The following is a 51,055-nucleotide window of genomic DNA, read 5'->3' on the forward strand; positions in this document are numbered from 1 at the left end:
ACAAGCAATCGGCAGGCGTCTTCGGCCGAATCGCCTGCCGATTGCTTGTGACGACGGACAACAGTGCCCCCAGGACGGACCTCGGCCCGCGCACCCGGACGGGCGCGGGGCGGGGTGGTGGGCGCCGGGCGTGCCGGCGCGGGACCGGTCAGTCCTGCTGGAGGATGGCCAGCAGGCGCAGCAGGTTGGTGTAGATCCAGACCAGGCTGACGGTCATGGCGAACGACGCGCGCCACGACTCGTTCTCCGGCAGGCCGTTGCGGATGCCCTGCTCGACGAAGTCGAAGTCGAGGATCAGCATGAACACACCGAGGGCCAGACCGGCGATGGCGGTGACCATGCCGAGCCCACCGAAGCCGAAGAGGCCGAAGGAACTGCCGAAGAGGCCGAGCATCAGCTCCATCAGGCTCAGCGCGACCATGCCGAACATGGCGGCGATGACGAAGGTGCGGAACTTCTGGCCGACCTGGATGTCGAAGAACTTGTAGGCGGCCAGGGTGCCGCCGAAGGCGGCGAAGGTGCCGATGACGGCCTGGACGACGATGCCGTCGCCGAAGTAGGAGTCGAAGAACTTGCTCAGCGCACCGAGCGCGACACCCTCGAAGGCGGCGAAGGCGAGCACGAGGGCCGGGCTGGCGACCCGCTTGAACGAGTTCACCATCGATAGCGCGAAGGCACCGATCGAGCCGATCGTCATGGCCGCGAACAGCGTGCCGAACTCGGCCCCGGTCACGGAGATGTCGGGGGTGATGATCCAGGTCGCGAAGGCGAAGGCCACGACGACGGCCAGCGTGATGGCGGTGGACTGCACGACCGTGTCGATCGTCATCCGACCGCCGCGGCGCACGGCGTCGTAGCCCATCGGGGCCGGCGCGCCCCAGGCCTGCTGGCCCGGGTCGCCGTAGCCCGGCTGGCCGTAGGGGGCCTGGGCCTGCCCGTAACCGACGCCGGCCCGGTTGAACTCCTCCGAGCGGCGGAACACCGGGTTGTTGCTCTGCATGGTCTCCTCCTTGGAGGACGGTAGGTGGTGCGGGTGAGAGTCCACCCTGCTGGATGTCCTCTACCCCGTGCAACGACCGGGCACCCGCGAGAGTTCCCGGAGGACGCCGGGGGCGGCTCACCGCGGCGTGAGGCCGGTCTCATCGACCCCGTTGCTACCCTCGGGCACGGCCCACGGACGTCGCGAGGAAGGAGCCGGCCCGGTGACCTCGCGACCCGATCGCACCTCCGCCACGGCGTCCGGGTCCCCCCGGCCGGGGCTGCGCGGCGACATCCAGGGCCTGCGCGCGATCGCGGTGCTCACCGTCGTCGCGGGCCACGCCGGCCTCACGTGGCTGCCCGGCGGGTTCGTCGGGGTGGACGTGTTCTTCGTGATCTCGGGCTTCCTCATCTCCCAGCTGCTCTACCGCGAGGTGGAGCGCTCCGGGCGGGTCTCGCTGGCGGAGTTCTACGCCCGCCGCGCCCGCCGGATCCTGCCGGCCGCCACCGTGGTGGTGCTCGCGACCCTCGCGGGCGCCCTGGTGTGGGCGAGCGCGCTCGACACGATCGAGGCGACCAAGGACGCCGTCTGGGCCACGTTCTTCGCCGCCAACATCCGCTTCGCCGCGGTCGGCACCGACTACTTCGCCGCCGACCAGGGGCCCTCGCCGCTCCAGCACTACTGGTCGCTGTCGGTGGAGGAGCAGTTCTACCTCGTGTGGCCGCTGCTGCTCCTGCTGGTGGTCGTGCTCGCCCGACGCCGGGCCACCGCGCGCCGCGACGCCGGCGCCCGACGCCGCGAGGCCCTGCCCCGGCTGACCCTGTTCTGGGTGCTGGCCGCCGTCACCGCCGCCTCCTTCGCCTACGGCGTGCTGCACACCCAGGCCGACCCGACGGCGTCCTACTTCTCCACCCCGGCGCGGGCCTGGGAGCTGGGCCTGGGAGCGATCACCGCGCTGGTCGCCACCGCCGTGGCGGGCCGGCTCGGCGCGCCGGCCCGGGGCGCCCTGGCGCTGGTCGGGCTCACGCTCATCGGCTACGCCTGCGTGGCCTTCGACGAGACGACGGCCTTCCCCGGCGTCGCCGCCCTGGCCCCCGTGCTGGGATCGGCGCTGGTGCTGTTGGCGGGCGCGGGTCGGCACGAGCGCGAGCCCTGGCCGATCCGGATGCTCGGGGTGCGCCCGATGCAGTGGGTGGGCGACCTGTCCTACTCGCTCTACCTGTGGCACTGGCCGCTGCTGATCCTGCCGACGATGACCGGCGCGACCCTCTCCCCGGTGGAGTCGGCCGGACTCGTGGCGCTGGCGTTCGTGCTCTCGATGCTCACCTACCGCTACGTCGAGACCCCGCTGCGCGAGGCGCGTCGGCTGCCGCGTCCCCGGGCGCTGGCGCTGTACCCGGTCACGATCGCGCTGGTCGTGGCTGGCGCGATCGGCGCGCGGCAGCTCGCCGAGGCCGCGCTCATCGGCGACGGCACCACGATCACCGTCGCCGACGCGCGCGCCGAGCCCGACGTGCGCCTGAGCAAGAACGACACCATCGCCCTCGTGCAGGCCTCGGTCATCGCCGCCCGCGCGGGTCACGAGGTGCCCTCGACCCTGCGCCCGCCCCTGATCGGGATCGGCGACGACGTGCCCGACGTCGGCGCGTGCGACTACACCGACGGCACGGTGCGCGAGCTCTGCCCCCGCGGCGACACCGACGCCGACCGCACGCTGGTGGTGCTGGGCAACTCCCACGGCCGGATGTGGATCCCGGCGTTCGAGCGGATCGCGCAGGCCGTGGGCTACCGCACCTACTACTTCGTCAAGCCCAACTGCACCGCGGCCTCGCTCGTGGTGAGCGACGTCGAGCCGGCCACCCGCAACGAGCCCTGGACCGACTGCCTGGACTGGCGGGAGTGGGCCTTCGAGCAGATCGAGGCCCTGCAACCCGACCTCGCCGTGGTGTCGACCAGCGGACCCAACCCCGGCATCTTCCTGCCCGACGGCGCCCGGCTGGGGCAGTCCGACCCGGGCCGGGTCGAGGCCACCGAGGCCGGCTTCGTGACCACCTTCGAGCGGCTGGAGCAGGCGGCCGACCGCGTCGTGCTGATCCGCGACGTGCCCAAGGCCGAGGTCGCCGCCCCCGACTGCCTGGCCTCCGGCAAGGGACTGCGCGAGTGCATGTTCACCCCGATGCCCGAGCAGGAGGTCGACAGCGACGCCTCCCAGCGCGCCGCCGAGGAGGCCGGGGTCGACGTCGTGGACCCGCGGCCCTGGCTGTGCTTCGAGGACCAGTGCCCCGCGGTCATCGGCGACGTGCTGCCCTACCGCGACCGCGGCCACATCTCCGCGCTCTACGCCGGCGAGCTCGCCGACGAGCTGGGCCGCAAGATGGGCATCTGGGACGGCGGCCGCTGAGCCGGACAGCCCCGGGCGCACGGGCGTGACCTCCGTCACGTCGCGTCGTTGAACCGGCAGCCCGCTCCCCCACCGTCGGGCCCACCGCACCGACAGGACCCGCGATGCGCCCCACGCTCCCCCGGCTTCTCCGCACCACCCACCCCACCAACCCGGCCCGTGGACGACGACGTCGGTGGCGCCACGCCCTGCCGATCACCGGTCCGATCGGCCTGGCCACCCTGCTGCTGGTGCTCGGGCTCAGCAGCCTCCCGGACCTGCGCACCACCGAGGGCGAGGTGCGCACCGCGCCGCGGGTCGGCGCCACGAACCCCGACACCGACCCCTTCTACCGCTCCGGACGCGACCTGCGCGGCCTGGCGCCGGGCACGATCCTGCGGTCGCGCCGCGTGACGTTGGCGGCGCTGACGCTCGTGCCGACCGGCGTCACCGCGACCCAGGTGCTCTACCGCACCACCGACCAGATCGGGCGGCCCGCGCTGGCCGTCGCCACGATCATCCGGCCGCGGGCGGCCCGCGCCCACCGGCTGGTGTCGTACCAGACGTTCTACGACGGCCTGGCCGGCCGTTGCGCGCCGTCGTACTACCTCCAGGGCGGCACCCCGCCCCTGGCCTCGGGGGTGATCGACGCCGCGCTCCTGACGTCCTACCTCTCCCTGGGCTACACCGTGGTGACCGCCGACTACGAGACCACCGAGCACCACTACACCGCCGGGCAGGGCTCGGGCCGCGCCACCCTGGACGGCATCCGCGCGGCGCTGCACCGCCTCGACGCGAGGCCGGCGCGCACGCGGGTCGCGATGGTCGGGTACTCCGGCGGGGCGATCGCCTCGGCGTTCGCCGCCGAGCAGGCCGCACGCTACGCCCCCGAGCTCGACCTCGTGGGCACCGCCGTGGGCGGACCGCCGGTGAGCCTGGCCCACACGCTGCGCTACATCGACGGCTCGCCCACCTGGACCGGCACGCTTCCCTACGCCCTGGTCGGCCTCGCGCGCGGCTTCGGGGTGGACCTGCGTCCCCACCTCACCCCGCTCGGGCGCACCGAGTTCGCCGACGCCGGCCGCGGCTGCCTCAACCCGGTGGGGGTCTACGGGATGACGGACCTGTTCAAGGCCCGCGACCCCTACGCGATCCCGGTGCTGCGCCGGATGCTGGCCACGGTGACCATGGGGCGCACCGCCCCCGACCATCCCGTGCTGCTGGGCGTCGGGAACTACGACGGCCGCGGCGACGGCGTCATGATCGCCCGCGACACCCGCCGGCTGGCGGCGTCGTACTGCGCCCGCGGCACCCGCACCCAGTTCCACGAGTACACCGGCCTGGACCACTACGGCGCCATCACCCGGTTCTCCGCCGACGCCCTCGCGTTCGTGCAGGCGCGGCTGGAGGACCGGCGGGTGCCCACCACCTGCCGCTGACGCGGTCCCGACGGACCACCGCGTGCCCCCGGTGGGACTCGAACCCACACTGCAGCGTTTTTAAGACGCCTTCCTCTGCCGATTGGGATACGGGGGCGGGGCTCCCGGGCGGGCCGGGAGGAGTGAGGACCCAGGGTGACCTAGAGGTAGGTCTGGCGGGCGTGGATGGCGTGGGCGCCCGCCACGCGGTCGAGGAACAGCAGTCCGGCGCAGTGGTCGATCTCGTGCTGCAGGGCGCGGGCCTCGAAGGCGTTGGCGTGGAGCACGACCTCCTCGCCGGTGCCGGGCAGCTGCCCGCGCACGACGACGCGGGAGGCGCGCTTCACGTCGCCGGTGAGGTCGGGCACGCTCATGCAGCCCTCGCGGGCGCGCTCGTTGCGGCTGGACTCCACCACCTCGGCGTTGCACAGCACGAAGGTGCCGTGGTGGTCGCGGGTCTTGGGGTGGGCGGCGACGTCGACGCAGAACACCTGCACCCCCACCCCCACCTGGGGCGCGGCGAGCCCGACGCAGCCGGGGCTGACCCGCATCGTGGCCACGAGGTCGGCGGCCAGCTGCACGACCTCCGACGCGGTGGGGTCGACCTTCTCGCCCGGGGTGGACAGCACCGCGGCCGGTGCCCGGACGACGTCGAGCACCCGCCCCTCGACGCCGAGCTCGGCCTCGGTCCAGTCACGCACCCGGGGGTCGACCGACGAGGACTGCGGATCGCTCACAGCTCGTCGGCCTCCGCCGGGCGCAGCGTGGCCTGCACGCCCAGGGCGCGGGCGGCCGCCCCGATCGCGGCCTCCACGACGGCGGGGTCGGCGCCGGTGGGCAGGTCGAGCTCGGCGATCAGCAGGTACAGCTCGCCGGCCAGCCGGGTGGTGAGGTCGGTGACGTTGCCGCCCACCCGGGCGACCTCGGCGATGACGGCGGACACGATGCCGGCGCGGTCGCCGCCGTGCACGGTGAGCACCCACGGCGAGCCGGCGACGGCGTCAGCCCGCTCGGCGGGCACCTCCCGCACGGTGACGTCGAGGGTGCCGTCGGCGGTGAGCGGGGCCAGGGCCGCCTCGATCTCGCCCTGCGAGGCCTCGCCGGCGCAGATGAGCATCATCGCGAAGTGGCCCCGCAGCAGGGTCATCGTGGAGTCCTCGAGGTTGAGCCCGAGTCCGGCGAGGCGCTGGGTCGCCTCGGCGATGATGCCGGGCCGGTCGTGGCCCAGGACGGTGATGGCGTGGAGGTGGTCGGCAGGTGCGTCGGTCACGGCTGCATTCTGGCAGCGGCCCGACCGAGCACGTCGTCCAGCATCGGTTCGGTGAGCCGACCGGTGAAGGTGTTCTGCTGGCTGGGGTGGTAGCTGCCCAGCAGCAGCACCTCCCCGTGCGGGCCGCCGAGCACCGCCTCGGCACCGTGGCCGAAGCGCGGTTTGGGGCGCGGCACCTCCCATCCGGCCTCGCGCACGGCTCCGAGCACGGCGTCCCAGCCGATGGAGCCGAGCGCCACCACGGTGCGCACCGTGGGGGCCACCAGCGCCAGCTCGCGGTCCAGCCAGGTGCCGCAGGTGCGCTTCTCCTCGGTGGTGGGCTTGTTGTCCGGCGGGGCGCAGTGCACGGCCGCGGTGATGCGGGTGCCGTGCAGCGCCAGCCCGTCGCCGCGACGGGTGCTCGTGGGCTGGGAGGCCAGCCCCACCCGGTGCAGCGAGGCGTAGAGCCAGTCCCCGGACCGGTCGCCGGTGAACATCCGCCCCGTCCGGTTGGCGCCGTGGGCGGCGGGCGCGAGACCGACGATCAGCACCGACGGCGTGGCGGAGCCGAACGCCGGCACCCCCCGGCCCCAGTACTCCTCCTCCGCGTAGGAGGCGCGCTTCTCACGCGCGACCTGCTCGCGCCACGACACCAGCCGCGGACAGCGCCGACAGCGCGCGATCTGGGCGTCCAGGCGGGCGAGCCGCTCGATCCGCACCGGCTCCGGGAGCACCATCCCCCGCCCCCTCAGCCGGGGAGCCCGGGGAGCCCGGGGAGCCCAGGGAGCATCGAGGCGGCGATGCCGTCGAGGATGTCGCACTCGGAGACCACCAGCTCCGCCGCGCCGGCGCGCTCCAGCACCCGGGTGACGATGAGGCCGCCGGCCACGATGACGTCGGCGCGACCCGGGTGGAGCCACGGCAGGTGACGCCGCTCGGCCACCGGCATCGCAGCCAGCCGCTCGACCAGCGCCACGACGTCGTCGGTGGCCAGGCGGGCGCGGTGCAGGGCGTCGCGGTCGTACTCGGTGAGCCCGAGCACGCCGGCGGCCAGGGTGGTCACGGTGCCGGCCACGCCCACCAGGGTCGCGGCGCCTGCGGGATCGACCGGGCACGCGTCGAGGGCGGCGTCGACGTCGGCGAGCAGCGCGGCCTGCTCGGCCGGGGTGGCGGGGTCGGAGAGCAGGTGGCGCTCGGTGAGCCGCACCGAGCCGATGTCCATGGAGTGCGCGGCGGTGGGGGTCGGCACCGGGGTGGCGGTGCCGGCGATGAGCTCGGTGCGGCCACCGCCGACGTCCATGACCACGAGCGGCTCCGGGGCACCGGCGAGGGCCGCCACGGCACCGCCGAAGGCGAGCGACGCCTCCTCCTCCCCGCTCACGACCTCGGGCTCGCAGCCCAGCCGCGCCCGCACGCCCGCGACGAACTCCGCGGCGTTCTCGGCGTCGCGGCTGGCGGAGGTGGCACAGAACCGCACCCGCCGCACGTCGTGGGCGGCGATGAGCGCGGCGTACTCCTCCAGCGCCATGAAGGTGCGCGCCAGGGCGGCGGGGGCCAGCCGACCGGTGCGGTCGACGCCCTCGCCCAGCCGCACCATCCGCATCTCGCGCACCTGCTCGCCGGCCGGGCCGGTGATGAGGAGCTTGACGGTGTTGGTGCCGCAGTCGATGGCCGCGACCTGTCCCCCGCCCACCGGGGTCGCCGGGGTCGCCGTCATGCCGGCTCCTCCGCCGTGGCGCACGGCCCCTTGGCCCAGAACTCACCGAGGGTGGCCAGCACCTCGTCTCCGAGCGGGTTGACCCCCGGGCCCGCGGCGAGGGCATGGCCGGCCAGCACGTGCAGGCACTTCACCCGGTCCGGCATGCCGCCGGCGGAGACACCCTCGATCTCGGGCACCTCCCCGAGCGCGGCCCGGGCCGCCAGGTAGTGCTCGTGGGCGGCGCGGTAGGCCGCCGCCAGCTCGGCGTCCTCGCCCAGGCGGGCCTGCATCGTGCGCATCACGCCGTCGGCCTCCAGCGTGCCGATCAGCGACGCCGCCCGGGGACAGGTGAGGTAGTAGGTGGTCGGGAACGGCGTGCCGTCGGGCAGCCGGGGCTCGGTGGCCACGACGTCGGGGTTGCCGCACGGGCAGCGGTGCGCGATCCCGGCCACGCCGCGCGGCGGGCGCTTGAGCTGGGCGGCGATCACGGCCTCGTCGTGGGCGTCCATGGGCTCGGCGACGGGAGGAGGGTTCACGCCCCGCATCATCCCGCGTCGGCGTCGTCGCCGTCGTCGGGGGCGCCCTCGGGGTCGGTGATCTTCAGGGCGGGGGGCGGGTCGGTGCGGCGCGGCGGGTCGCCGGCGACCTCCACCGAGGCCCACGCGGCGTCCCACCAGGCCGGCGGCACGGTGCTGCGCGAGGACGGCGGGTCGAGCACCGCCTCGGGCTCCAGCGGCGCGCCGTCGCGCAGGGCGACGAACGGGATCTCGCCGGGCGCGACGAGCCCCAGCGCCCGGCCCTGCTGCTCGATGAAGGCGGGGTCCTTGCGGCGCTCGATCTCGCGCTCGCGCTCGGCGATCAGCGCGGTGTCGGCGTCGATGCTGCGCTGCAGCTCCTGCAGGTGCGCCCGCTGCTGGAGGTAGGCGCGCAGCATCGAGGAGTAGGAGACCGCCAGCACGGCCAGCACCACGACGAGCACGACGGCCCGGCTGGTGACGCGGCTGCGGTGGGCCCGCTCGCGCTCGGCCTGCGCCCGGGCGCGCGCGTCGCGGCGGGCCTGCTCGCGGCCGGCGGCCGAGGACCGGCTGCGGTCGGCCCGCTCGGCGCGGGCCGCGCTGCGGGGCCGCGCACCGCCCGGCGTCGCACCGGAACGGGCGGGCCCCTCCGGACGGTCGGGGCGGCCGGGTCGGCTGGAGCGGTCGGTGGGCCGGGCCGAGGAGCGGGTGCTGCTGCGGGGGTGGCTGCGCGGGCGACCGGCCTGGCCGGCGCCACGGCGCGCAGACGGTCCGGACGGGGAAGGCATGGGGTCATCCTCCCCCGTCCGGGCCCGGGATCAGCGCTGGAAACGCGGGAAGGCGGCGGCTCCGGCGTAGCGGGCGGCGTCGCCGAGGTCCTCCTCGATGCGCAGCAGCTGGTTGTACTTCGCCACGCGCTCGGAGCGGGCGGGGGCACCGGTCTTGATCTGGCCGCAGTTGGTGGCCACGGCGAGGTCGGCGATCGTGACGTCCTCGGTCTCGCCCGAGCGGTGGCTCATCATGCAGCGGTAGCCGTTGCGGTGGGCGAGGTCGACGGAGTCGAGGGTCTCGGTGAGCGAGCCGATCTGGTTGACCTTCACCAGCAGGGCGTTGGCCTGGCCCCCGGTGATGCCGCGCTGCAGGCGCTCGACGTTGGTCACGAACAGGTCGTCGCCCACGAGCTGGGTGCGGCTGCCGAGGCGGTCGGTGATGGCCTTCCAGCCCTCCCAGTCGTCCTCGTCCAGCGGGTCCTCGATCGAGACGATCGGGTAGGCCGAGACCAGCTCGTCGTAGTAGGCGGTCATCTCGGCGGCGGTCTTCTGCGCGCCCTCGAAGGTGTACAGCCCGTCGGTGCAGAACTCGGTGGCGGCCACGTCGAGGGCGAGCACGACGTCGGTGCCGAGGCTCAGGCCGGCCTTCTCGATCGCCTCGGCGATGAGGTCGAGCGCGGCCCGGTTGGAGGTGAGGTCGGGGGCGAAGCCGCCCTCGTCGCCGACGCCGGTGGCCAGCCCGCGGGCCTTCAGCACCGACTTCAGCGCGTGGTAGACCTCCGCACCCGTGCGCAGCGCCTCCCGGAAGGTGGGGGCGCCGATCGGGGCGATCATGAACTCCTGGATGTCGACGTTGGTGTCGGCGTGCGCCCCGCCGTTGAGGATGTTCATCATCGGCACCGGCAGCACGTGGGCGTTGGGGCCGCCGACGTAGCGGTAGAGCGGCAGGTCGGCGGAGTCCGCGGCGGCGCGGGCGACGGCCAGGGAGACGCCGAGGATCGCGTTGGCGCCCAGCTCGGCCTTGTTCGGGGTGCCGTCGAGCTCGAGCATGGTCTGGTCGACCAGGCGCTGCTCGTCGGCGGGCAGGCCCTCGATGGCGGGCGCGATGCGGTGCAGCACGGCCTCCACGGCCTTCTCCACGCCCTTGCCGAGGTAGCGGTCGCCGCCGTCGCGCAGCTCCACGGCCTCGAACGCGCCGGTGGACGCGCCCGAGGGCACGGCCGCCCGCGCGGCGATGCCGTCGTCGAGGACGACCTCGACCTCGACGGTGGGGTTGCCGCGGGAGTCGAGGATCTCGCGGGCGTGAACTGCGTCGATGCTGGCCACTGGCTGTGCTCCTGGGATCGGGGGTGGGGATCGGGGGTGGGACCGGGCGGACGTCCGGGCTGTGTGCCGGGCGCCCAGCCTAGGCGGGTCGGTCCCACGACGGCGTCCCGAGGTCCGCGCACCGGAACCGCGGTGCCCTACCCTCGGAGCCGTGTCTCCCCGCCTCCGGGCCCCCGCACCGGCCACGACCGTCCTGCTCGCACCCCTCCTCCTGGTGCTGTGCCTGCTCGGCATCACGGCCTGCGGCGGGGGCGACGACGACGCGGTGCCACCCCAGGTGCAGGCGCTCGCCGACCGGCTGCAGCAGGGCCTGGACGCCATGGCCGACGGCGACGTCGACGCCGCCCGTGCGTCCTTCGACGCCGCCCTGGAGATCGACGCGACCAACGTGCTGGCCCACTACAACCTCGGCTACCTGGCCCAGGTCGAGGGCGACGCCCGGACCGCGCTGGCGGAGTACGCCACCGCCCTCGACGGCGACCCGGCCTTCGAACCCGCGCTGTACAACCGGGCGATCCTCACCGAGAGCAGCGACCCGGACCAGGCGGTCGCCGACTACCGCGCGGTGCTCGCCGCGAACCCCGACAACGCCCCCGCGCACGTGCGCCTGGGCTACCTGCTGATCCATCTCGGCGACACGCGCGAGGGGCGTGCGCTGGTGAAGCAGGGCGTCGCACTCGACGCGAGCCTGGCGGACCTCACCCCGCCGTCGTATAACGACCGATCCTGATCCGGGGCCCGGATCAGGCGCGCTCGGCGCGCTTGATCTCCTCCCAGCGGGCGGTGATCGCGTCCGCGTCGAGTCCCACCAGGGCCGCACGCTCGGCGTCGGTGCCGAAGACGTGGGGGTTGCGGCGTCGCATCTTCTCGGCCAGGCCGCGGGCGACGTCGTCGATGGTGAACTCCCCGCGCTCCTCGGCGATCGCGGCGTGGAAGTAGATCTGCAGCAGCAGGTCGCCCAGCTCCTCGCACAGGTGCGCGGCACCGCCGGGCACCCCGGCCGCGGCCTCCTCGACGGCCTCGGCCACCTCCGCGGCCTCCTCCGCGAGGTAGGGCAGCAGGGAGGTGTGGGTCTGCTCGGCCTTCCAGGCGCACTCGGCGCGCATGCGCCGCATCATCGCGACGAACTCGACCAGGGGCGCGCCGTCGGCGGGCCCGGGTCCAGGTCCGCGCGCGGCCTGCGACATCGGCGGGATCTCAGCCGCAGCGCTCGGAGGCCGGCAGGTCCTCCGCCGGGGTGTCCTCCCCGACCTTCACCGCGACGCCGGTGTCGGCGGCGGTGAAGGCGCCGTCGGTGAGCGCGATGCCCAGCACGGGGTTGAGCACGACGTCGGCGTCGGTGAACCACGCGGCGATCGCCTGCGCGCCGCGGGTCTGCCCGGCCTGGAGCGCCGCGGTGGGGTCGGCGGGGTCGGTGGCGGGCGCGGTGCCCTCCTGCTCGAGCAGCGCCTGACCGAGGCCGATCGTGCCGGCCTGGCTGTAGATGCTGGACTCGCTGAGCGTGCGCATGGCGTCGCGCTGGGCCTCCGGCACGGTGGCCAGCCCCTGCTCGTTGCTGGCCAGCTGCTCGTCGTAGCCGTCCACGAGCGAGGCGCCGGTGTCGGCCAGCAGCGCCTTGACGGCGACCTCGCCGGCCAGGGTCTGCACGACCTGGAGCCGCAGCGCGCTGCGGGTGGTGACCTCCGTGGCCGGCGCGCCGTCCTCGGCGAGGGTGGCGTAGTAGGCGCACGCGTCGGTGACCAGGTCGTTGACCTCGTCGAGGGTGTAGGAGGTGCCCGCGACCTCGAAGGCAAGACTGGGCCGGATCGCGGTGGCGTCGGAGACGCCGCAGCCGCTGAACGCGACCGCACCCAGGGCCAGCAGGGCGACCGGGGCCATCAGCCCGAGCGGTCGGCGGGACCGGTGACCCCGGCGGGGCCCGGCGATGAGCTTCGCGCCCACGTTCACTCCTTCGGATCCAGGACGGCGTCGATCACACCGCGGGCCCATTCAAGCAGGGCGATGCCCTCCAGCGGGCGACCGGTCGCACCCGGGGTGCCGGGGCGCGGCACGAGGACGGTGTCGACCGTGGTCTTCACGATCGACTTGGGGTACATCCGCTGCAGCCGCACGACGCGGGAGTCGGGCAGGCTCACGGGTGCGAACCGCACGTTGCGGCCCGCGATCGTGACCTCCTTCAGCCCCGCCTGCCGGGCCCGCGCCCGGAACCGGGCCACCAGCTGGAGCGAGACGACCTCGACCGGCGGCTCGCCGTAGCGGTCGACCATCTCCTCGGCGATGGCGTCGACGTCGTCGTCGCTGCGCACCTCGGCCAGGCGTCGGTACATCTCCAGGCGCAACCGCTCGCTGGGGATGTAGTCGTGCGGCAGGTGCGCCTCGACGGGCAGCTCGATGCGCACCTCGCCGAGCTCGGGCTCGTCCTGGCCCTTGAACTCCGCGACCGCCTCCCCCACCAGGCGCACGTAGAGGTCGAAGCCGACGTCGGCGATGTGGCCCGACTGCTCGCCGCCCAGCAGGTTGCCGGCGCCGCGGATCTCCAGGTCCTTCATCGCGATCGCCATGCCGCCGCCGAGGTCGGAGTGCTGGGCCAGGGTGGCCAGGCGCTCGTGGGCGGTCTCGGTGAGCGGCTTCTCCCCCGGGTCGAGGAAGTAGGCGTAGGCGCGCTCGCGCGAGCGCCCCACCCGGCCGCGCAGCTGGTGCAGCTGGGAGAGACCCAGGGTGTCGGCCCGCTCGATGATCATGGTGTTGGCGTTGGAGACGTCCAGGCCCGACTCCACGAGCGTGGTGCACACCAGCACGTCGAAGCGCTTCTCCCAGAAGTCGAGCATCACCTGCTCGAGCTGCTTCTCGTTCATCTGGCCGTGGGCGGTGGCCACCCGCGCCTCGGGCACCAGCTCCTTCAGGCGCCCGGCGGCCTTCTCGATCGAGTTCACGCGGTTGTGGATGTAGAACACCTGGCCGTCGCGCAGCAGCTCGCGGCGGATCGCGGCCGTGACCTGCCGGTCCTCGTAGGCGCCGACGTAGGTGAGCACCGGGTGGCGCTCCTCGGGCGGGGTGGTGATCGTCGACATCTCGCGGATGCCGGTGATCGACATCTCCAGGGTGCGCGGGATCGGGGTGGCGCTCATGCTGAGGACGTCCACCGAGGTGCGCAGCCGCTTCATCTGCTCCTTGTGCTCCACACCGAAGCGCTGCTCCTCGTCGACGATGATCAGGCCGAGGTCCTTGATCCGGATGTCGGGGTTGAGCAGGCGGTGGGTGCCCACGACGATGTCGATGGTCCCGTCGGCGAGGCCCGCCGTCACCTCGGCGGCCTCCTTGTCGCTCTGGAAGCGGCTCAGCGCCTTGATGACCACCGGGAAGCCGCTCATCCGCTCGCTGAAGGTCGAGAGGTGCTGGGTGACCAGCAGCGTGGTGGGCACCAGCACGGCCACCTGCTTGCCGTCCTGCACGGCCTTGAAGGCGGCCCGCACCGCGATCTCGGTCTTGCCGTAGCCGACGTCGCCGCAGATGAGGCGGTCCATCGGCACGACCTGGCGCATGTCGGCCTTGACCTCCTCGACCGTGCTCAGCTGGTCGGGGGTCTCGGTGTAGGGGAAGGCGTCCTCGAGCTCGCGCTGCCAGGGCGTGTCGGGGCCGAAGGCGTGGCCCTTGGTGGCCTGGCGGGCGGCGTAGAGCTTGATCAGCTCGGCGGCGATCTCGCGCACCGCCTTGCGGGCCCGGGCCTTGCGCTTGGTCCAGTCCGCGCCGCCGAGGCGGTCCAGGCTGGGCTGCTCGCCGCCGACGTAGCGGGTCACCTGGTCCAGGGCGTCGGCCGGCACGTAGAGCCGGTCCGGCGGCGCGCCGCGTTTGCTGGCGCCGTACTCGAGCACGAGGTACTCGCGCACCGCGCCCTGCACCTCGCGCTGCTTCATCTCCACGAACCGGCCCACACCGTGCTGCTCGTGCACCACGAAGTCGCCGGCCTTGAGCTCGAGGGGGTCGATCTGACGACGCCGCCGGGCGGGCATCCGCCGCATGTCGCGGGTGGAGGCCTGCTGGCCCGAGACGTCCTGGCCGGTGAGCACCGCGATCCGGGCGCCGGCGTCGACGAAGCCGTGGCCCAGCGCGCCGCAGGTCACGCTCACCACCAGCGGGTCGGGCGCCTGGTCGGGCTCCAGCAGCCGGGCGGGCTCGTCGCGCTCGCCGAGCGCCTCCACCATGCGCTGGGCGGGGCCGTGACCGGGGTGCACCGCGACGACGGTGTAGCCCTCCGCACGCCACCGGGCGAGGTCGGTGAGCGCCGCGGCGACGTCGCCGCGGTAGGCCGGGGCCTCCTCCACCTGCAGGGTGGCGTCGACGTCGACGTCGATCCCGGCGGGCCGGTCGGACTCGGGGTCCAGGCCGAAGGGGCCGAGGGTCCACCACGCCTGGCCGCGGGCGAGCACGTGCTCGCGCACGTCGGCGAGGCTGCGGTAGGAGGCGGCCCCGAGGTCGATGGGCGCCGGGCCGCCGCCGGCGGCGGCCGCCCAGCTGGCGCCCAGGAACTCCTCGCTGGTGGCCACCAGGTCGGCGGCGCGCGTGCGCACCCGCTCGGGGTCGCAGACCAGCAGGTGGGTGTCGGCCGGCAGCAGGTCGACCAGCAGCTCCATCTCCCCCACCAGGGCCGGCGCCAGCGACTCCATGCCCTCCACCGCGATGCCGGCTGCGATCTTGTCGGTGAGCTCGAGCAGCTGTGGGTGGGCGCGGCCGAGCTCGGCGGCGCGGGCCCGCACGTCGTCGGTGAGCAGCAGCTCGCGGCAGGGCGGGGCCCACAGCCGCGGCACCTCGTCGATCGTGCGCTGGTCGGCCACCGAGAAGGAGCGGATCTGCTCGACGTCGTCGCCGAACAGCTCGACCCGCAGGGGGTGCTCCTCGGTGGGCGGGAAGACGTCGACGATGCCGCCGCGCACCGCGAACTCCCCGCGCTTCTCCACCAGGTCCACCCGGCTGTAGGCGGCGTCGACCAGGCCCTGCACGAGCTCGTCGAGACCGATCGCGTCGCCGGGGTGCAGCTCGACCGGCGCGAGGTCGCCCAGGCCCTTCACCTGGGGCTGGAGCACCGAGCGCACCGGCGCCACGACCACCTGCAGCGGGCCGGTGCCGGCGTCGGTGCCCGGGTGGCACAGCCGGCGCAGCACGGCCAGGCGGCGTCCGACGGTGTCGGAGCGGGGGCTGAGGCGTTCGTGGGGCAGGGTCTCCCAGCTGGGGTAGAGCGCCACGACCTCGGTGCCGATCAGGTCGCCGAGCTCGGCCACCAGCTCCTCGGCCTCACGGGTGGTGGCGGTGACGACCAGCGCCGACCGCCCCGCCCGCACGAGCGCGGTGGCCACGAACGGCCGCAGCGCGGCCGGACCGGTGAGGGACAGCGTCGGCTCGTCCCCGGACCGGGCGGCGGCGTCGAGACGCTGCAGCGCCGGACCGGCGAGGACGAGGTCGGCGAGCGGGGCCAGGGGCGGGCGGGACACGTGGGCACTCCGGAGGACGGCGGGGCAGGACGAACGGCCCCGGGCGCAGCGCACCGGGGGCTCCCCCGCAGTCTAGGCGGGGCTCCGCCCCACCCGTCCGGGCACCGGGGGCCCGCGGGTTCAGCCGAAGCGGCCGTTGACGTAGTCGGCGGTGCGGGAGTCCTGGGGGTTGCCGAACATCGCCTGGGTGTCGCCGTGCTCGACGATGACGCCGGGGGTGCCCTGGCTGGCGAGGAAGAAGGCGCACTGGTCGGAGACGCGGGCGGCCTGCTGCATGTTGTGGGTGACGATGACGATCGTGACCTCGCGGGCGAGCTCGACCATCGTCTCCTCGATGACGCGGGTCGAGGTCGGGTCCAGGGCCGAGCAGGGCTCGTCCATCAGCAGCACGCGGGGCTTGATCGCCAGCGACCGGGCGATGCACAGCCGCTGCTGCTGACCGCCGGACAGGCCGCCGCCGGGGGCGTCGAGGCGGTCCTTGACCTCGTTCCACAGCCCGCCCTTGACCAGGCAGGACTCGACGAGGGCGTCCTTCTCGTCCTTGCTGGCCTTGGCGCCGGTGAGCTTGAGGCCGGCGAGCACGTTCTCGCGGATCGACATCGCCGGGAACGGGTTGGGCTTCTGGAACACCATGCCGATCGCGCGGCGGGCGTCGATGAGGCGCTTGGAGGGGTCGTAGATGTCCTCGCCGTCGAGCAGGACCTCCCCCGCCAACGCCGCCGAGGGCACCAGCTCGTGCATGCGGTTCAGGATGCGCAGGAAGGTCGACTTGCCGCAGCCCGAGGGACCGATGAGGGCGGTGATCGAACCGGCCGGCATGACCAGCGAGACCCGGTCGAGCACCATGCGGTCGCCGAACCAGGCGGTGATCTCACGGCCCTCGAGCTGGGCCAGGGGCGCCTTGGCCCCCGCGAGCCCGTCGGTCGGGGCGGGGTCGGTGACGGCGGGGAGCTGGGTGGTGTGGGCCATGACGGCGGTCTTCCTGTGCGGAGGCGGTGGCGGCGGGGAGGGCGGGACTCGAGGAGAGAGGGCCGCCCGGGCCCGTGGTGCACGGGCCCGGGCGGAACCGGATCAGGCAATCAGGGTCGGGTGAACATCACGTGAAGCGCGGCCCTCCCGCAGATCGCCCGGAGGTCACTTGAAGGTGACGGTGAAGGTGAGGGTGGAGCCGACGGCCTTGGCGTCGCCGGCGTAGGTGGCCTTGACCGTGCTCTTGCCCTTGCCGAGCTTGGCCTTGGTCAGGGTCACGGTCAGCTTGCCGCCGGACAGGGTGCCGGAGCCGACGACCTTGCTGCCCTCGGTGAGGGTGATCCGACCGGTGGGAGCACCGGCGAGCGCGAGGTACTTGGCCACGATGGCGCCCTTGACGTTGGCCGCGCCCTTCTTGCTGGCGGCCGGGAACGTCTCGGCCAGGCGCGACCCGTCCTTGACCACCACGGTGGCGTCGTCGCTGGAGGCGACGAAGGCGGTGTCGGCCTCGGGGGTGTAGGTGGCGGTGACGCCCAGCGCGCCCGGCGTGCGGCCGGTCAGCGTGATCTGTGCGGTGCCGCCGATGAGCGCGGCCTCGCCCAGCTCGGTCTCGGTGGCGGTGTCGACGAACGTGACCGAACCCTGGGGCGCGGTGCCGGCGCCCGTGCGGGCGACGGCGGCGCTCAGGCGCACCTGGCCCCGGGCGGTGCTGGCACCGGTCACCGTGGTGGTGGTCTCGATCGGCTCGACCGGCACGTTGAGGTCGAAGTCCGAGGTGGCGGTCTGGGTCGCCACACCGCACACACCGCCGTCCTCGGGGCGGGCGAGCTGCTCGAAGCCGGCCGCGGCGATCAGCGGGAACGCCGCGTCGGAGCAGACGAAGCCGGCGGAGCCGAAGACGGCCTGGATGTCGGAGTTGCCGACGACCGTGCCGCGCACCACGTTGTAGAGCGCGCGGTTGGCCGTGAAGCCGTCACGCAGGGCCAGCGCGGTGCCCGCGAGGCTGGCCCGACCGACCGAGAACGGCGCGACCGCGTTGGCGTTGTTGCGGATCGGGGCCGGGTCGTGCTCCTGCACCTCCTGGACCGAGGCGGCCAGGGTCACCGGGGTACCGCCGTTGGCGGCGGTCAGCTGGGCGATGAAGAACGAGCGGGTGCCCGAACCGTTCTGGGGGATCTTGGGCTCGATGGTGCCGTTCTGGCCGCCGATCTGGTTCCAGTTCGTCACCTGGCCGCTGTAGATCTGCACCATCTGGGCCGGGGTGATCGTGGCCGGCGCGTTCGACGCGACGTCGTTGGAGACGGCGAGCTTGAGGCGGTCGAGGGCGAACGGGATCTGCTGGAGGCCCGCGTTGGTCTCGGCGGTGTTCAGCGAGGAGGAGGACCGGGCGAAGTCGATCTCGGGGACGCTGGGGTTGTACAGCTGGTTCTTGCCCGAACCGGACCCGTTGGGTCGGGTGATCTCGGTGCCGCCCGGCAGCGTCAGCGTGCCACCGCCGGTGGCGGCGTACGTGGCGATCTTGACCGCCGGCGCGGGGTTGGTGCCGTTGTAGGCGTTGGCGAGCCGGAACAGCGCGTTCTGGCTGGTGTCGGAGCCGACGCCGATGAGGTCGGAGCTCACCGGGGTGAAGGTGGTGTCGTCGGGGTCGGCGGTGTAGACGGCGTGGGCGGTGCCGGTCGCACCGGCCAGCGCGGCGCCGGTCAGGGCGACGGTCAGAGCGCCGGCGAAGGCCTTGCGTACGAGCATGTTCGCTCCTCGTGAGGGTTCTGCTTCGGGATGAGTGGTGGTGCGGTGCTGCGGTGGTGCGGTGGTGCGGTGGTGCAGTGGTGTCGCGGTGTGGTGGTGCGGGGCCCGGGCCCCGATCACACGAGGTTCGGCAGCAGCCGGGCCGCGGTGTCGGTGGTGATCCAGGCCAGGGCGATCACGAGCGGGCTCGCGATCACCCAGGTCAGGACGGCGGAGAGCCGTTGGCGGACGGCGACCACGCCGAGCGTGAGCGCCAGCAGCAGGGCGAGGCACAGCGCCAGGGCGGGCAGGGCCTCGGGATCGGTGCCCATGGCCTGCTCGGCCTCGGGCGGCAGCGCCGCCGTCGGTGCGCTCGGGGTGCCGAAGCCCTCGGCGGCCTCGGCGTCGACGAAGACGGTCTCGGTGGGGGTGAACCGGGCGAAGGGGCCCGAGCCCTCCGCGGTCACGAGGGTGAGCCGGGCGACGCCTGCGGCCGCGGGCTGCGGGAGGGGGTCGCCCTCGCGCCGCAGCCCGATGACCGAGAACGTCTGCGTGCCCTGGGCGGAGACGGCGACGATCGGGTCGCCCACCGCCAGACGGGGCAGTTCGCGGAACGGCCCGCCGTAGGTGGCGGCGCGGCCGTAGACCACCGAGGTGCCCACCTGACCGGGCAACGGGGTGCCGCGGCGGTGGCCGGGACCGGCGCGGAGGTCGCCGGAGTTCGTGCCCTCGACGACCACCTCCTCGACCCCGATGGTGGGCAGGGTCAGCAGCGCCACCGGCGTGCCGGGCTCGATCGGCCCGCCCAGCGGTGCGGTCTGCTGGGAGAGGTCGACGCGCAGGTCGCGGTAGAGCAGGGTCTGCGCGCGGTCGTGGGAGATCGAGCCGAGCACGGTGAGCTGGACGACCAGCCAGAGCGCGATGAGCGCCGCCATGGTGAGGCCGGTGTTGATGACCTGGACGGTCGGCGGTGCCGCGGCGGGCGACGTCGGGCGTGCGCCGGCCGGACGGGGCGCGAGCAGCGTCATGAGCCGCTCCCGGGGGTGCGGGCGGCGCGCAGCGGCGCGACGAGGAACCGGACGAGCACGACGGCACCGCCGGCGACCAGGCCGAGCAGCAGCAGCGCCGGCAGCAGCCAGCCCGCGATCCCCGCCTCCGCGCCGCGCGTGGAGGCGGTCGAGACGACGTCGATCTCGGCCGGGGCGTCGGTGGTGGGGGCCGGCGTCTCGGTCGGCACCGCACCGTCGGTCGGGGCGTCGACCGCGGGGAGATCGGTGTCGCCCGGGACGTCGGTGCCGCCCGAGTCGGTGGTCCCGGTGTCGGTGTCGGAGTCACCGGTCCCGTCCGTGCCGTCATCCGTGCCGTCGTCGTCGCCTCCGCCCTGCCGGGGCGGGCGGGTGTCCTGGGCGCTGACCAGGGCGGCGACCTCGGTGGCGGCCTTCTTCAGCTTCGCGGTGGGTCCGCCGTTGCGGATCGGCACGAACCCGCCAGGCAGCCGACCGTTGCCGCTGCCGGGGCGCTGACCCTCGGTGGTGGAGACCCGGATGAACTGGGACACCGAACGTGCGGTGTCGGGGTCGACGCCGAACAGCTTGGAGGCGGTGTAGACGACCATCGTGCCGGGATAGGCGTTGGAGGAGCGGCGCAGATCGGCCTGGTCGAGCTCGAACGGACCGCGCGGCGTCGACCTGGTCATCAGACCCACGGCGTTGGCCATCGTCTGGGGGGTCGGGGCGACGAACCGGTTGGGCCGGGTCTCCAGCGCCGCGGTGCGCAGGCCGAAGCGGGCGGCGTCGCCCAGGCTCACGAGCCCGAGCATGAAGCGTGCGCCGTAGGACTGCCGGGCGATCTTGCCGATCTTGAACGTGCCGGTCGGCGGGTCGAACTCGCAGCGGGTCTGCACGTTGGGCTGGCCGTCGAGCAAGGCGTCGGAGATCTTGCGCAGGCTCGTCACCGGGGCCGCCACGGCGCTGAGGTAGACCACCGGGTTGGCCTGGCGGCAGCTGTCCTGGGTCTCGGGGACGTAGGTGTCGAGCAGCGGGAACTCGTCCAGCGGCACGGCGAGATCGCGGTAGGCGGGGTTCACCCGCATCCCCCACGGGTCCTTCTGCCCGGCGATGAACGCACGTGCCTCGGGGTCCGCAGCGAGGTAGGCGGTGAGCTGCTCGATGACGTCGGAGGACACCGAGAGCGAGAGCACGGTGGCGGCCGCCTCCTGATCGATCCGCGACAGCCCCGGGTTGAGCCTGATGAACTCGGGGTCGTTCACGATCGAGATCGGGTTGTCGGCCATCCCCGGATGACCGCGACCGAGGTCGGAGGCGGGGTAGGACTGGGTGAGCAGCTTGGCGATCAACCGGGCGTTGAGCTTCAGGGAGTCGTACTCCCCGGCGTTGTCGGGCCGGTCGATGATGTAGCCGATCGCGAACCCGGTGACCGCGGTCGGGGCGTAGCCGACCGGGATCTCACCGCGCTGCTCCTGCTCGGAGGAGACGACGGCCGCGGCCGCCTGGTCGGACTCCATGAGGTTGAAGCCGGCGGCGTCGGAGGTGATGTTGAGCTGGAACTTGAAGCGCTTCTTGTTCAGGCAGTAGGCCGGCGCCCACTGCAGGCCGGCCTGGGCCAGGAGCTCGGAGCCGAAGAAGCCCGTGGGAGGGCGCGGGTCCAGCACGTCGCAGGTGTCGGGCGGGAGGCCGAAGCTGATCGGGATCTCGAAGCGGTGGCGCCAGTTCGACTCCGACCACCACAGCGCCGGTCCGACGGCGGTGTCGATGCCGTCGTTGGCGAAGTTGCTCGACCCGGGCGCGAACTGGCCCCGGCGCCGGCAGGCGCGCTCGCTGAGCGAGGCGGTGTCGCCCTCCTGGCGGTCGCAGCTGATGCCGACGATCGGGATGACGACGATGGAGCAGTCCACCGTGTTGTTGCAGCCCAGGGACTCGTTCTCCACGTCCGAGCGCACCTCGAACTGCACCGACCCGGCGCCGTCCTCGTCGGTGAACGCGGCGACCTCGGCAGGCGGGAAGGCGGCGCCGACCGCGGCCTCGGGCGGCATCGTGTCGGCGTTGCAGGCGGGGTAGACCGTGCCGTTGGCGGCCACGAACTCGGTGAGCCGGGAGGAGAAGCCGTTGGTGTCGGCGGTCGGGCACTGCTCGGTGGGGATCGGGTCCAGCCCCGAGACGCGGGCCTTGTCGGCCTCGTCGGCGGCCGCGTCCTCGCGCCACACCGACTCCAGGTCCGAGCGCAGCAGCTGGGAGCGCTGGGAGAACGAGCTGGTCCAGCACGTCTCCGGCCGCACGTCCTCGCCCTGCCCCCGGCACTGCATGATGACGACGGGATACTCCTGGTTCAGCCCGTTCTCGCCGTAGGGGTTGGCCGCGCGACCGCCGCTGGGCTGGGCGCCCGACCAGGAGATGCGCACCCGCTGCCGGCCTCGCAGGTCGCGGGTGGTGTCGGCGGAGACGGTGACGTCGTAGGAGGCCACCGTGCGCTGCTCACCCGAGGCGTCGGTGAAGGTGCGGGTCAGGGTCCGGGTCTCGCGGTAGCCGTCGGCGGCGGCCCGCTCGGGCGGGGTCCCGACCGCGGTCGGTGCCGCCGCGCTGGTGGGCGCGGGCAGTACTGCCGGGACGGCCGCGAGGACGGTCACGGCGAGGGCGAGGGCTCCGAGGAGGCGACGCATCAGGCACCTGCCGCGCGACGTCGGTAGTAGGCGACGAGCAGCCCGGGCAGCAGCACCAGCGCCAGCAGCTCGACGGCCGCGACCAGGCCGAACGCGCCCGAGTCGGGCGGGTCGCGGTCCAGCGTGGTCGAGCTGGCGAACACCGCGGTGTCGCCCGAGACGACCGAGCCGTCGGTGGTGACGACCGCACCGGTCTCGGGGTCGACGACCGGGGCTCCCCCGTCGCCGGGGGCGTTGCCGGGGGCACTCGGTCCGCCCCCGGTGTCGGTGCCCGTCGTGGTGCCGTCACCGCTGGTGGTGCCGTCACCGCTGGTCGTGTCGTCACCGCCGTCGGTGCCGGTCTCACCACTGCCGTCGCCACCGCCGTTGTTGGTGTTCTGACCCGTCGAGGTGCCACACGGCCCCTCGCCCTGCTTGTCGCAGGCCGGCGGCTGCTCGGCGATCTCGGCGAGCAGGTTCCGGTTCGGGTTCTTGCCGTCGAAGGTCGGGTTGTTGCACGAGGCGATGTCGCGGTTCTTGATGTCCACGTCCGGATCGGCCGCGGCCAGCCGGCCGATCTGCTCGAACCCGGCCTTGACCAGGTTCACCGGGAGCGGGGAGTACCCGTAGGGCCCGGCCTTGGTCTGGCCGGAGCACAGGGAGTAGAAGAGGAAGTCGGCCAGGGTCTGCCGCTTCGACGTCGTCATCCGCTGGTCGTCGGCGCCGGTCGGGATGATCATGTAGCTGTAGGAGCTCACCGGGTAGGCGCGGGGATCGGCGTTGTTGTAGACGCCGTCGAGGATCTGGGTGAGGTAGGTCGAGGGGTTGCTCGGGTCGGACTTGTCGATCTTGGCCTTGGTGAGCGCGACGGCGACGTTGTACTGCGTCGGCTCGACGTAGTACCCGGCCTTGTTGAGCACCTTGACGACCGGGTAGTCCTTGTTGACCGGGTAGGCGTACTCGACGTAGCCGATCATCCCGTCGCCGGCGAACCCGGCCACGGTGTTCATGACCTGGTCGGAGCCGGACTGACCGACGATCCCGGTGCGGCCCTCGCGCGGGTAGAACGACGTCAGGCCCGACCGGCCCGCGAAGGGCCGCCACAGCGAGGGGTACTGCTTGTCCAGCCACGCGGTGAACTGCGCGGTCGTGCCCGAGCCGTCGGAGCGGACCACGGGGATGATCGCCTTGTCGGGGAAGCTGCGGCCGTTGTTGTCGGCGGTGATCTGCGGGTCGTTCCAGTTGGTGATCTCCTGGGTGAAGATCTTGGCGATCGTCTCGCCCGAGAGCCGCAGGTTGCGCACGAGCTCGCCGCCGACCTCCAGGTGGTAGGTGAACGCCGTGCCGCCGGCCACGATCGGGAGGTAGGCGAAGTCGCGGCCGTTGCTGGTGTCGGACTGCCCGTTCTCGTCCTCGCCCTGGTAGGGGATCTCGGAGATCGCGAAGTCGACGCTGTTCTGGGAGAAGTCCTTGCGACCCTTGGTGGAGCCACCGCCGGTGTAGACGACCTTGAGACCGTTGGCGTCGACGTCGGCGATCCACTGCTGGACGATCAGCTCCGACCACGTGGAGCCGGTGCCCTCGATGGTCGTGTAGGCGGCACGCGCGGCGCTCGCCGGCGCCTGGCCACCCTCGGCGGCCAGGGCGGTGCCGGCGGCCGCCGGGAGTGCCACCACGCCGAGCACGGTGGCCCCCAGCAGCAGGCGTCGCGCCTGCGGGCGCAGCCGCAGCCGGGAGCGCAGGGACGGCAGGAACGGGGTGAGGCTCATCGGGACTTCCGCTTCCGGGTCGAGCTGCCGGGCGGGCGTGCCAGCAGACGGGCGATGACGAAGAACACGAGCACGATCACGAGCAGCACGAAGGCCGCGCCGTAGGCCCGCTGGATGGCGGTCGGGTCTCCGGACCGCACGTTGGAGTAGACGAAGAGCGGGAGGGAGTTCATCGAGGTGCCGAACGGGTTGAGCACGGTGAACTGGGCCGCGCCGCTGGTGAGCAGCACCGGGCTGGTCTCGCCGATCCCGCGGGCCACCCCGAGGATCAGCGCGGTGGCCAGGCCGGGCCGGGCCGTCGGCAGGACGACGTGCCACACGGTGCGCCACCGGCTGGCGCCCAGGGCCAGGCTGGCCTCACGCAGGCCGCCGGGCACCACCCGGAGCACGACGTCGGCGGCGCGGGCGATGATCGGGAGCATCATCACCGAGATCGCGAGGCTGGCGGCGAAGCCCGAGCGGGGCTGACCGAGGGTGACGATCCAGACGGTGTAGATGAACAGGCCGGCCACCACCGAGGGCAGCGCGGTCATGGCCTCGACGACGGTGCGCACGATCCGGGCGAACCGGCCGCCGACCTCGGTCATGAAGACCGCGGTCCCGATGCCCAGCGGCAGGGTGATCACGATGGCGATGCCGACCTGGATGAGCGAGCCCAGGATCGCGTGGCGGATGCCGCCACGGTCGAAGGGGTCCTGCGGACCGACCCCGCCCATGTCGGAGCCGAGGAAGTTCAGGTTCAGCACCGGTTCGTAGCCCTTGACCGCGACGAAGGCCACGGTGCTGAAGAGCGCGACCCCGAGGGTCAGTGCTCCGCCGGTGACGACGACCTGGGCGAGCCGGTCGACCACCTCCACCCGGGTGCCGGTGAGCAGGGTGATGACGACGGTGAAGGACAGCCCGCACAGGAAGGTGACGATGACGAACCACGCGACACCGGGCAGCGGCAGCAGCCGCTGGGTGAGCAGCCAGGCCGTCGCCACCGAGGCGACCCAGGTGCCGGCCGCGAGCAGCCGCTCCTCCGGCGTCGGCTTGCCGAGGCTGGCGCGACGCACCGCCGGGGCGGCGTCGGGGTCGAGGACGGGCCGGTGGGTGAGCTTGGGGGTGGTGATGGTCGTCGGCGCCTCGTCGAGGTAGAGCGCCTTGGCGTCACCGGGGGCCGCGGCCGTCGCAGGCTTCGCCGCCTCGAGACCTCCGGGGACGGTGGGCCCGGTCGGGGCGGCGACGTGCTTGCCGAGGGTCACCTCGGGAGCACCGGAGTCGGGGTGCACGGTCGTCATGCGTCGGTCCCCGCTCCCGATCGCGAGCGGTTGACCACCATCGCGGCCAGGGTGTTGATCACCAGGGTGATGAGGAAGAGCACGAAGCCGGCCGCGAGGAGCGCGGAGAGCTGGTTGCCGTCGGCCTCGGCGAAGCGGTTGGCGATCAGCGCGCTGACGCTGTTGCCCCCCAGCTCGAAGGGCCGGACCTTGAACTCGAAGGTCGTCGAGAGGATCAGGACCACCGCGATGGTCTCCCCGAGCGCGCGGCCGAGCCCGAGCATCGAGCCGCCGATGATGCCGCCGCGACCGAAGGGCAGCACGACCGAGCGGATCATGCCCCAGCGGGTGGCGCCGAGCGCGAGCGCGGCCTCCTTCTCCCCCGGCGGCGTCTGGGAGAACACCTGGCGCATCACGGCGCAGGCCATCGGGGTCACCATCATCGCCACCGCGATCGCGGCACAGAAGGCGCTGAAGCTGTAGCGGGAGATCGTCGGCGCCGGCGCATCGGGGTTGCCGCCCACGACGTCGAAGATCGGGATCCAGCCGAGCGTGCGGTCCACGAACAGCGCGAACTGCGAGGCGTACTCCATGATCAGCAGCGCGCCCCAGAGCCCGTAGACCACCGAGGGCACGGCCGCCATCAGGTCGACGATCGAGACCAGGGTCGGCTTCAGGCGCGGCGGGGCGTACTCGCTGATGTAGAGCGCGGTGAGCAGGGCGAGCGGGAAGGCCATCGTCATGGCTACGGTCGCGATCACGATGGTGCCGAGCAGGACCGCCGCGATGCCGATGACGTCGGCCTCGGGGTTCCACTCCCGCTCGGTGAAGAAGCTCCAGCCGTAGCGCTGCAGGGTGGGGTAGCCCTGGTAGCCGAGGAACAGGCCGACGCCGCCGGTGATGATCAGGACGGTGGCGCCCACGGCGCGTGCGCCCTGCGCGAAGATCGCATCGACCCCCGTGAAGGTCTTGTTGATCGGCCGCGGCGTCGGCGTCGGCTTGTCGTCGACGCGCTCGCGTTCGGGGAGCGTGGTGCTCACGGTGGGGCGGGGTCCTGCCTGTCGGGGAGCGCCGTCCGGGTGGACGGCCTCGCCGAGTGTCAGGAGCGCGCGAGAACGGAGGCGTCGCGTTGGGTGAACGGGGACCGAACGCGACGGGTGACTTCAGGGAACGCGAACGTGACCTGGACCACGCACCCGTTCCGACCTAGTCACAACGGGCCAGGAGGGCTGGCCCGACCGGGCCAGGAACACCGTGAGCCGCCCTCCGAACGCCGACGGCCGCCCGGATCGTCGGATCCGGGCGGCCGTCGCCGTGGTGCTGGGAGTGCTCAGCCGTGGGCCGCGACGAACGCGACGATCTCCTCGGCCAGCTCGGGGCGGCACACGATGAGGTCGGGCAGGTAGACGTCGTCCTGGTTGTAGCGCAGCGGGGAACCGTCGATGCGGCTGGTGAAGAGACCGGCGGCGCGCGCGACGGCGACGGGCGCGGCGGAGTCCCACTCGTACTGGCCACCGGCGTGGACGTAGGCGTCGGCGAGGTCGCGCACGACCGACATCACCTTCACCCCGGCGCTGCCCATCGGCACGAGCTCGGCGTCGATCTCGGCCGCGAGGGCGTCGACCACGGCCGGCGGACGGGTGCGGCTCACCGCGATGCGGGGCCGGGCGCTGGTGCGGGGCGGGACGACGGCGGGGCGGCCGGTCGTGAAGGTCTCCCCCAGCGCGGGCTGGGCGACCGCACCGGCGGTGAGGTCGTCGGCGCTGCGCTCCCACAGCGCCACGTGCACGGCCCAGTCGTCGCGCGGCGGCTCGGAGAACTCGCGGGTACCGTCGAGGGGGTCGATGATCCACACGCGGTCGGCGACCAGGCGCACCTTGTCGTCCTTGCCCTCCTCCGACAGCACGGCGTCGTCGGGGCGGTGCTCGGCCACCAACTGCATGAGCAGCTCGTGCGCGGCCCGGTCGCCGGCGTCCTTGAGGGCCCGGCCCTCCAGGCCCTCGCCGCGGACCTCGAGCAGCCGGCGGCCGGCCTCCTCGGCCAGCCAGGCGGCGAGCACGTGGTCGTCGGTGGCGGCGGCGGGCGGGGGCGTGGAAGTGTCGGTCACGCCGCGCAGCCTACGGCCTGGGTCAGCGGTTGAACTGCTGCTGGGTGCGTTCGAGACCGTGGGTGATGAGCGTCTCCACCGCGTCGGCGGCCTCGACGATCTGGAGCGGCAGCTCCTTGCGCTCGGTGCTGGAGTAGTTCGACAGCACGAAGTCGGCCGGGTCCTGGCGTCCCGGCGGGCGCCCGATGCCGGCGCGCACGCGGTGGAAGTCGCCGGTGCCCAGGGAGGAGCGGATCGACTTCAGCCCGTTGTGGCCGTTGTCGCCGCCCCCGAGCTTGATGCGCAGCGTGCCGAAGGCGATGTCGAGCTCGTCGTGGATCGCGACGACGCGCGCGGGCGGCACCTTGTAGAAGGTGGCGAGCGCCTTGGTGGGGCCGCCGATCTCGTTCATGTAGCTGCGCGCCTTGGCCAGCACCACGCGCGGAGCGGTGCCGCCGGGCGGCGCGAGCCGGCCCTCGACGACGTCGGCGCGGCCGGTCTTGTGGGCTCGGAACGGCGAGCCCATGCGACTGGCCAGCTCGTCGACGACGAGGTAGCCGATGTTGTGCCGGTGCCCGGCGTAGGAGGGACCCGGGTTGCCCAGGCCGACGACGAGCCAGACCTCGGCGTCCATGGCGTGCTCCTCGGTGGCAGGGGGGTCGACGACGGGTCCGCGCGCGGCGGGGGCGATCAACCGGCCCAGGTACCACCGGAGCCGGCTGATCCCCCGCGCACGCGTCAGGGGCGAGTCACCTCGCCGGGCGCTCACTCGGAGTCGCCGGACTCCTCGGTCTCGGCGGCGGCCTCGGCCTCGGCGACCTCGTCGTCGGACGGGTCGCGCTCGATGCCGGCCTCGGCCTCGGCCTCCTCCAGCTCGGCCTCGAGGGCCTCGGCGGAGATCTGCTGGGTGACGTTGACGACCAGGGTCTCGCCGTCGGTGAGCAGCTCGACGCCGCTGGGCAGGGACACCTGCGAGGCGAGCACCTGGGTGCCGGCCTCCAGGCCCTCGACCGAGACCTCGATCTGCTCGGGGATGTGGGTGGCCTCGGCCTCGACCTGCAGGGTCGCGCTGTCGGTCACGACCAGGGTCTCCGGGCCGGCCTCGCCGACGACGACCACGGGGACGTCGACGGTGACCTTCTCGCCGCGCTTGACGGCCACGAAGTCGACGTGCTCGAGCACGCGACGGATGGGCTCGACCTGGATCTGCTTGGTCAGCGCGAGCTGCGGGGTGCCGTCGATGACGAGCTCGAGCACGGCGTTGGGGCCGCCGTGGCGCAGCGCCATCTTGGTGGCGTGCTCGGGCAGCGCGAGGTGCTGGGGCTCCTGGCCGTGGCCGTAGATGACGGCCGGGATCTTCTTCTCGCGGCGCAGGCGGCGGGCCGCACCCTTGCCGAACTCGGTGCGGGGCTCGGCGACGATCTTCTCGGTGGACATGCGGGGTACTCCTCGGGCGGGGCGGCGCTGACGCGGTGCAGACTCGGGACGGGGCACGATCGGGATCGGGTGCCGACGAGGGGCGGGAGCAGCGCGCACGACGGCGCAGCACGGTCTCCCGTACGGCCCTGTCGATCACGGAGCGTGGCTCCCTCGCCGAGGCAACTCCCCTACCTTACGCACCGCCGCCCCCGGTGCCCAATCGCCGGTGCCCCATCGCCGGTGCCCCGTCGCCGAGGGCCGCGGCGCTGCGTCCGAGCGGGCGGTGCGTGTGATGGGGTGGAGGGGTGAGCCTGAGCCTGAGTGAAGCCCGTGCCCGCGCCGCCGCCGTCGCGCAGGTGTCCTACGACGTCGACCTCGACCTGCGCGACGCCGCCCCCGGCGCCCGGTTCGGGGTGTGCGCCCGCATCGGGTTCACCGCCCTGGCGACCACCGGTGGCGAGACGTTCCTCGAGCTCACCGGCGCCGTGCTGGAGCGGCTCGCGATCGACGGCGTGGCGGTGCCGACGTCGCGCTACGACGGCCGGCGCCTGCCGCTGCCCGGCCTCGCGCCCGGACGCCACGAGGTGGAGGTCGTGGCGCAGGTGCCCTACGTGACTGACGGCGACGGGCTGCACGTCGTCACCGACCCCGCCGACGGGCGCACCTACGCCAGCGCCTACCTCGGCATGGACGTGGCGCAGCGGGTGATCCCGTGCTTCGACCAGAACGACCTCAAGGCGCCGCTGACGCTGCGGGTGCGGGCCGACCCGGAGTGGACGGTGCTGGCCAACGGCCCGCTGGAGTCCCACGACGCCGCCACCGGTCGCTGGGCGTTCGCCACCACGCCCCCGCTGCCCACCGCGATGCTCGTGGTGTGCGCGGGCCCCTGGCACTCGCGCACCTGGATCTACGAACGGCCCGGCCGCGCGCCGCTGCCCTGCGGCTGGCACGCCCGCGTCTCGCTGGCCGCCGAGCTGGACCGCGACTTCGAGGAGCTCGCCCGCACCACCGAGGCCTGCCTGGACCACTACGCCACGCTGTTCTCGGTGCCGATGCCCTTCCCCTCCCACCACCAGGTCTTCGCCCCGGGCCAGAACTGGGGGGCGCTGGAGACCCCGGGCTGCATCACCTACCGCGACGAGTACCTGCCCCGCGGGCTGCTCACCGACCGGCTGCGCGCTTCGCGCGCCACCACCATCGCCCACGAGACGGCGCACCTGTGGTTCGGCGACCTCGTGACCATGACGTGGTGGGAGGACACCTGGCTCCAGGAGTCGTTCGCCGACTACATGGGCTACCGGGTGGCCGAGGACGGCGCGGGCTACCCCGACCTGCGGGTCGGCTTCGAGACCACCCGCAAGGCGCGCGCCTACCTCGCCGACGCCCGCCGCTCCACGCACCCGGTGGCGCCGGTGCCGGAGGACGTGCCCGACGTCGACAGCGCCTCGGGCAACTTCGACATGATCAGCTACGCCAAGGGCCACGCGGCGCTGCGCCAGCTGGTGGTGTGGCTCGGCGACGACATCTTCCTCGCCGGCGTCGACGCCTACCTGGCCGCGCACGCCTTCGGCAACGCCACGCTCGCCGACTTCGTGGCGGCCCTCGACGCCGCCTCGCCGCGGCCGGTGGCGGAGTGGGCCGAGCGCTGGCTGCGCACCACGGGCTTCGACACCCTGCGGATCGAGCTCGACGCCGACGGCGTGCCGGTGCTGCACCACGAGGGGTCCGCCGGAGCCGACGGGGCGCCGGTCCGGCGTCCGCACCGGGTCCTGGTCGTCGGCTACGCGGGCCCGGGGCTGCGCGAGGCCGCCCGCGTCCTGGTCGACCTCCCGGGCGACGGCGTACCGGTGCCGCTGCCCGACCTGCGGGGGCTGGTGGTGCTGCCCAACGCCGACAGCGGCACCTACGCCCGCGTGGTGCTCGACCCCGCCTCCCGGGCGGCGGTGCTGCAGGATCTCGCCGCGCTGCCCGACCCGCTCGCCCGCGCCGTCGTGTGGGGCGGGCTGCTGGCCGACGCCGACGACCGACCCGACCGGGCCGCGCTGCCGGTCGAGGACCTGCTCGACGCCCTCGCGCGACTGCTGCCGGCCGAGACGCCCGACACCGTCGGGGCCGTGCTGGCCCGGGTGCTGGGCCGGGTGATCCCGCTGCGGGTGCCCGGCGCCGGGGCCGCGGGGGTCCTGCGCCGCCTGGCCGCCCTGTGCGCCGCGGCCCTGCCCGGGGCCGCGTCGGAGGAGCACCGGCTGGTGTTCCTCGACGGCGTCGTGGCCGGCACCGACGACGCCGCCCTCCTGCAGGGATGGCTCGACGCCGGCGACGCGGCCGGCATCGCGCTCTACCCCGGCCTGCGCTGGCGGCTGCTCACGCGGCTCGCGGCGCTGGACGCCCCCGGCACCGAGGAGCGGATCGCGGCCGCGGTGGCGGCCGATCCCGGGGTGGACGCCGAGCTCGGCGCGGCGCGGGCCCGGGCGGCGCGCCCGGAGGCGGCGGCACAGGCGGCGGCGTGGGAGCGGATCGACGACCCGGCCACCTCGAACCGCCTGTTCGAAGCCCTGGTGACCGGGTTCTGGCAGGTGGAGCAGGCCGACCTGCTGGCGCCCTACGTGGAGCGCTACCTCGCCTGCGCCCCGACGTGGGCGGCCCGCGGCACCGCGGCGGCCCAGGCCGCCGGCCACGCGTTCCCGGCGATCGCGCTCACCCCCGCCCAGCTGGAGGCCGTGCGGGCCGCGGTCAGCGACCCTGCGGTGCCGCCGCTGCTGCGGCGGGCGTGGGAGGACCACCTCGACGACCGAGCGTGACCACGAGCAGGCTCACCGCCATCGCGGCCAGGGCGACGCCGAGCGCGGTGGCCCCGCCGCCCAGCGCCCCGAGCACGTACGGCACGGCGAAGCCGAGATAGGTCAGGGCGTAGAAGACCGCCACGGTGGCGCCGCGCTCCTCCGGGTCGGCCAGCCGCTCGGTCTCCCGCAGTCCCGACACCAGCACGCAGCCGTACCCGACGCCGAAGATCGGTCCGAGCGGCAGCAGGAGCAGCCGGCTCCCCAGCGCCAGCACGCCGAGCCCGAGCAGGCACGCCAGCAGACCGGCGGCCAGGCCGACCTCGCCGGCCAGCAGGGGGCGGCGCTCCTCCAGCCGTCGGGCCCAGGGCTGCACCAGCACCCCGGTGCCGAGGGTGAGTCCGGCGAGCAGGCCCGTGAGGGCGAGCGCCCCCTCGCCCGCCTGCGGCAGCTCGGCGGGCAGGAAGACGATCGAGAGGGCCGCACAGCCGAACACCCAGGGGGCGGCCGGGGCCACCACGAGCAGGAACCGGCGTCCGCGCGTGACCGCCGGCAGTCGCACCAGCGCGCGCCGCACCGGGTCGCGCGGTGCGGGTCCGGGCGCGGGGAGCAGCAGGAGCACCGCCACCGCGCCCATCACCAGGTGCGGGAGGTAGGGGGTGATCAGGATCGCCGGCGACCACTGCGCCACGAGGCCGGTGACCAGGGGCCCGACGCCGAACCCGGCGGAGAGCGCGATCGCCGCGCGCCGCGCGGCCGTGCCGGGCGCCTCGTCGACCGCGAGGTCGGACACCCAGGCGCTGGCCGCGCTGAACACGACCCCCGAGCACACCCCGGCGAGCAGCCGCCCCGCCGCGAGGCCGGCGGTGGACTCGCGCTCGAGGACCAGCAGCAGCGTCGCGAGGGGGCTCAGTACGACCGCGGGCAGCACGACGGCACGGCGTCCCCACCGGTCCGAGGCGGCGCCCCCGACCAGCAGCGCCGGCACCAGGCCGGCGGCGTAGACCCCGAACAGGAAGGCCCGGGTCTGCACCCCCATCCCGAGCTCGGCGCCGTAGGCCAGCAGCATCGGGGTGAACTGGTTGGCGCCCCAGCCCACCGCGAACATGGCCAGGGCGACGCGCTGCCAGGCCTTCACGGGCCCGTCACCGGGGCCCTCACCGGGCCCTCACCGGGCTGTCACGCGTGGCCGTCGAACATCGAGGTGACCGAGCCGTCCTCGAACACCTCGCGGATCGCCCGGGCCAGCAGCGGGGCGATGGAGAGCACGGTGAGCTTGTCGAACATCCGCTCCTCCGGGATCGGCAGGGTGTTGGTGACGATCACCTCCACGGCCGGGGAGTCCTTGAGCCGCTGGGCGGCGGGGTCGGAGAGGATCGCGTGGGTCGCGGCGATGATCACCCCGGCCGCGCCGTCGTTCATCAGGGCCTCGGCGGCCTTCACGATCGTGCCGCCGGTGTCGATCATGTCGTCGCTGAGGATGCACACCCGGCCCTTGACGTCGCCGACCACGCGGTTGGCGACGACCTCGTTGGCGACGTCGGTGCGACGGGTCTTGTGGATGAAGGCCAGCGGCGCGCCGCCCATCCGGGCCGACATCCGCTCGGCGACCTTGATGCGGCCGGCGTCGGGCGAGACGATCGCGAGGTCCTGGTGGCCGTACTTGCGCATCACGTAGTCGGTGAGGGTCGGCAGCGCCATCAGGTGGTCGACGGGGCCGTCGAAGTAGCCCTGGATCTGGTCGGCGTGGAGGTCGACGGTGATCAGCCGGTCCGCGCCCGCGGTCTTGAACAGGTCGGCCACCAGGCGCGCCGAGATCGGCTCACGGCCGCGGTGCTTCTTGTCCTGGCGGCTGTAGCCGTAGAACGGCATCACGACGGTGATCCGCTTGGCCGAGGCCCGCTTGAGGGCGTCGACCATGATCAGGTGCTCCATCAGCCACTCGTTGATGGGCGCGGTGTGGCTCTGCAGCACGAACGCGTCGCACCCGCGCACCGACTCCTCGTAGCGCACGTAGATCTCGGAGTTCGCGAACTCGTAGGCCGTCGTGGGCACCAGCGGGGTGCCGACGAGGTCGGAGACCTCCTGGGCCAGCGCCGGGTGGGCCCGGCCGCTGAAGATCATCAGGTTCTTCTCGGTGGCCCGCTGGATTCCGGTCAACGCCCTACTCCTCGATCGATGGCACGGCCCCCACGCGAGCCGGACCTGCTCCGGCTCAGTCGGCGGTCGGGGTGTCCGGTGCCGGATCGGATTCTGCCAAAGCCGCCGCCGCCGCCTTCGCCTGGTCCGTGCCCGGACGACGTGACACTGCCCACCCCGGGAGGTTGCGCTGGGGGCCGCTGGTCACCGCGAGGGCACCGGGCGGCACGTCGCGCCGCACCACCGTGCCCGCGCCCGTGCCGGCACCGTCGCCGATGTCGACGGGGGCGACGAAGGTGTTGTTCGAGCCCGTGCGGGCGTGCCGGCCCACCCGGGTGCGGTGCTTGGCGACGCCGTCGTAGTTGGCGAAGATCGTGCCGGCGCCGATGTTGGTGCCCTCCCCGATCTCGGCGTCGCCGACGTAGGAGAGGTGGGGCACCTTGGCGCCGGCGCCGAGCACGGAGTTCTTGACCTCCACGAACGTGCCGACCTTGCCGCCCTCCCCCACCTCGGCCCCGGGGCGCAGGTAGGCGAAGGGACCCACCGTCGCGCCGGCCTCGATCCGGGCCTGCTCGCCGTGGCAGCGCACCACACGCGCCTCGGCCCCCACCACGCAGTCGCGCAGCGTGGTGTCGGGGCCGATCTCCGCGCCCTCGGCGACGCGGGTCGTGCCGTGCAGCTGGGTCTGGGGGTGCAGCACGACGTCGGGGGCGAGCTCGACGTCGACGTCGACCCAGGTGGTGGCGGGGTCGACGACCGTGACGCCCGCGCGCATCCAGCCCTCCAGCACGCGCCGGTTGAGCACGGAGCGCAGCCGCGCCAGCTGCACCCGGTCGTTGACGCCCTCGGTCTGGTCGACGTCGGCGACGGGGTGGGCGGCCACCGCCAGGCCGTCGGCACGGGCCAGGCCGACGGCGTCGGTGAGGTAGTACTCCCCGCCCGCGTTGTCGTTGCCCAGCCGCGGCAGCACCTCGGCGAGGAAGGCGGCATCGAAGGCGAGGATGCCGGAGTTGACCTCCGCGATGTCGCGCTGCAGCGGGGTGGCGTCCTTCTCCTCCACGATGGCGGTCACCTCGCCGTCGTCGGTGCGCAGGATCCGGCCCATGCCGGTGGGGTCGGCCACCACCCCGGACAGGATGCTCACCGCGGCCTGCGAGGCCCGGTGCTCGGCCACGAACGCGGCGAGGGTCTCGGCGGTGAGCAGCGGGGTGTCGCCGGTGGCGACGACGACCGTGCCGGGGCCGGCGGTGATGGCCGGCACGGCCGCCACGGCGCAGGCCACCGCGTGCCCGGTGCCGTGCTGTTTCTCCTGCACGGCGGTGAGCACGTCGGGGGCGATCTCGGCGAGGTGCGCGGCCACCGCCTCGCGCTGGTGGCCGATCACCGCGACGACGCGGGCGGCGCCGACCCCGCGGGCCGCGGCGACGACGTGGCCGATCATGCTGCGCCCGCCCAGGGTGTGCAGCACCTTCATCGTGCGCGACCTCATCCGGGTACCGCCACCGGCGGCGAGGACGACGACGGTCAGCGCCGGATCGTGGACGTGCTCTGCGTGAGGACCTCGGGGGGACACCCGCCCCACTGTAGGGGCAGCCGCCCCGCCCCCGCCCCTGCGGCGTGGCGGTGGCCGGGGCGCCGCGACGGGTGTCAGCATGCAGCCATGCCCGACCTCCCGCTCGATCCGCTGCGTCTGCTCTCGAAGTCCCAGCAGGTCGCGCTCAAGGTCGCCGGCGACACCCTGCGCGCCGTGCGCGACACCGCCGTCACCGGCGTCACCCGGCCCGAGGACCTCGTGGCGGAGGTGCCCAAGCTGGTGGGCCAGGTGGCCGGTCTCGCCGACGCCGTCATGGACCTCACCGGCGCCATGGCCCAGCCGCTGCAGGACTTCGTGGTGCGCCAGCGCGAGCTGGCCGACACCCTCGCCACGCTCGCCCAGGCCCAGGCCGAGCTGGCGGGCCTGGTGGCCACCCTGGCCGACCGGCACGCCGACACCGTCACCGCCCTGGAGCGGCTCTCGGCCCCGGTGTTCGCCCTCGTCGGCACCGATCCCACGCCGACCCCGGCCGAACGCCGTCAGGCCCGCCGCACCGGCGACTGACGCCGGCGCGACAGGCCCGTGGGGACGGGCCTGAGGGCGCTCAGCCCCGGCTGGTCGCCATCGGGCCGATGTGCGCCTCGGACTCCACCAGTCCCTCGTCGCTGGGCGCCACGCCCTGCCCGAAGACCCGCTCGTGCTGGCGGGCCCGCAGGTCGGGGTGGGCCCGGTCGGGCCGGTCGAAGCCGTAGCGGGCCTGGGCCTCGCGGGGGGTCATGGTGATCGGCTCGCGGGCCGGCAGGTCGAGCAGCACCGGCGCCGCGACGGCGACGGCGTCGGGGGCCAGCAGCTCGAGGAAGGCGATCTGCAGGGGCACCGACGCGGCGAGCACTCGGTGGCCGACGCGATTGGCCAGGATCGCGGCGGCGTCGACGGCACGCGACTGGCGCACGTCGAACATCGCCCGCACGTGGCGCGGGTAGGTCGCGACGATCCCGGCGCGCATCACGGTGAGCAGCGGGCGGGAGCCCAGCGCGAGCCACCGCGGCAGGTCCTGCGGCAGGGCGACGTCGAGACCGAGGATGAAGCGCACCATGTCCTGCGCGGCCTCGGAGGTGGCCAGGTGGGGGCGCCACTGCGCGAAGTAGGCGCGCACCTCCTCGCGGCTGCGGGGCACGGTGTCGGGGTCGATCGTCTGCAGCTCGGCGGCGCGGGCGCACTCCGCCCAGTACTGCGCCTCCTCGGCCGCGCTGAGGGGACCGGGGCCGAACTTCTCGTAGCAGTAGAGGATCGAGTGCCACGCGGTCATGTGGATCCACAGCTGCGACGACGGCCGGTTGGCGTCGTAGGTGCCGCCGGTGACCGGGTCGTGCCCGATCGCCTTGGTGTGCACCTTCACCAGCACGTCGGCGGCCTTGGCGGTGGGCTCGGTGGCCCCGAAGGCGACCATCGCGAAGTAGCGCACGGTGCGTCCGTAGCGGGTGCGCGGGCGGTACTTGACCCCGCCGGAGGTCACCACGGCGGCCGCGAGGTTCGGGTCGAGGTGCTCGATCGTGACCGAGCGGGTGAAGCCGAGCACCACCGACGTGGGGTGGCTCCACACCTTCCACGTGACCGAACCGGGACCGAAGAAGCCCTGGTCGGCGTGGGGCTCGTACCTCTCCGCCAGCCGGCGACGGCTCTGCAGGACCGTCGGGATGCGGGTGCCGGGGATGCGGATGCCGGGGATGCGGGGGGCGGGGATGCGGGACGTGAGGGCCATGGGCCTGCCTTCCGGTCGGACACTGCCGCGTGCGATGACGCCTGCGATTGCTACAGGTGTGTAGGTTGGCCTGAACCTACACCACCGTCATATCGTGGGGGAATGGCCGACCCCGTCCCGCGTCAGCGGCGCTACGCCCCGCGGATGCCGGCGGCCCGACGGCGGGAGCAGCTGCTCGACGCCGCGCTGGCCGTGCTGGTGCGCGACGGCTACGGCGCCGTGAGCGTGGAGGCGATCGCCCGCGAGGCCGGCGTCACCCGGCCCGTCGTCTACGCCCTCTTCGAGGGTCTCGAGCCGCTGCTGCTCGCCCTGCTCGACCGGTCGCAGCAGCAGGCCCTGGAGTCGGTGGTGCCCCTGCTGCCCGCCACCACCGACCTGGCCGGCCTGAGGCTGGACGACTGGCTGCTCGAGGCGATCGGCAGCCTGCTCGACGTCGTGCGGGCCCGCCCGGAGGTGTGGCGCCCGGTGCTGGGGCTCACCGAGAACGCGCCGCCCGTGGTACGACGTCGTATCGAGGACACCCAGGAGGTCCTGCGGGCGCAGCTGGAGCAGGTGCTGCGCCGCGGCCTGGCGGCGCAGGGGGCGCCCGACCTCGACGTCGAGGTGCTCGCCCACCTGCTCATGGTCACCGGCGAGCGGCTGGCCCGGCTGTCGCTGGCCGACCCCGACGCCTACCCGCGCGACCGCCTCGTCGCCGCGCTGCGCCCCCTGCTCGCAGCGGCCCGCCAGGCCTGACGCCGGGCTCTCACCACCCCCGCGGGGAGTCGCGGTGGGGCACCATGTCCGCCATGAGCACCGCCGCCCTGGCCGCCCGTCGTGACCACCTCGCCCGCGCGGCGGCCGGGCGCACCCCGCCGGAGGGCGAGGGACCCGCAGGCCCCGGAGGCCCTGAAGACCCCGCGGGCCCTGTCCCCGCGCGCCGCCGGCGCCCGAGCCGGATCGACCTGCTGATGGTCGCGCTCGCGCTGGTCTCGGTGGGCCTGCTCGGCTACGTGATGCTGGCCGACCCGCCGCGCGAGGTCGAGCACCGGATCTTCCTGATCGACGCCGGCATCTGCGCGATCTTCCTCGTGGAGTTCCTGGCCCGCTGGCGGCGCAGCGGGCAGGGCTGGGTGTTCGTGGCGCGCAACTGGTACGAGGTGCTGGGCATGATCCCGGTGTCCCACCCCGCGCTGCGCGGCTTCCGGCTGGTGCGGGTGGTGCTGCTGGTCGTGCGCCTGCTGCGCGTGACCGACCGCGCCTTCGGCGCCGGGTTCACCTACCGCCTCGCCCAGCGCTTCGCCGAGCCGATCGTGGAGGCCATCCGGCGTCCGGTCACCCTCGCCGTGCTCGACGAGGTGGTCGCGGTGCTCGAGACCGGCGACTACCCCGCCAACCTCGCCGCCTCGCTCAACGAGAACCGCGAGGAGCTGCGCGGGATCGTCGCGGAGAAGCTGCGCGACGACCCCGCCGCCGGCCGGCTGCGCCGACTGCCGTTCCACGACGACGTCGTGGAGGGGGTCGTCGACACCGGCTTCCGCGTGGTGCTGGAGGTCCTGCGCGACGAGCGGATCGACGCCTTCTTCGCCCACGTCGTGTCGCAGAACCGCGCGCAGATCCGGCAGGCGGTCGAGGAGGGCCTCAACCGCCCGCGGGTGCGCGCGCAGACCACTGCCGACCGACCTGCCAACCGACCCGCCGACCGACCCGCCGACTGACGCCCCGATCGGGTCGGGTCAGTCCTGGGCCAGCGCCTCGGCGACGGCGTCGGCGAGCCCCAGCGGCGCGCGGCCGAGCAGCCGCTCGAGGTCGTCGGTGGGCACCAGGAGCTCGCCGCGCGCGATCCCGCTGTCCACCTGCGCGAGCCAGGCGGGCATCGGGTCGGGCAGTCCGGCGCCGGCCAGGATCCCGGCGAGCTGCTCCTCGGTGACCGGGGCGGGCGCGAGCTCGATGCCGAGGGCGGCCCCGATCGCGGCGGCGATCTCGGCGTGCGTGGCGGCCGGCCCGCCCAGCTCGTAGGTGGCGCCCAGGTGCGCGTCGTCCAGCAGCGCGGCCACGGCCGCCTCGGCGTACTCGCGGCGCAGGGCGAGGGACACGGTGCCCTCCCCTGCCGCGCTGGCCATGCCGAACTCGCGGTAGACCGGCGCCTGGTCGGTGTAGTTCTCCACGTACCAGGCGTTGCGCACCACGACGCTCGGCACCGTGCTGTCGGCGAGCAGCCGCTCGGTGGCGGCGTGGTCGGCCAGCAGGTCCAGGGAGGAGGTCGACGCCCGCGGGCCGGAGGTGTAGACCACCCGCTCCACCTCGGCGGCGGCCGCGAGCTCGATCACCCGCGCGTGCTGGGCGACCCGCTGCGGCTCGGTGCCCGAGATCAGCAGCACCCGCGCGCCGGGGGTGAGCACCTGCGCCAGGGCGTCGGCGTCGTCGCGGTCGATGCTCCGCACGTCCACCCCGCGCGACGCCTGGTCGGCGAGGCGCTCGACGCTGCGGCCGGTGGCGATGATCGCGGCAGGAGCGACGCCGCGCGCCACCAGGTGCTCGACGACGTGGCGGCCCAGGTGCCCGGTCGCGCCGATCACGACGACGGGGCCGGACGGATGGGTCGGGACGGCGGGGCTGGAGGTGAGGGACATGAGGATCTCCGCAGGGTGTGAGGACGTGCTGACACCGACCCGAACCCGCCGCCCACCCCGATACTTCCCAAGAGAGAGTAGGCACTTCGAAGTGCTGTGGTTACCCGTGGGATAGTGACCAGGTGAGCGTCGTGACCCAGCCCGTGCCCCACACCCCCGACCCCTTCGTGGCGGCCTGTCCCACCCGCGAGGTGCTCGACCGCATCGGGGACCGGTGGACCGTCCTGGTGCTGCTGGTGCTGGCCGAGGGCACCCACCGCTTCACCGCGCTGCAGCGCCGCATCGACGGCGTGAGCCCCAAGGTCCTCACCCAGACGCTGCGGGCCCTGGAGCGCGACGGCCTCGCGACGCGCCGGGTGCACGCGGAGGTGCCGCCCCGGGTGGAGTACGACCTCACCCCGCTCGGCGCGACGCTCATCGACGTCGTCCGCGAGCTCGACACCTGGGCCCGCACCCACATCGACGCGGTGGTCGCGGCGCGGGCCGCCTACGACGCGGGATCCGCCGGGGCGGTGGGCTCCACCGGGCCCACGCCGCCGAGCACGAAGGCCGGCTCGGTGGACATCGAGACCCGGCGTTCGGTGCCGCCGAAGTAGCCGGGCGCGGAGAACCCGTCGGTCTGGATCCAGTTGAAGCGCTCCCCGTCCGGGGAGACGTACTGGTGCAGGACCTGGCCGTTCTCGTAGACCACCACCGCGTGGCAGTCGTCGAGGAACTGGTACTCCCCCAGCAGCCGGCCGTCCAGGCGCGACCCCGCCACGCGGAAGGCGTTGGTCACCACACGGTCGCCGTTGTACACCTCGAACCCCTGCTCCACGTGGGCCCGGCCGCCGTACTCACCCCGCGCGCGGTAGAGGTAGGTGCCGGTCAGGGTCGCGGAGTCGCAGCGCGGCTGCGTGGTGTCGTCCACCCGCTCGGCAGCGCCGTCGAGCAGCGGCTGGTCGGTCACCCCCGTGGCGCCCACCACGAACCAGGTGAGCTCCTCGCCCCCGGGCGCCAGGGTGGCCTCGAGCGGCGCGAGCGCGGGATCCTCCGGGGTCAGGGTGGCGCGGCAGGTGTCCTCGACCCGCAGGGTCCAACGGGTCGTCGACTCCTGGTGGTGGCGCGATCCGGTGCCGACGCCGCGCACCCCGCCCCGCCCGTCGGCGACCAGGAGGCCGACCTCGAGGTAGGGGGTGGTGTCCGCACCGCCCGCGCCCTGGACCTCGTAGAGGTAGGTGCCGCGGATGTCGCCGACGTCGCAGGCGGTGTCGGCGGGCGGAGGCGACAGCGCGGGCGCGTCGTCGCTCCCGCAGCCGGCGAGCAGGATGAGCAGCACGGCCGAGCCGACGATCGGGCGCGCGCGGCGGCGGCGACCCTCGCTCATCCGGCCTCCCGACACCCCCGGGGTCGTCGTCGACCCGTGCCCAGGGTGCCAGTCACCGACCATCCCCGGGGGTGAGGGCACGCCGGACGGACGCCGCCGTCCCTGCAGGGACGACTCAGGGACCGTCGAAGCCCACGGTGCCGGGGGCGGGCTCCGGGCTGGGGCAGCGACCCTGGTTGCAGCTCACGCCGGTCGAGGTGTAGGCCGAGTCGGTCGGCGCGATCATCGGGTTGTTCGCGCCACCGGAGTTGCCGCTGGCGGGTCCGGCGCCGGGCAGCACGGCCCGGGCGGCGAGCGCGGCGGCGGCCGCCGCGGCCCGGATCAGGGAGGGGCGGGCCAGGGAGGAGTGGGCCAGGGAGGAGTGGGTCAGCGTCATCGTGTTCTCCGATTCGAGCAGGGTGCGAGCAGGGTCTCGGGAAGGATCTTCGGAAGGGCGGGTCAGTCGGCGGTGAGCGCGGTGTCGACGGCGGTGCTCACGCGGTGCTCGTGGCCGCCGAAGAAGCCGGGGGCGTCGAAGCCGGCGGTCTGGATCCAGTAGAACTCCGAGCCGTCGGGGGCCACGTACTGGTCGAGGGTCTGACCGGAGTCGTACTCCACGACCGCGTGGCAGCCGTCCTGGAAGGAGAACGTGCCGGTCTGGCTGGTGCGCTCGTCCTGGCCGGCCACGAGGTAGACGTTCTCCACCGCGCCGGTGCCGTCGTAGACCTCGAAGCCGTGCTCGACGTGGGGCTGGCCGCCGAAGACGCCACGGGCGCGGTACTGGTAGGTGCCGCTCAGCACCTCGTCGTCGCACGCCGCCGCGGTGTCGGAGGTGACGCGGTCGGCGGAGCCGTCGAGGTAGGCCTGGGCGGAGTCGGAGCCGGCCGCGAAGAAGGTCAGCTCCTGCCCGCCGGGGCTCATCGAGACCCGGTAGGCCGAGCCGTCCGCGAAGGTGAACTCGCCCACGCAGTTCTCGGCCACCGTGAAGGTGACGTCCTCGCTGGCCTCGGTCAGGTCCACCGAGTTGGTGCCGGTGCGGGTCACGCCGCCCTCGCCGTCGGCGACGAGCAGCCCGACCTCGAGGTAGGGCACGAAGCCCTCGGCGACCTGCAGGTCGCCGTGGATCTCGTAGAGGTAGCTGCCGGTGAGGTCGGCGACGGCGCACGAGGACGCGTTGCCGACGCCGTCCGCGGCGGCACCCGGGGTGGGGTCGCCGTCATCGCCACATCCGGCGAGCAGTCCGGTCGCGAGGGCCGTGAGGGCGAGCAGGGAGACGGTGGAGCGGGGGAGGCGGAACACGTGGCGACCTTTCGCCGAGGGGGAGGGAGCGACCCGAGTATGACGACCGCGGCGCCGTCGTCCCAGCGGATCGGGCCGTGGCGTGGCCGGATCGGGGAAACTCCCATCGCGGTCGTCCCGTCGGCCCGCGTGGGGAGGCCGCACGGCTGAACGATCGTTCAGGTGGCCGCCGCGCACGACCCCGGGGGCGACGGCGTGGCCGGCGACACGCCCGCACCGCCGTAACCCGCACCATGGCCGCGGCGTTGAGCGGTCATGATCGTCCACCTCGCCCTCGACTGCCTCCACGACGCCCACCTCGACGTCCCCCGCGGCGTCGGCCTGGTGGTGCTCCCCCTCCCCCACCACGACGTGGTCCTGGACGGCTCCTCGCTCCACGCCGCCGCGTGGGACCACGCCTGCGACCGGCTGGCCGCCATGGGCTGGGAGCCGCGCCGCGCCGCCGACACCGGCCTGCGTCGCCTCGGCGTGACGATGGAGGGCCGCCCCGTGGTGGAGATCGAGCAGGTCGACCCCGCCAGCGACGACGACCGCCGCCCCGAACGCGACCTGCGCCGCGCCGCCGGCATGCGGGTCTGAGCCCCCTCAGACGAGGTAGATCCGCCCGTCGCGGATCGTGAACGCCCGCGCCGCGAGCGGACTCGGCGCGGGTCCGGCCACGACCGCGCCGGTCGTGATGGCGAACTGGCTGCCGTGACAGGGACAGCTGATCCGCCGCTCCGCCACGCCCGACACCGTGCAGCCGGCATGGGTGCAGGTGGCTGAGAAGACCTTGAAGCGACCGCGTCGGGGCTGGGTGACCACCACCCCGCGGCGGGCCACGACGACGCCGCCGCCCACCGGCACCCGCGACGTCGCGATCACCGGAGCCCCGGCCGCCTGCGCGGCGCCGTCGGACTCCAGCACCACCAGCGGCACCCCGAGCCCGGCCGCCGCCGCCATCAACGCCTCACGCCGCCCGCAGGTGCCCGTCATGCCGACCATGATCACCGCCCGCACAAGGGGACAGGGACGAGCGCCCGGGAGACGTGGGACCCCGGCGTCGAGCTCCCCGGGTAGGAGTCGAACCTACGTCGCTAGTCCTGATTCAAAGTCAGGCGGGCCCTGCCGGCAGACCAACCGGGGAATCGCTTCCAGCCTAGGGCCCGCCCCGCGGGACGGCACCACAGGCCCGCGGTGACGTCGCACCAAGCGATCGGCAGGCCGATCGGGGGGAACGGCCTGCCGGATGCTTGGTACGACGGGGACCTCAGGCGGCGGGCACCGGCGGGAAGAGCCGGTGGAGCAGGTCGGTGAGGGTGAGGACGGCGGGTCCGGAGGGCGTCGTCACGAGCACGAGGTGGTGGCGCCCCTCGCGCATCCGGGTGAGTGCCTCGGGCACCGTCAGGTCGGCGGACAACGTCGGCACCCGCCGCACGAACGGGGCGAGCGGGGCCCCGGCGTCGGTGGCCAGGGTGTCGCGCACGTGCACGACCCCGTCGGGGACGACGCCGGGGGCCGGACGCACCAGGATGCGCAGGTGGCCGCTGGCCCGGGCGGCCTCGCGCACGGCGGCGACGTCCTGGTCGACCAGCACGGCGGTGAGCCCGCGGCCGGGGGTGACGACGTCGCCGAGGGTGACGTCGCGCAGCGCGAGGGCGCGGGCCAGCGGCGCGGAGTGCTCCCCGCCCAACGACCCGGCCTCGGCGGAGTGGGCCACGAGCTGGGCGAGGTCGTCGGGGGTCTGTCCGCCGTGGATCGAGTCGGCCGGGGTGACGCCGACGCGGCGCAGGCAGGCGTTGGCGACGTCGTTGAGCAGCACCAGCAGCGGCCGGAAGACGACGAGGAAGCCCCGCATCGGCAGGGCCAGCCACACCGCGGCCCGCTCGGGGTGGGCGATCGCCCACGACTTCGGCGCCATCTCCCCCACCACCAGGTGCAGGAAGGTGACCACGATGAGCGCGAGCACGAAGCTGGCCCCGGTGACCAGCCAGTCGGCCGCACCGACGGCGTCGATCACCGGCGCCAAGGCGTACTTCACCGCCGGCTTGGTGATAGCACCCAGACCGAGGGCGCAGGCGGTGATGCCGAGCTGGCAGCCGGCCAGCAGCACGGTGAGCTCGTCGTGGGAGCGCAGCGCGGCCCGCGCGGCGGCACTGCTCGCGGCGAGGTCGAGCAGCCGGTGCCGCTTGGCCGCCAGGAGCGCGAACTCCGCGGCCACGAAGAACGCGCTGAGCGCGATGAGCAGCACGGTCACGGCCGTGACCGCCCAGGGGCCGCTCATCGGACCTCCTCCACGACGACGGGATCCATGGGCTTCTCGGACTCCCCAGACTGCTCGGACTGCTCGGACTGCTCAGACTTCTCGGCGAGCGCGGGAGCCTCGGGCGGAGCAGGGGCGAGCAGGGTCAGCCGCAGCTGACCCGGCACGTGCCGCTCCAGCCGCAGCACCTCCAGCGACACCTGCGGGGCCGCGTCCTCCTCCAGGTGCAGGTCGGGGTCGACGACGTCGCACACCACGACGGTGCCGACCTCGGGCAGCTCGCCGAGCAGCGCGGTGACCAGGCCGCCCACGGTCTCCACCCCGGGACGCGGCAGGTCGTGGCCGATCACGCGCTCGACCTCGTCCAGCGGCAGCTCGCCCGGCACCAGCCAGGCGCCGTCGCCGGCGGGCCGGACGGCGGGCAGCAGCGGGTCGTGCTCGTCGGCGATCTCGCCCACCAGTTCCTCGGCGAGGTCCTCGACGGTCAGCACGCCGGCGAACCCGCCGAACTCGTCCAGCACGCAGGCCAGCTGCGCGCGGTGCTCCACCAGTGTGCGCAGCGCGGCGGGCAGGGTCATGGTCTCGGGCACGAGCACCGCCGGGCGCTGCAGGTCGGCGGCGCGCTCGGCGGTGCGGACCCCGGCCAGCACGTCGAGGACGTCGAGGAGGTGCACGACGCCGCTCACCTGGTCGTCCGCGTCGAGCACCGGGTAGCGGGAGTGGCCGGCGACCATCAGCTGCTGGAGCTGCACGAGCGTCTCGTCGCCGTCCACGGTGGTCACCCGGGCGCGGGGCACCATGGCGTGCGCGACCGGCTGCTCGGGGAACTCCAGGATGCGGTCGAGCAGCTGGGAGAGCCCGGCCGGCAGGTCGCCGGAGGCCTCGGAGTCGGCCACGATGTGCTCGAGGTCGCGCGCGGTGGCGGCGTGCTCGACGTCGTGCACCGGCTCGATGCGCAGCAGGCGCAGCAGCCGGTTGGAGGCGGCGTCGAACACGCGGATCAGCCAGCCGAACGCGGCGAGGTAGAGCAGCGTGGAGGAGGCGAGCCGGCGCGCCACCGGCTCGGGGCGGCTGATCGAGAGGTTCTTGGGGAACAGCTCGCCGAACACCATCTGCACCAGCGTCGAGAGCAGCAGCGCCGCGGTGGTGCCGATGCCGACACCGACGGCCGAGGGCACGCCCACCAGGCCGAGGCCCTCGCCGAGCGACTCCCCGACCAGCGGTTCGGCCACGAACCCGACCAGCAGGGCGGTGACGGTGATGCCCAGCTGGGCACCGGAGAGCATGAAGGAGGTGCGGCGGGTGACCTGCAGGGCGCGGCGGGCGGCGGCGTCACCCTGCTCGGCGCGCGCCTTCAGGCGCGACCGGTCGACCGCCATGTAGGAGAACTCCTGGGCCACGAAGTAGCCGGTGGCGGCGGTGATCGCGAGGATCACCAGCAGGCCGAGCAGCAGCGTCAGCACCCACACGGGGCACCCCCGAGGACGGGGCGGACTGGCTCGACCGGGGTCGGGAGCGTGGCGCGGGTGGGCGGGGCGGTGAGGGTCGGATGGTGACCCGGACTGTCACTGTCCATCGGCGTGTGCGGGATGTCCTGTCGTCATGATCGGCGGCGGAGCCACCATCATGCCCGACCCGACCAAGCCCACACCGCCCGACCGACCCCGGACCGGGCCCTAGTGTGACCCCGTGCACCTGCCGGTCCTGCCGCCCCTGCTCCCGATGCTCGCCAAGCCCGTCAAGGGGGTGCCGGACCCCGCGAAGGTCGGGCCGATGTCGTTCGAGCCGAAGTGGGACGGCTTCCGCTGCGTGCTGTTCAAGGACGGCGACGAGGTCGAGCTCGCCAGCCGCAACACCAAGCCCCTCACCCGCTACTTCCCCGAGCTCGTCGCGGCGGCGCGCGCGCAGTTGCCGGCGCGCTGCGTGCTCGACGGCGAGATCCTGGTGGCGATCGGCTCCCGGCTGGAGTTCGAGGTGCTGCAGGAGCGCATCCACCCCGCCGCCAGCCGGATCGCGCGGCTGGCGGAGGAGACCCCCGCCCGGTTCGTCGCCTTCGACCTGCTCGCCCTCGACGACGACTCCTACCTCGAGCGTCCCTTCGCCGAGCGACGGGCCGCCCTGGTCGACGCGCTGGGGCACCTCGACGCGAGCGGTCCGTGCCACCTGACCCGCACCACCGAGGACCCCGCCGTCGCCGCGGAGTGGTTCCACCGCTTCGAGGGCGCGGGGCTCGACGGCGTCAGCGCCAAGCCGCTCAGTGCCCCCTACACCCCGAACGTGCGCTCGATGTTGAAGATCAAGCACGAGCGCACGGCCGACGTCGTGGTGGCCGGCTACCGCGAGCACAAGACCAGCACCCCCGAGCGGCCGCTGCTCGGCAGCCTGCTGCTGGCCCTGCACGACGCCGACGGCACGCTCCAGCACGTCGGCGTCAGCGCCAGCTTCACCGCCGCGCGGCGCGCGGAGCTGATCGAGGAACTGCAGCCGCTGGTGTGCCCGATCGGCGAGCACCCGTGGGGCGCGTGGCAGGAGTGGGCGGTGGCCAACCCCGACCGGGTGCCGGGCACCCAGAGCCGCTGGAGCCAGGGCAAGGACCTCAGCTTCACCCCGCTGCGCCCGGAGCGGGTGCTCGAGGTGCGCTACGACGCCATGGAGGGACGCCGGTTCCGCCACACCGCCCACTTCCTGCGCTGGCGTCCCGACCGCGACCCGGCCTCCTGCGGCTACGACCAGCTCGAGCAGCCGGTGTCCTACGACCTCGCCGACGTGCTCGGTGGCGCGTGACCCCCACCGGGCTCCTCGCCGGGCTCCTGACCGGAGCGGACGCCCATTGTCGAGCGGACCGCTAGGGTCTGGCTCGTGAGGATCGCCCGGCGACGAGGCCACGACACCGACCGACCCGAGCCGGGCACCGCGCCCGCGCCGGTCGACCCGAGGGTGCCCCCGCCCGGGCGCGTCGTGGCGGAGTTCGCCGGCATCCTCGACGGCCGCTCGCTGTGGGTGGCGGTGACCGCCCGCCCCGGCCGGCTCGCGCTGCGCCCCGTGGGCGGCGACCAGCCCCACGCGCTGCCCGACCACGGCACCGACGACCAGCCGGGCTGGCTCGGCGCCCGTCTCGACCTCACCGCCCTGCCCCCGGTCACCGAGGACGGCGGCCCGGCCGTGCACGAGGTCGTGCTGCTGCCCCCGGGCGGCGCCGCCGCCCAGCCGCTGTGGACGCCGCCGCTGCGCGAGCACCGCCCCCCGCCGGCGGTCCGGGCCGGCGCCCAGTTCCTGCTGCGCCGTGCCGAGGACGGCACGCTGCGGGTGCGGCAGGTGCCGTGGACGCCGGGTCCGACCCTGGCCCGGGTCGCGGGGGGTCGGGAGTCCCTCACCCTCGTGGTCGCGGGCGCGGTCCCGGCCGGCGCCCACCACCTCGCGCTGGTCGACGACGCCGGCGAGATCGCCCGCGTGCCGCTCGCCGACGGCGTCGCCCAGCTGGACGTCGCCACGCTGGACGCCCTCGACGCCGCGACGGTCGCCGACCGCACCGCCCGCGTCATCGTGCTGGCCCCCGACGGCGCCGCGCACGTGATGCGCCACGCCAACGACCTCGGCGACGCCCGCGTCGGTGCCCCGCTGCCGACCCTGTTCGACCCCGTCACCGGCGCACCCCGCGTGCGGTTGCGCTGGGGCCCCGGTGGCGGCCTGCTCGCCCGGCTGCCCGAGCTCGCCGCGGGCGCGGAAGGAGCCGAGGCATGAGGATCGCGTTCCTGGTCTTCAACCTGGCCGGCATGGGCGGCACGAGCCGCTCCGCCATCACCCAGGCCAACGCCCTGGCCCCCGACCACCAGGTACGGCTGATCAGCGTGGTGCGCTCGGCCGACGAGCCGCACTACGCGATCGACCCGCGCATCGAGGTGGAGTGGCTGGTCGACGACCGCGTCGAGGACGCCCCGGCCTGGGGCGACCTGCCCCCGCTGACCGCGCGGGCGCTGCACGAGCGCGAGTCCACGCTGGTGCCGGCGCGCTGGGACCGGCAGTTCACCGCCCTGTGCGACCTCGCCCTCGAGGCGCGGCTGCCGCGGATCACCGAGGACGTCGTCATCACCGTGACCCCGGGCCTGCTGGGCTGTGCGATCGAGCTCACCCCGGACGCCGTCGTCGTGGTGCACCAGGAGCACCGCTCCTCCAACGAGCGCACCTCGGGGCTTGAGCCGCTGCTCGCCTACGCCCCGCGGGCCGACCTCGTCGCGCTGCTCACGCCGTCGGTGGAGCACTGGTTCCGCGACCAGCTGGGCCCGCTCGCCCCGCCCACCGTCGTGGTGCCGAACCCGCTGCCGCAGGGCTGGATCCCCCGCGCCACGCTGGAGGAGCCGCTGATCATGGCGGCCGGCCGGTTGGTGCCGGAGAAGCAGTTCGGCAAGCTCATCGACGCCTTCGGCCAGGTCGCCGACCGCATCCCCGAGTGGCGGCTGCGGATCTGCGGCGACGGGAACCAGCGCCTGGAGCTGGTGCGCCAGATCCGCAAGTGGGACCTGTGGGACCGCGTCGAGCTGCCCGGCAGCCTCCCCGACCTGGCCGCGGAGTGGCCCAAGGCGTCGATCGTGGCGCTCACCTCGCGCAGCGAGGGCTTCCCGCTGGTGCTGCAGGAGGCGATGGCCGCCGGCGTGCCCGCCCTCAGCTTCGACTGCCCCTCCGGGCCGCGCGAGATCATCCAGCACGAGGTGAACGGCCTGCTGGTCGCGCCGCAGTCGGTGGCCGGCATGGCCGCGGCCCTGTTGCGGCTGGCCACCGACGACGAGCTGCGCCACCGCCTCGGCACCGGCGCTCGCCACTCCGCGCGTCAGTACGACCCCGCCGCGCTCGCCGAGCGCTGGACCGGGATCCTCTCCGACGCCCGGGTGCGCCGCGGCGACCGCGGCCGGCTCGCCAGCCGGGCGCTCAGCCCGGTGCCGCGCCCCGACGCCGACCCCACCACCGGGCTCGTGCTGGGCGACCTGACACCCGCGCGGGCCCGCAGCGAGGCGCTGCGGTGCGCGGTCGGGGCCGCCCGCGCCGCGACGGACACCTGGCTGGTCGTGCCCGCTCACGAGGCCGAGAGCCCCGTGGTCGTGGTGCCGATGAGCGCCCGGGCGGCCTACCTCGACGCGCTGCGCGAGGCGGCGACGTCGGGGACTGCTCCGCGGTGGCTCTCACTGCGCGACCCGGCCGAGAACGGCTGGTTCGAGCGTCGCGGCACCCTGGCGGACCTGCCCGCCGAGCTGCGCCACGGCATGACCTCCACCCTCGTGGTGGAGCCGTGGCCCGAGATCGAGGGCCGCGCGAGCGTGGTCGGGCAGCGCTGCGGGGTCGAGGTGCAGTTCTGGGAGACCGACGCCGGTGGCGCGCTGATCGCCCCGCGCCGCAACCCCTACACCGACCGGATCCCCGCCGGGACGGCCACCGTCACGACCGAGGTCGACGGACTGGAGGTGCCGACGCTGCCGCTGATGGCGGCGGCCACCGTCACCGAGGCACGGTTCCCCGTCGACGTCGTCTACACCTGGGTGGACGGCGCCGACGCCGCCTGGGACGCCGCGCGAGAGGCCCGCCTGGACGCCGTGGCCCGTGAGGCCCGGGACGGCGGGGCGGCGGCCGCCACCCGCGCGTCGAGCGGACGCGCGCGCTACGTCGACCGCGAGGAGCTGCGCTACAGCCTGCGCAGCCTGCACCTGTTCGCGCCCTGGGTGCGCCGCATCCACATCGTCACCGCCGGGCAGGTCCCGGACTGGCTCGACGTCGACCACCCGGCGATCCACCTGGTCGACCACCGCGAGATCCTGCCGGCCAGCGCGCTGCCGACGTTCAACTCCCACGCCATCGAGACCGCGCTGCACCGCATCGAGGGGCTGGCGGAGCACTTCGTCTACTTCAACGACGACTTCCTGCTCGGGCGGCCGGTGCGCCCGGAGACCTTCTTCACCGCCGGCGGGCTGCCGGAGGTCTTCCTCTCCGCGCAGAACGTCGGGCTCACCGACGCCGAGGGCGCACCGCCGTTCCTCGCCGCGGCGTGGAACAACCGGCGGCTGCTCGAGCGCGACTTCGGTGCCGTCGTGCTGGCCAACCTCGCCCACGCCCCCTACGCCCACCGCGTGTCGGTGCTGCGCGAGGTCGAGGAGCGCTACCGCGCCGAGGTCGACGCCACCGCGCACCACCCGTTCCGCAGCCCCGAGGACCTCAGCGTGCTCAGCTCGCTGGCCCCGCACCTGGGCCTGCTCACCGGCCGCGCCGTGGTCGGGGACCTGGAGCGCCGCGGGCTGTCCTACGTCAACATCTCCCGCTCGGACCTGGAGCAGCAACTGCGCCGCCTCACCGACCGGCAGCAGGACTTCGTGTGCCTGGGCGACCACCACGACCACGCCCTGCGCGAGGAGCGGCTGCGCGCGGTGCTGGGGTCCTTCCTCACCGACTACTACCCGGTCGCCGCGCCTTGGGAGCGCACGACCGACTGACGCTGCAGGCGCCGCCCGGAAACGGTGACAACCAGACGTGGCGGGGCGGCGTCCCACTCCACGACGGGTCCGGACCGCGGACCCCACGAGACTCGGGAGTCCCCCATGCGCACACGCACCCTCACCACGGCCGTGGCGCCCCCCCCCCCCCCCCCGGGCCCCCCCGCC

General features: G+C 74.1%; 44 protein-coding genes and 2 tRNA genes. 12 read left to right on the top strand and 34 right to left on the bottom strand.

The features are described from left to right. Nucleotides 1–148 precede the first annotated feature (148 nt). Entirely contained in the window at nt 149–1,000 is an 852-nt protein-coding gene (locus tag ACERUJ_RS04705) for a Bax inhibitor-1/YccA family protein (protein WP_370247296.1), read from the bottom strand. A 202-nt stretch (nt 1,001–1,202) separates the two neighbouring features. On the opposite strand from ACERUJ_RS04705, the gene ACERUJ_RS04710 reads away from it, so the two are divergent. Both ACERUJ_RS04710 and ACERUJ_RS04715 read left to right on the top strand, forming a co-directional pair. Next, nucleotides 1,203–3,380: an acyltransferase family protein gene (locus tag ACERUJ_RS04710; RefSeq protein ID WP_370247297.1), complete on the top strand. Its 2,178-nt coding sequence runs from the start codon at nt 1,203–1,205 to the stop codon at nt 3,378–3,380. A gap of 104 nt (nt 3,381–3,484) precedes the next feature. Beyond that, entirely contained in the window at nt 3,485–4,798 is a 1,314-nt protein-coding gene (locus ACERUJ_RS04715; protein WP_370247298.1) for a lipase family protein, read from the top strand. A gap of 23 nt (nt 4,799–4,821) precedes the next feature. Here the strand turns inward: ACERUJ_RS04715 and ACERUJ_RS04720 are convergent. The 8 genes from ACERUJ_RS04720 to eno form a co-directional block, all read right to left on the bottom strand. Then, a tRNA-Leu gene (locus tag ACERUJ_RS04720) sits at nt 4,822–4,895 on the bottom strand. 43 nt (nt 4,896–4,938) lie between these two features. Further along, nucleotides 4,939–5,514: a peptide deformylase gene (gene def, locus ACERUJ_RS04725; protein WP_370247299.1), complete on the bottom strand. Its 576-nt coding sequence runs from the start codon at nt 5,512–5,514 to the stop codon at nt 4,939–4,941. Then, entirely contained in the window at nt 5,511–6,047 is a 537-nt protein-coding gene (locus tag ACERUJ_RS04730; protein WP_370247300.1) for a glycine cleavage system protein R, read from the bottom strand. Before ACERUJ_RS04730 ends, def begins: the two co-directional genes overlap by 4 nt. Further along, the gene (locus ACERUJ_RS04735) at nt 6,044–6,763 is read right to left on the bottom strand and encodes a uracil-DNA glycosylase (protein ID WP_370247301.1); all 720 of its coding nucleotides are present in this window, start codon (nt 6,761–6,763) and stop codon (nt 6,044–6,046) included. Before ACERUJ_RS04735 ends, ACERUJ_RS04730 begins: the two co-directional genes overlap by 4 nt. A gap of 11 nt (nt 6,764–6,774) precedes the next feature. Continuing rightward, nucleotides 6,775–7,743, bottom strand: coding sequence for an exopolyphosphatase (locus tag ACERUJ_RS04740; RefSeq protein WP_370247302.1), 969 nt, complete (start codon nt 7,741–7,743; stop codon nt 6,775–6,777). Then, nucleotides 7,740–8,234 (bottom strand): DUF501 domain-containing protein, encoded by a 495-nt coding sequence (locus tag ACERUJ_RS04745; RefSeq protein ID WP_370247339.1) that lies wholly within the window; start codon nt 8,232–8,234, stop codon nt 7,740–7,742. Before ACERUJ_RS04745 ends, ACERUJ_RS04740 begins: the two co-directional genes overlap by 4 nt. Before the next feature lie 35 nt (nt 8,235–8,269). Then, nucleotides 8,270–9,028, bottom strand: a complete 759-nt coding sequence (locus ACERUJ_RS04750) for a septum formation initiator family protein (RefSeq protein ID WP_370247303.1) — start codon at nt 9,026–9,028, stop codon at nt 8,270–8,272. A gap of 30 nt (nt 9,029–9,058) precedes the next feature. Continuing rightward, entirely contained in the window at nt 9,059–10,336 is a 1,278-nt protein-coding gene (eno, locus tag ACERUJ_RS04755; protein ID WP_370247304.1) for a phosphopyruvate hydratase, read from the bottom strand. Between the two features lie 151 nt (nt 10,337–10,487). Between eno and ACERUJ_RS04760 the strand changes: the two genes are divergently transcribed. Further along, complete coding sequence (locus tag ACERUJ_RS04760) at nt 10,488–11,066, top strand: tetratricopeptide repeat protein (RefSeq protein ID WP_370247305.1); 579 nt, start codon at nt 10,488–10,490, stop codon at nt 11,064–11,066. Between the two features lie 13 nt (nt 11,067–11,079). On the opposite strand, the gene ACERUJ_RS04765 is transcribed toward ACERUJ_RS04760, so the two are convergent. From ACERUJ_RS04765 to ACERUJ_RS04825, 13 genes are all read right to left on the bottom strand, one after another. Then, entirely contained in the window at nt 11,080–11,523 is a 444-nt protein-coding gene (locus tag ACERUJ_RS04765) for a MazG nucleotide pyrophosphohydrolase domain-containing protein (RefSeq protein WP_370247306.1), read from the bottom strand. A 10-nt stretch (nt 11,524–11,533) separates the two neighbouring features. Beyond that, nucleotides 11,534–12,277, bottom strand: a complete 744-nt coding sequence (locus tag ACERUJ_RS04770; protein ID WP_370247307.1) for a hypothetical protein — start codon at nt 12,275–12,277, stop codon at nt 11,534–11,536. A 2-nt stretch (nt 12,278–12,279) separates the two neighbouring features. Next, nucleotides 12,280–15,822, bottom strand: coding sequence for a transcription-repair coupling factor (mfd, locus tag ACERUJ_RS04775; protein ID WP_370247308.1), 3,543 nt, complete (start codon nt 15,820–15,822; stop codon nt 12,280–12,282). A 120-nt stretch (nt 15,823–15,942) separates the two neighbouring features. Beyond that, nucleotides 15,943–16,668 (bottom strand): phosphate ABC transporter ATP-binding protein, encoded by a 726-nt coding sequence (locus ACERUJ_RS04780; RefSeq protein ID WP_370247340.1) that lies wholly within the window; start codon nt 16,666–16,668, stop codon nt 15,943–15,945. Between the two features lie 288 nt (nt 16,669–16,956). Continuing rightward, complete coding sequence (locus ACERUJ_RS04785) at nt 16,957–18,537, bottom strand: substrate-binding domain-containing protein (protein WP_370247309.1); 1,581 nt, start codon at nt 18,535–18,537, stop codon at nt 16,957–16,959. A 116-nt stretch (nt 18,538–18,653) separates the two neighbouring features. Beyond that, nucleotides 18,654–19,544 carry a class E sortase gene (locus ACERUJ_RS04790; protein ID WP_370247310.1) on the bottom strand — a complete coding sequence of 297 codons (891 nt, stop codon included), beginning with the start codon at nt 19,542–19,544 and terminating at the stop codon, nt 18,654–18,656. Then, entirely contained in the window at nt 19,541–22,192 is a 2,652-nt protein-coding gene (locus ACERUJ_RS04795) for a hypothetical protein (protein ID WP_370247311.1), read from the bottom strand. Before ACERUJ_RS04795 ends, ACERUJ_RS04790 begins: the two co-directional genes overlap by 4 nt. Then, complete coding sequence (locus ACERUJ_RS04800; protein WP_370247312.1) at nt 22,192–23,940, bottom strand: substrate-binding domain-containing protein; 1,749 nt, start codon at nt 23,938–23,940, stop codon at nt 22,192–22,194. The genes ACERUJ_RS04795 and ACERUJ_RS04800 overlap by 1 nt, the downstream gene beginning before the upstream one ends. After that, nucleotides 23,937–25,220, bottom strand: a complete 1,284-nt coding sequence (gene pstA, locus ACERUJ_RS04805; protein ID WP_370247313.1) for a phosphate ABC transporter permease PstA — start codon at nt 25,218–25,220, stop codon at nt 23,937–23,939. The genes ACERUJ_RS04800 and pstA overlap by 4 nt, the downstream gene beginning before the upstream one ends. Further along, nucleotides 25,217–26,239 (bottom strand): phosphate ABC transporter permease subunit PstC, encoded by a 1,023-nt coding sequence (pstC, locus tag ACERUJ_RS04810; protein WP_370247315.1) that lies wholly within the window; start codon nt 26,237–26,239, stop codon nt 25,217–25,219. Before pstC ends, pstA begins: the two co-directional genes overlap by 4 nt. Before the next feature lie 290 nt (nt 26,240–26,529). Beyond that, on the bottom strand, nt 26,530–27,306 hold the full coding sequence (locus ACERUJ_RS04815) for a 3'(2'),5'-bisphosphate nucleotidase CysQ (protein ID WP_370247316.1): 777 nt from the start codon (nt 27,304–27,306) through the stop codon (nt 26,530–26,532). Nucleotides 27,307–27,328: 22 nt separating this feature from the next. Continuing rightward, nucleotides 27,329–27,919 (bottom strand): aminoacyl-tRNA hydrolase, encoded by a 591-nt coding sequence (gene pth, locus ACERUJ_RS04820; protein WP_370247317.1) that lies wholly within the window; start codon nt 27,917–27,919, stop codon nt 27,329–27,331. 131 nt (nt 27,920–28,050) lie between these two features. Continuing rightward, a complete protein-coding gene (locus ACERUJ_RS04825; RefSeq protein WP_370247318.1) occupies nt 28,051–28,722 on the bottom strand; it encodes a 50S ribosomal protein L25/general stress protein Ctc in 672 nt (223 codons plus the stop codon). A 287-nt stretch (nt 28,723–29,009) separates the two neighbouring features. Between ACERUJ_RS04825 and pepN the strand changes: the two genes are divergently transcribed. Next, on the top strand, nt 29,010–31,502 hold the full coding sequence (gene pepN / locus ACERUJ_RS04830; RefSeq protein WP_370247319.1) for an aminopeptidase N: 2,493 nt from the start codon (nt 29,010–29,012) through the stop codon (nt 31,500–31,502). Here the strand turns inward: pepN and ACERUJ_RS04835 are convergent. From ACERUJ_RS04835 to glmU, 3 genes are read right to left on the bottom strand one after another with little or no spacing between them, the layout of a single operon-like run. Next, nucleotides 31,435–32,619: an MFS transporter gene (locus ACERUJ_RS04835; protein WP_370247320.1), complete on the bottom strand. Its 1,185-nt coding sequence runs from the start codon at nt 32,617–32,619 to the stop codon at nt 31,435–31,437. The two genes, pepN and ACERUJ_RS04835, sit on opposite strands and share 68 nt — an antisense overlap. A gap of 41 nt (nt 32,620–32,660) precedes the next feature. Then, nucleotides 32,661–33,641 carry a ribose-phosphate diphosphokinase gene (locus ACERUJ_RS04840; protein ID WP_370247321.1) on the bottom strand — a complete coding sequence of 327 codons (981 nt, stop codon included), beginning with the start codon at nt 33,639–33,641 and terminating at the stop codon, nt 32,661–32,663. Nucleotides 33,642–33,696: 55 nt separating this feature from the next. Beyond that, nucleotides 33,697–35,202, bottom strand: a complete 1,506-nt coding sequence (gene glmU, locus ACERUJ_RS04845) for a bifunctional UDP-N-acetylglucosamine diphosphorylase/glucosamine-1-phosphate N-acetyltransferase GlmU (protein ID WP_370247322.1) — start codon at nt 35,200–35,202, stop codon at nt 33,697–33,699. Between the two features lie 78 nt (nt 35,203–35,280). Here glmU and ACERUJ_RS04850 point away from each other — a divergent pair, with 78 nt between their 5' ends. Continuing rightward, on the top strand, nt 35,281–35,718 hold the full coding sequence (locus tag ACERUJ_RS04850; RefSeq protein ID WP_370247323.1) for a hypothetical protein: 438 nt from the start codon (nt 35,281–35,283) through the stop codon (nt 35,716–35,718). Nucleotides 35,719–35,758: 40 nt separating this feature from the next. Here the strand turns inward: ACERUJ_RS04850 and ACERUJ_RS04855 are convergent, their stop codons facing one another. Next, the gene (locus ACERUJ_RS04855; RefSeq protein WP_370247324.1) at nt 35,759–36,916 is read right to left on the bottom strand and encodes an oxygenase MpaB family protein; all 1,158 of its coding nucleotides are present in this window, start codon (nt 36,914–36,916) and stop codon (nt 35,759–35,761) included. 102 nt (nt 36,917–37,018) lie between these two features. Between ACERUJ_RS04855 and ACERUJ_RS04860 the strand changes: the two genes are divergently transcribed. Both ACERUJ_RS04860 and ACERUJ_RS04865 read left to right on the top strand, forming a co-directional pair. After that, on the top strand, nt 37,019–37,651 hold the full coding sequence (locus tag ACERUJ_RS04860) for a TetR/AcrR family transcriptional regulator (protein WP_370247325.1): 633 nt from the start codon (nt 37,019–37,021) through the stop codon (nt 37,649–37,651). A 53-nt stretch (nt 37,652–37,704) separates the two neighbouring features. Beyond that, nucleotides 37,705–38,613: an ion transporter gene (locus tag ACERUJ_RS04865; protein WP_370247326.1), complete on the top strand. Its 909-nt coding sequence runs from the start codon at nt 37,705–37,707 to the stop codon at nt 38,611–38,613. Nucleotides 38,614–38,631: 18 nt separating this feature from the next. Here the strand turns inward: ACERUJ_RS04865 and ACERUJ_RS04870 are convergent, their stop codons facing one another. Continuing rightward, the gene (locus tag ACERUJ_RS04870) at nt 38,632–39,528 is read right to left on the bottom strand and encodes an NAD(P)H-binding protein (protein ID WP_370247327.1); all 897 of its coding nucleotides are present in this window, start codon (nt 39,526–39,528) and stop codon (nt 38,632–38,634) included. 122 nt (nt 39,529–39,650) lie between these two features. Here ACERUJ_RS04870 and ACERUJ_RS04875 point away from each other — a divergent pair, with 122 nt between their 5' ends. Continuing rightward, nucleotides 39,651–40,124 (top strand): winged helix-turn-helix transcriptional regulator, encoded by a 474-nt coding sequence (locus ACERUJ_RS04875; RefSeq protein ID WP_370247328.1) that lies wholly within the window; start codon nt 39,651–39,653, stop codon nt 40,122–40,124. Here ACERUJ_RS04875 and ACERUJ_RS04880 read toward each other — a convergent pair. The 3 genes from ACERUJ_RS04880 to ACERUJ_RS04890 form a co-directional block, all read right to left on the bottom strand. Beyond that, a complete protein-coding gene (locus ACERUJ_RS04880; protein WP_370247329.1) occupies nt 40,016–40,894 on the bottom strand; it encodes a hypothetical protein in 879 nt (292 codons plus the stop codon). The genes ACERUJ_RS04875 and ACERUJ_RS04880 overlap by 109 nt on opposite strands. 115 nt (nt 40,895–41,009) lie before the next feature. Beyond that, nucleotides 41,010–41,270: a hypothetical protein gene (locus ACERUJ_RS04885; RefSeq protein WP_370247330.1), complete on the bottom strand. Its 261-nt coding sequence runs from the start codon at nt 41,268–41,270 to the stop codon at nt 41,010–41,012. A 62-nt stretch (nt 41,271–41,332) separates the two neighbouring features. Beyond that, a complete protein-coding gene (locus ACERUJ_RS04890) occupies nt 41,333–42,172 on the bottom strand; it encodes a hypothetical protein (RefSeq protein ID WP_370247331.1) in 840 nt (279 codons plus the stop codon). A 255-nt stretch (nt 42,173–42,427) separates the two neighbouring features. Here ACERUJ_RS04890 and ACERUJ_RS04895 point away from each other — a divergent pair, with 255 nt between their 5' ends. Further along, the gene (locus ACERUJ_RS04895) at nt 42,428–42,751 is read left to right on the top strand and encodes a hypothetical protein (RefSeq protein WP_370247332.1); all 324 of its coding nucleotides are present in this window, start codon (nt 42,428–42,430) and stop codon (nt 42,749–42,751) included. A gap of 6 nt (nt 42,752–42,757) precedes the next feature. Here ACERUJ_RS04895 and ACERUJ_RS04900 read toward each other — a convergent pair whose 3' ends face one another. The 4 genes from ACERUJ_RS04900 to ACERUJ_RS04915 all read right to left on the bottom strand — a co-directional run bounded on the left by ACERUJ_RS04900 (nt 42,758) and on the right by ACERUJ_RS04915 (nt 45,883). Further along, on the bottom strand, nt 42,758–43,147 hold the full coding sequence (locus ACERUJ_RS04900; protein ID WP_370247333.1) for a ubiquinol-cytochrome c reductase iron-sulfur subunit: 390 nt from the start codon (nt 43,145–43,147) through the stop codon (nt 42,758–42,760). 72 nt (nt 43,148–43,219) lie between these two features. Continuing rightward, nucleotides 43,220–43,298: transfer RNA gene (locus ACERUJ_RS04905), tRNA-Gln, on the bottom strand. A gap of 123 nt (nt 43,299–43,421) precedes the next feature. Next, nucleotides 43,422–44,435, bottom strand: a complete 1,014-nt coding sequence (locus ACERUJ_RS04910; protein ID WP_370247334.1) for a CNNM domain-containing protein — start codon at nt 44,433–44,435, stop codon at nt 43,422–43,424. Continuing rightward, nucleotides 44,432–45,883, bottom strand: coding sequence for a hemolysin family protein (locus ACERUJ_RS04915; RefSeq protein ID WP_370247335.1), 1,452 nt, complete (start codon nt 45,881–45,883; stop codon nt 44,432–44,434). Before ACERUJ_RS04915 ends, ACERUJ_RS04910 begins: the two co-directional genes overlap by 4 nt. Before the next feature lie 220 nt (nt 45,884–46,103). Here ACERUJ_RS04915 and ACERUJ_RS04920 point away from each other — a divergent pair, with 220 nt between their 5' ends. The 3 genes from ACERUJ_RS04920 (at nt 46,104) to ACERUJ_RS04930 (ending at nt 50,887) form a co-directional block, all read left to right on the top strand. Next, complete coding sequence (locus ACERUJ_RS04920; RefSeq protein WP_370247336.1) at nt 46,104–47,198, top strand: ATP-dependent DNA ligase; 1,095 nt, start codon at nt 46,104–46,106, stop codon at nt 47,196–47,198. 75 nt (nt 47,199–47,273) lie between these two features. Then, nucleotides 47,274–48,155 carry a hypothetical protein gene (locus ACERUJ_RS04925; RefSeq protein ID WP_370247337.1) on the top strand — a complete coding sequence of 294 codons (882 nt, stop codon included), beginning with the start codon at nt 47,274–47,276 and terminating at the stop codon, nt 48,153–48,155. Further along, nucleotides 48,152–50,887 carry a stealth conserved region 3 domain-containing protein gene (locus tag ACERUJ_RS04930; RefSeq protein WP_370247338.1) on the top strand — a complete coding sequence of 912 codons (2,736 nt, stop codon included), beginning with the start codon at nt 48,152–48,154 and terminating at the stop codon, nt 50,885–50,887. Before ACERUJ_RS04925 ends, ACERUJ_RS04930 begins: the two co-directional genes overlap by 4 nt. Nucleotides 50,888–51,055: the final 168 nt, after the last annotated feature.

Origin of the sequence: Nocardioides sp., assembly GCF_964228225.1 — a bacterium.
Taxonomy (GTDB): domain Bacteria; phylum Actinomycetota; class Actinomycetes; order Propionibacteriales; family Nocardioidaceae; genus Nocardioides.

Bases quoted from the DNA above. Each gene is read 5' to 3' on its own strand.
- ACERUJ_RS04870 (WP_370247327.1), bottom strand. From the start codon at position 39,528: ATGTCCCTCACCTCCAGCCCCGCCGTCCCGACCCATCCGTCCGGCCCC.
- ACERUJ_RS04825 (WP_370247318.1), bottom strand. From the start codon at position 28,722: ATGTCCACCGAGAAGATCGTCGCCGAGCCCCGCACCGAGTTCGGCAAG.
- ACERUJ_RS04790 (WP_370247310.1), bottom strand. From the start codon at position 19,544: ATGACGCTGCTCGCGCCCCGTCCGGCCGGCGCACGCCCGACGTCGCCC.
- ACERUJ_RS04735 (WP_370247301.1), bottom strand. From the start codon at position 6,763: ATGGTGCTCCCGGAGCCGGTGCGGATCGAGCGGCTCGCCCGCCTGGAC.
- ACERUJ_RS04750 (WP_370247303.1), bottom strand. From the start codon at position 9,028: ATGCCTTCCCCGTCCGGACCGTCTGCGCGCCGTGGCGCCGGCCAGGCC.
- ACERUJ_RS04865 (WP_370247326.1), top strand. From the start codon at position 37,705: ATGAGCACCGCCGCCCTGGCCGCCCGTCGTGACCACCTCGCCCGCGCG.
- ACERUJ_RS04800 (WP_370247312.1), bottom strand. From the start codon at position 23,940: ATGAGCCTCACCCCGTTCCTGCCGTCCCTGCGCTCCCGGCTGCGGCTG.
- ACERUJ_RS04745 (WP_370247339.1), bottom strand. From the start codon at position 8,234: ATGGACGCCCACGACGAGGCCGTGATCGCCGCCCAGCTCAAGCGCCCG.
- ACERUJ_RS04740 (WP_370247302.1), bottom strand. From the start codon at position 7,743: ATGACGGCGACCCCGGCGACCCCGGTGGGCGGGGGACAGGTCGCGGCC.
- ACERUJ_RS04910 (WP_370247334.1), bottom strand. From the start codon at position 44,435: ATGAGCGGCCCCTGGGCGGTCACGGCCGTGACCGTGCTGCTCATCGCG.
- ACERUJ_RS04715 (WP_370247298.1), top strand. From the start codon at position 3,485: ATGCGCCCCACGCTCCCCCGGCTTCTCCGCACCACCCACCCCACCAAC.
- ACERUJ_RS04860 (WP_370247325.1), top strand. From the start codon at position 37,019: ATGGCCGACCCCGTCCCGCGTCAGCGGCGCTACGCCCCGCGGATGCCG.
- ACERUJ_RS04850 (WP_370247323.1), top strand. From the start codon at position 35,281: ATGCCCGACCTCCCGCTCGATCCGCTGCGTCTGCTCTCGAAGTCCCAG.
- ACERUJ_RS04795 (WP_370247311.1), bottom strand. From the start codon at position 22,192: ATGCGTCGCCTCCTCGGAGCCCTCGCCCTCGCCGTGACCGTCCTCGCG.
- ACERUJ_RS04885 (WP_370247330.1), bottom strand. From the start codon at position 41,270: ATGACGCTGACCCACTCCTCCCTGGCCCACTCCTCCCTGGCCCGCCCC.
- pth (WP_370247317.1), bottom strand. From the start codon at position 27,919: ATGGACGCCGAGGTCTGGCTCGTCGTCGGCCTGGGCAACCCGGGTCCC.
- ACERUJ_RS04765 (WP_370247306.1), bottom strand. From the start codon at position 11,523: ATGTCGCAGGCCGCGCGCGGACCTGGACCCGGGCCCGCCGACGGCGCG.
- ACERUJ_RS04895 (WP_370247332.1), top strand. From the start codon at position 42,428: ATGATCGTCCACCTCGCCCTCGACTGCCTCCACGACGCCCACCTCGAC.
- pstA (WP_370247313.1), bottom strand. From the start codon at position 25,220: ATGACGACCGTGCACCCCGACTCCGGTGCTCCCGAGGTGACCCTCGGC.
- ACERUJ_RS04785 (WP_370247309.1), bottom strand. From the start codon at position 18,537: ATGCTCGTACGCAAGGCCTTCGCCGGCGCTCTGACCGTCGCCCTGACC.
- ACERUJ_RS04880 (WP_370247329.1), bottom strand. From the start codon at position 40,894: ATGAGCGAGGGTCGCCGCCGCCGCGCGCGCCCGATCGTCGGCTCGGCC.
- ACERUJ_RS04705 (WP_370247296.1), bottom strand. From the start codon at position 1,000: ATGCAGAGCAACAACCCGGTGTTCCGCCGCTCGGAGGAGTTCAACCGG.
- ACERUJ_RS04900 (WP_370247333.1), bottom strand. From the start codon at position 43,147: ATGACGGGCACCTGCGGGCGGCGTGAGGCGTTGATGGCGGCGGCGGCC.
- ACERUJ_RS04780 (WP_370247340.1), bottom strand. From the start codon at position 16,668: ATGGTGCTCGACCGGGTCTCGCTGGTCATGCCGGCCGGTTCGATCACC.
- ACERUJ_RS04930 (WP_370247338.1), top strand. From the start codon at position 48,152: ATGAGGATCGCGTTCCTGGTCTTCAACCTGGCCGGCATGGGCGGCACG.
- ACERUJ_RS04855 (WP_370247324.1), bottom strand. From the start codon at position 36,916: ATGGCCCTCACGTCCCGCATCCCCGCCCCCCGCATCCCCGGCATCCGC.